The sequence below is a fragment of the Bacillus sp. TH19 genome (genome assembly GCF_016651075.1).
GTDB lineage: Bacteria > Bacillota > Bacilli > Bacillales > Bacillaceae_G > Bacillus_A > Bacillus_A mycoides.
Window position 1 is genome coordinate 115,343 of sequence record NZ_JAEKEO010000010.1, and the last position, 57,671, is coordinate 173,013.

At 35.5% G+C, this 57,671-nt stretch carries 57 protein-coding genes, 1 pseudogene and 1 other annotated feature (2 of these 59 running past the window's edge); of the genes and pseudogenes, 41 read left to right on the plus strand and 17 right to left on the minus strand.

Annotated features, from left to right (window positions below; genetic code table 11):
* Positions 1–1,416, minus strand: partial view of a glycosyl hydrolase family 18 protein gene (locus JFU54_RS18350; protein ID WP_201065775.1) — the 5' portion only. The gene continues 609 nt to the left of window position 1, outside the view; only the first 1,416 of its 2,025 coding nucleotides appear in the window; it begins with the start codon at positions 1,414–1,416; the stop codon falls past the left edge of the window.
* 372 nt (positions 1,417–1,788) lie between these two features.
* Here JFU54_RS18350 and JFU54_RS18355 point away from each other — a divergent pair, with 372 nt between their 5' ends.
* From JFU54_RS18355 to JFU54_RS18385, 7 genes and pseudogenes are all read left to right on the plus strand, one after another.
* Complete coding sequence (locus JFU54_RS18355) at positions 1,789–2,160, plus strand: DnaJ family domain-containing protein (protein ID WP_151304922.1); 372 nt, start codon at positions 1,789–1,791, stop codon at positions 2,158–2,160.
* 10 nt (positions 2,161–2,170) lie between these two features.
* Positions 2,171–2,485: a thioredoxin family protein gene (locus JFU54_RS18360; protein ID WP_002029563.1), complete on the plus strand. Its 315-nt coding sequence runs from the start codon at positions 2,171–2,173 to the stop codon at positions 2,483–2,485.
* A gap of 13 nt (positions 2,486–2,498) precedes the next feature.
* Positions 2,499–2,750 carry a hypothetical protein gene (locus JFU54_RS18365; RefSeq protein WP_002029564.1) on the plus strand — a complete coding sequence of 84 codons (252 nt, stop codon included), beginning with the start codon at positions 2,499–2,501 and terminating at the stop codon, positions 2,748–2,750.
* A 129-nt stretch (positions 2,751–2,879) separates the two neighbouring features.
* A pseudogene (locus JFU54_RS18370) lies at positions 2,880–2,963 on the plus strand (histidine kinase); the annotation flags it as partial.
* A gap of 80 nt (positions 2,964–3,043) precedes the next feature.
* Positions 3,044–3,625, plus strand: coding sequence for a TetR/AcrR family transcriptional regulator (locus JFU54_RS18375; RefSeq protein WP_078204726.1), 582 nt, complete (start codon positions 3,044–3,046; stop codon positions 3,623–3,625).
* 66 nt (positions 3,626–3,691) lie between these two features.
* Complete coding sequence (locus JFU54_RS18380) at positions 3,692–4,924, plus strand: MFS transporter (protein ID WP_201065776.1); 1,233 nt, start codon at positions 3,692–3,694, stop codon at positions 4,922–4,924.
* 56 nt (positions 4,925–4,980) lie between these two features.
* A complete protein-coding gene (locus JFU54_RS18385) occupies positions 4,981–5,232 on the plus strand; it encodes a helix-turn-helix transcriptional regulator (protein WP_201065777.1) in 252 nt (83 codons plus the stop codon).
* Positions 5,233–5,305: 73 nt separating this feature from the next.
* Here JFU54_RS18385 and JFU54_RS18390 read toward each other — a convergent pair whose 3' ends face one another.
* On the minus strand, positions 5,306–6,589 hold the full coding sequence (locus tag JFU54_RS18390) for an MFS transporter (protein WP_201065778.1): 1,284 nt from the start codon (positions 6,587–6,589) through the stop codon (positions 5,306–5,308).
* A 108-nt stretch (positions 6,590–6,697) separates the two neighbouring features.
* Positions 6,698–8,011, minus strand: a complete 1,314-nt coding sequence (locus JFU54_RS18395) for an alkaline phosphatase family protein (RefSeq protein ID WP_201065779.1) — start codon at positions 8,009–8,011, stop codon at positions 6,698–6,700.
* Positions 8,012–8,165: 154 nt separating this feature from the next.
* Here JFU54_RS18395 and JFU54_RS18400 point away from each other — a divergent pair, with 154 nt between their 5' ends.
* Positions 8,166–8,459, plus strand: coding sequence for a YesK-like family protein (locus JFU54_RS18400; protein WP_002124993.1), 294 nt, complete (start codon positions 8,166–8,168; stop codon positions 8,457–8,459).
* Between the two features lie 93 nt (positions 8,460–8,552).
* Positions 8,553–8,760 (plus strand) — a binding site (T-box leader).
* A 45-nt stretch (positions 8,761–8,805) separates the two neighbouring features.
* The gene (gene proS / locus JFU54_RS18405; protein ID WP_044444318.1) at positions 8,806–10,236 is read left to right on the plus strand and encodes a proline--tRNA ligase; all 1,431 of its coding nucleotides are present in this window, start codon (positions 8,806–8,808) and stop codon (positions 10,234–10,236) included.
* Positions 10,237–10,490: 254 nt separating this feature from the next.
* On the opposite strand, the gene JFU54_RS29830 is transcribed toward proS, so the two are convergent.
* Positions 10,491–11,675 (minus strand): cell wall anchor protein, encoded by a 1,185-nt coding sequence (locus JFU54_RS29830; RefSeq protein ID WP_201067288.1) that lies wholly within the window; start codon positions 11,673–11,675, stop codon positions 10,491–10,493.
* A gap of 207 nt (positions 11,676–11,882) precedes the next feature.
* Here JFU54_RS29830 and JFU54_RS18415 point away from each other — a divergent pair, with 207 nt between their 5' ends.
* The 7 genes from JFU54_RS18415 (at position 11,883) to JFU54_RS18445 (ending at position 18,464) form a co-directional block, all read left to right on the plus strand.
* Positions 11,883–12,761: an ROK family protein gene (locus JFU54_RS18415; protein ID WP_201065780.1), complete on the plus strand. Its 879-nt coding sequence runs from the start codon at positions 11,883–11,885 to the stop codon at positions 12,759–12,761.
* Between the two features lie 128 nt (positions 12,762–12,889).
* Positions 12,890–13,486 (plus strand): TerD family protein, encoded by a 597-nt coding sequence (locus tag JFU54_RS18420; RefSeq protein WP_002029589.1) that lies wholly within the window; start codon positions 12,890–12,892, stop codon positions 13,484–13,486.
* Positions 13,487–13,512: 26 nt separating this feature from the next.
* Positions 13,513–14,097 carry a TerD family protein gene (locus tag JFU54_RS18425; protein WP_002010225.1) on the plus strand — a complete coding sequence of 195 codons (585 nt, stop codon included), beginning with the start codon at positions 13,513–13,515 and terminating at the stop codon, positions 14,095–14,097.
* Between the two features lie 80 nt (positions 14,098–14,177).
* Positions 14,178–14,756 carry a TerD family protein gene (locus tag JFU54_RS18430; RefSeq protein WP_002091197.1) on the plus strand — a complete coding sequence of 193 codons (579 nt, stop codon included), beginning with the start codon at positions 14,178–14,180 and terminating at the stop codon, positions 14,754–14,756.
* A 73-nt stretch (positions 14,757–14,829) separates the two neighbouring features.
* A complete protein-coding gene (locus JFU54_RS18435; RefSeq protein ID WP_000025698.1) occupies positions 14,830–15,621 on the plus strand; it encodes a TerC family protein in 792 nt (263 codons plus the stop codon).
* A gap of 110 nt (positions 15,622–15,731) precedes the next feature.
* Positions 15,732–17,363: a YceG family protein gene (locus JFU54_RS18440; protein WP_002140256.1), complete on the plus strand. Its 1,632-nt coding sequence runs from the start codon at positions 15,732–15,734 to the stop codon at positions 17,361–17,363.
* Positions 17,364–17,381: 18 nt separating this feature from the next.
* Positions 17,382–18,464: a toxic anion resistance protein gene (locus JFU54_RS18445; RefSeq protein ID WP_002029585.1), complete on the plus strand. Its 1,083-nt coding sequence runs from the start codon at positions 17,382–17,384 to the stop codon at positions 18,462–18,464.
* Positions 18,465–18,498: 34 nt separating this feature from the next.
* On the opposite strand, the gene JFU54_RS18450 is transcribed toward JFU54_RS18445, so the two are convergent.
* Together JFU54_RS18450 and JFU54_RS18455 are read right to left on the minus strand one after the other, a co-directional pair.
* On the minus strand, positions 18,499–21,165 hold the full coding sequence (locus JFU54_RS18450; protein WP_201065781.1) for a cation-translocating P-type ATPase: 2,667 nt from the start codon (positions 21,163–21,165) through the stop codon (positions 18,499–18,501).
* A 192-nt stretch (positions 21,166–21,357) separates the two neighbouring features.
* Positions 21,358–21,582 carry a DUF1128 domain-containing protein gene (locus JFU54_RS18455; protein ID WP_002010236.1) on the minus strand — a complete coding sequence of 75 codons (225 nt, stop codon included), beginning with the start codon at positions 21,580–21,582 and terminating at the stop codon, positions 21,358–21,360.
* 176 nt (positions 21,583–21,758) lie between these two features.
* Here JFU54_RS18455 and JFU54_RS18460 point away from each other — a divergent pair, with 176 nt between their 5' ends.
* The 3 genes from JFU54_RS18460 to JFU54_RS18470 are packed head-to-tail and all read left to right on the plus strand — an operon-like array spanning position 21,759 to position 23,667.
* Positions 21,759–22,223 (plus strand): low molecular weight protein-tyrosine-phosphatase, encoded by a 465-nt coding sequence (locus tag JFU54_RS18460; protein ID WP_002140258.1) that lies wholly within the window; start codon positions 21,759–21,761, stop codon positions 22,221–22,223.
* A gap of 53 nt (positions 22,224–22,276) precedes the next feature.
* Positions 22,277–22,792 carry a DUF4075 domain-containing protein gene (locus tag JFU54_RS18465; protein WP_002191833.1) on the plus strand — a complete coding sequence of 172 codons (516 nt, stop codon included), beginning with the start codon at positions 22,277–22,279 and terminating at the stop codon, positions 22,790–22,792.
* Positions 22,793–22,797: 5 nt separating this feature from the next.
* Positions 22,798–23,667: a YihY/virulence factor BrkB family protein gene (locus JFU54_RS18470; protein WP_002063656.1), complete on the plus strand. Its 870-nt coding sequence runs from the start codon at positions 22,798–22,800 to the stop codon at positions 23,665–23,667.
* Positions 23,668–23,849: 182 nt separating this feature from the next.
* Here the strand turns inward: JFU54_RS18470 and JFU54_RS18475 are convergent, their stop codons facing one another.
* On the minus strand, positions 23,850–25,775 hold the full coding sequence (locus JFU54_RS18475; RefSeq protein ID WP_201065782.1) for a heavy metal translocating P-type ATPase: 1,926 nt from the start codon (positions 25,773–25,775) through the stop codon (positions 23,850–23,852).
* A gap of 426 nt (positions 25,776–26,201) precedes the next feature.
* Here JFU54_RS18475 and JFU54_RS18480 point away from each other — a divergent pair, with 426 nt between their 5' ends.
* The 3 genes from JFU54_RS18480 to lepB all read left to right on the plus strand — a co-directional run bounded on the left by JFU54_RS18480 (position 26,202) and on the right by lepB (position 28,780).
* Positions 26,202–27,152 (plus strand): DMT family transporter, encoded by a 951-nt coding sequence (locus tag JFU54_RS18480; protein ID WP_201065783.1) that lies wholly within the window; start codon positions 26,202–26,204, stop codon positions 27,150–27,152.
* A gap of 123 nt (positions 27,153–27,275) precedes the next feature.
* Positions 27,276–27,956, plus strand: a complete 681-nt coding sequence (locus JFU54_RS18485) for a lysoplasmalogenase (RefSeq protein ID WP_002029577.1) — start codon at positions 27,276–27,278, stop codon at positions 27,954–27,956.
* A 287-nt stretch (positions 27,957–28,243) separates the two neighbouring features.
* A complete protein-coding gene (lepB, locus tag JFU54_RS18490; protein WP_201065784.1) occupies positions 28,244–28,780 on the plus strand; it encodes a signal peptidase I in 537 nt (178 codons plus the stop codon).
* A 43-nt stretch (positions 28,781–28,823) separates the two neighbouring features.
* Here lepB and JFU54_RS18495 read toward each other — a convergent pair whose 3' ends face one another.
* The gene (locus tag JFU54_RS18495; RefSeq protein ID WP_201065785.1) at positions 28,824–31,607 is read right to left on the minus strand and encodes a tetratricopeptide repeat protein; all 2,784 of its coding nucleotides are present in this window, start codon (positions 31,605–31,607) and stop codon (positions 28,824–28,826) included.
* Between the two features lie 476 nt (positions 31,608–32,083).
* Between JFU54_RS18495 and JFU54_RS18500 the strand changes: the two genes are divergently transcribed.
* Positions 32,084–32,677 (plus strand): DedA family protein, encoded by a 594-nt coding sequence (locus JFU54_RS18500; protein ID WP_002029574.1) that lies wholly within the window; start codon positions 32,084–32,086, stop codon positions 32,675–32,677.
* A 14-nt stretch (positions 32,678–32,691) separates the two neighbouring features.
* Here the strand turns inward: JFU54_RS18500 and JFU54_RS18505 are convergent, their stop codons facing one another.
* The 3 genes from JFU54_RS18505 to JFU54_RS18515 all read right to left on the minus strand — a co-directional run bounded on the left by JFU54_RS18505 (position 32,692) and on the right by JFU54_RS18515 (position 33,947).
* Positions 32,692–33,120 carry an EamA family transporter gene (locus tag JFU54_RS18505; protein WP_201065786.1) on the minus strand — a complete coding sequence of 143 codons (429 nt, stop codon included), beginning with the start codon at positions 33,118–33,120 and terminating at the stop codon, positions 32,692–32,694.
* Positions 33,121–33,227: 107 nt separating this feature from the next.
* Positions 33,228–33,374: a BH0509 family protein gene (locus JFU54_RS18510; RefSeq protein WP_000817786.1), complete on the minus strand. Its 147-nt coding sequence runs from the start codon at positions 33,372–33,374 to the stop codon at positions 33,228–33,230.
* 156 nt (positions 33,375–33,530) lie between these two features.
* A complete protein-coding gene (locus tag JFU54_RS18515) occupies positions 33,531–33,947 on the minus strand; it encodes a pyridoxamine 5'-phosphate oxidase family protein (protein WP_002140268.1) in 417 nt (138 codons plus the stop codon).
* 179 nt (positions 33,948–34,126) lie between these two features.
* Here JFU54_RS18515 and cax point away from each other — a divergent pair, with 179 nt between their 5' ends.
* Positions 34,127–35,182 (plus strand): calcium/proton exchanger, encoded by a 1,056-nt coding sequence (gene cax / locus JFU54_RS18520; RefSeq protein ID WP_201065787.1) that lies wholly within the window; start codon positions 34,127–34,129, stop codon positions 35,180–35,182.
* Positions 35,183–35,263: 81 nt separating this feature from the next.
* Positions 35,264–36,061, plus strand: a complete 798-nt coding sequence (locus tag JFU54_RS18525; protein ID WP_002169227.1) for a YfkD famly protein — start codon at positions 35,264–35,266, stop codon at positions 36,059–36,061.
* A 37-nt stretch (positions 36,062–36,098) separates the two neighbouring features.
* On the opposite strand, the gene yfkAB is transcribed toward JFU54_RS18525, so the two are convergent.
* Positions 36,099–37,226 carry a radical SAM/CxCxxxxC motif protein YfkAB gene (gene yfkAB / locus JFU54_RS18530; RefSeq protein WP_002125019.1) on the minus strand — a complete coding sequence of 376 codons (1,128 nt, stop codon included), beginning with the start codon at positions 37,224–37,226 and terminating at the stop codon, positions 36,099–36,101.
* Positions 37,227–37,439: 213 nt separating this feature from the next.
* On the opposite strand from yfkAB, the gene JFU54_RS18535 reads away from it, so the two are divergent.
* From JFU54_RS18535 to truA, 6 genes are all read left to right on the plus strand, one after another.
* Positions 37,440–37,622 (plus strand): SE1561 family protein, encoded by a 183-nt coding sequence (locus JFU54_RS18535; protein WP_002010264.1) that lies wholly within the window; start codon positions 37,440–37,442, stop codon positions 37,620–37,622.
* A 206-nt stretch (positions 37,623–37,828) separates the two neighbouring features.
* Positions 37,829–39,352 carry a class I fumarate hydratase gene (gene fumA / locus JFU54_RS18540; RefSeq protein WP_201065788.1) on the plus strand — a complete coding sequence of 508 codons (1,524 nt, stop codon included), beginning with the start codon at positions 37,829–37,831 and terminating at the stop codon, positions 39,350–39,352.
* 126 nt (positions 39,353–39,478) lie between these two features.
* Complete coding sequence (gene pdaA, locus JFU54_RS18545; RefSeq protein WP_201065789.1) at positions 39,479–40,261, plus strand: delta-lactam-biosynthetic de-N-acetylase; 783 nt, start codon at positions 39,479–39,481, stop codon at positions 40,259–40,261.
* Between the two features lie 59 nt (positions 40,262–40,320).
* Positions 40,321–41,184, plus strand: a complete 864-nt coding sequence (locus tag JFU54_RS18550) for a DNA-3-methyladenine glycosylase family protein (protein ID WP_002140272.1) — start codon at positions 40,321–40,323, stop codon at positions 41,182–41,184.
* A 10-nt stretch (positions 41,185–41,194) separates the two neighbouring features.
* Positions 41,195–42,574 (plus strand): 23S rRNA (uracil(1939)-C(5))-methyltransferase RlmD, encoded by a 1,380-nt coding sequence (gene rlmD, locus JFU54_RS18555; protein ID WP_002029595.1) that lies wholly within the window; start codon positions 41,195–41,197, stop codon positions 42,572–42,574.
* Positions 42,575–42,657: 83 nt separating this feature from the next.
* A complete protein-coding gene (gene truA, locus JFU54_RS18560; protein ID WP_002125027.1) occupies positions 42,658–43,395 on the plus strand; it encodes a tRNA pseudouridine(38-40) synthase TruA in 738 nt (245 codons plus the stop codon).
* Positions 43,396–43,446: 51 nt separating this feature from the next.
* On the opposite strand, the gene JFU54_RS18565 is transcribed toward truA, so the two are convergent.
* Complete coding sequence (locus JFU54_RS18565) at positions 43,447–43,644, minus strand: hypothetical protein (protein ID WP_002140273.1); 198 nt, start codon at positions 43,642–43,644, stop codon at positions 43,447–43,449.
* An 81-nt stretch (positions 43,645–43,725) separates the two neighbouring features.
* The gene (locus JFU54_RS18570; RefSeq protein WP_002140274.1) at positions 43,726–45,129 is read right to left on the minus strand and encodes a sigma-54 interaction domain-containing protein; all 1,404 of its coding nucleotides are present in this window, start codon (positions 45,127–45,129) and stop codon (positions 43,726–43,728) included.
* A gap of 301 nt (positions 45,130–45,430) precedes the next feature.
* Between JFU54_RS18570 and JFU54_RS18575 the strand changes: the two genes are divergently transcribed.
* From JFU54_RS18575 to JFU54_RS18585, 3 genes are all read left to right on the plus strand, one after another.
* Positions 45,431–45,685, plus strand: coding sequence for a biotin/lipoyl attachment domain-containing protein (locus JFU54_RS18575; protein ID WP_002010281.1), 255 nt, complete (start codon positions 45,431–45,433; stop codon positions 45,683–45,685).
* Between the two features lie 105 nt (positions 45,686–45,790).
* Entirely contained in the window at positions 45,791–47,212 is a 1,422-nt protein-coding gene (locus tag JFU54_RS18580; RefSeq protein ID WP_201065790.1) for an amino acid permease, read from the plus strand.
* 47 nt (positions 47,213–47,259) lie between these two features.
* Positions 47,260–48,582: an acetylornithine deacetylase gene (locus JFU54_RS18585; RefSeq protein WP_286676786.1), complete on the plus strand. Its 1,323-nt coding sequence runs from the start codon at positions 47,260–47,262 to the stop codon at positions 48,580–48,582.
* Positions 48,583–48,679: 97 nt separating this feature from the next.
* Here the strand turns inward: JFU54_RS18585 and JFU54_RS18590 are convergent, their stop codons facing one another.
* A complete protein-coding gene (locus tag JFU54_RS18590; protein ID WP_002029602.1) occupies positions 48,680–49,333 on the minus strand; it encodes a helix-turn-helix domain-containing protein in 654 nt (217 codons plus the stop codon).
* Between the two features lie 137 nt (positions 49,334–49,470).
* On the opposite strand from JFU54_RS18590, the gene ytaF reads away from it, so the two are divergent.
* Positions 49,471–50,082 carry a sporulation membrane protein YtaF gene (ytaF, locus tag JFU54_RS18595; RefSeq protein WP_002029603.1) on the plus strand — a complete coding sequence of 204 codons (612 nt, stop codon included), beginning with the start codon at positions 49,471–49,473 and terminating at the stop codon, positions 50,080–50,082.
* Between the two features lie 162 nt (positions 50,083–50,244).
* Here the strand turns inward: ytaF and JFU54_RS18600 are convergent, their stop codons facing one another.
* Together JFU54_RS18600 and glsA are read right to left on the minus strand one after the other, a co-directional pair.
* Positions 50,245–50,589: a DUF3969 family protein gene (locus JFU54_RS18600; RefSeq protein WP_016103267.1), complete on the minus strand. Its 345-nt coding sequence runs from the start codon at positions 50,587–50,589 to the stop codon at positions 50,245–50,247.
* Positions 50,590–50,761: 172 nt separating this feature from the next.
* A complete protein-coding gene (gene glsA / locus JFU54_RS18605; protein WP_002029606.1) occupies positions 50,762–51,691 on the minus strand; it encodes a glutaminase A in 930 nt (309 codons plus the stop codon).
* Between the two features lie 324 nt (positions 51,692–52,015).
* Here glsA and nagE point away from each other — a divergent pair, with 324 nt between their 5' ends.
* From nagE to JFU54_RS18635, 6 genes are all read left to right on the plus strand, one after another.
* A complete protein-coding gene (gene nagE / locus JFU54_RS18610; protein WP_002029607.1) occupies positions 52,016–53,509 on the plus strand; it encodes an N-acetylglucosamine-specific PTS transporter subunit IIBC in 1,494 nt (497 codons plus the stop codon).
* Positions 53,510–53,773: 264 nt separating this feature from the next.
* Positions 53,774–55,042: a serine hydrolase domain-containing protein gene (locus tag JFU54_RS18615; RefSeq protein ID WP_201065792.1), complete on the plus strand. Its 1,269-nt coding sequence runs from the start codon at positions 53,774–53,776 to the stop codon at positions 55,040–55,042.
* Between the two features lie 340 nt (positions 55,043–55,382).
* Positions 55,383–55,784 carry an LSm family protein gene (locus tag JFU54_RS18620; protein ID WP_016103463.1) on the plus strand — a complete coding sequence of 134 codons (402 nt, stop codon included), beginning with the start codon at positions 55,383–55,385 and terminating at the stop codon, positions 55,782–55,784.
* 16 nt (positions 55,785–55,800) lie between these two features.
* Positions 55,801–55,995 carry an LSm family protein gene (locus JFU54_RS18625; RefSeq protein ID WP_002029614.1) on the plus strand — a complete coding sequence of 65 codons (195 nt, stop codon included), beginning with the start codon at positions 55,801–55,803 and terminating at the stop codon, positions 55,993–55,995.
* 13 nt (positions 55,996–56,008) lie between these two features.
* Positions 56,009–57,556 carry a glycosyltransferase family 2 protein gene (locus JFU54_RS18630; protein ID WP_201065798.1) on the plus strand — a complete coding sequence of 516 codons (1,548 nt, stop codon included), beginning with the start codon at positions 56,009–56,011 and terminating at the stop codon, positions 57,554–57,556.
* On the plus strand, positions 57,546–57,671 hold the beginning of the coding sequence (locus JFU54_RS18635; RefSeq protein WP_002140284.1) for a nucleotide sugar dehydrogenase. 1,119 nt of this gene lie beyond the right edge of the window; the window shows 126 of its 1,245 coding nt (coding positions 1–126); it begins with the start codon at positions 57,546–57,548; its stop codon lies beyond the right edge, outside the window. The genes JFU54_RS18630 and JFU54_RS18635 overlap by 11 nt, the downstream gene beginning before the upstream one ends.

The window sequence follows — 57,671 nt, forward strand, 5'->3', positions numbered from 1 at the left end:
TAATTCTTTTACTAGCGTATCAAGTAATTTTGGTCCACTACAACTATATTTTGGACTTGTACGGCAATCCCCGCTTAGTTCCCAAAACATTGCGCCACTTAAACCCTTTGTCTTTATATAGTCTGTTTTATATTTCATAGATTCATTGTCATCATAGCTAATAAAGGTTCCTGTAGTCGCATTATATAAATAAGGTACTTTCGCTACATCGTTCCATCCGCGAACAAAACCATTTTTATTCACATAATTAGATGCTAAATCACCATAATCGTACACACCTGTGTCACCGGTAGAATAATCATCCCAAGTGCCTTTAGAAGCGAGCTTTCCGTCACTACCTGGTTTACAAGGTTGGTATTGCCCATTATTTTCTTTTCCGCAACTTTTCCATCCACGTCCGTAAAAAGGTACACCTAATACGAGTTTATCCGCTGGAACCCCTTCATTTGTATAAATGTCTATCGAACCATCTACGTAAAATTTCGTATCCGCTGCGGGGTCATTTGGATCTTTGTATAGTGCAGCATTATGGTTAGAAGTAGCTTCCCACCCACCGTGGAAATCGTATGTCATAATATTAATCCAATCCAGTATTTGAGAAATCTTCTTTAGCTCTGTATGATCCGCATAACGTTGGCTTGCACCTGACGCGATTGTTAGTAAATATTGTTTACCATCTTCTGCACCAGCTTTCGTTAATGCATTTCGAACATCTTGAAGCAGAAGGGTGAAGTTTTGTTTATCTTCAGGACGATAACTACCACCAGGAATCGTTTCAACACCCGGGTATTCCCAGTCTAAATCAACGCCGTCAAATCCATATTCGCGAAGAAAAGCTACTGTAGATTCAGCGAATACTTTTCTTGTTTTTTCATCAGCGGCCATATCAGAAAAGCGGTTAGACCAAGTCCAGCCACCAACTGAAATAATTGTTTTTAAGTGAGGATACTTAGCTTTTAATCGTTTCAGTTCTCCGAAATTTCCACAGCGGGCATATTTATCACAATCTTCCCAAGTTGTACCCGATCCCGGATAAGATTTTGTGACATCAGCCCATGGTTCACCGAGTACGAGAGTGCCATTAGGGACCTCTTTATTTTGCAGTGGTACACCAGATTCTTTACAGTTCCACGTTTGTTTATTTGGATTATCGGGGTGAGTAGAAGGGTTTCCATGTTTTCCATTCCAGCAAATATCAGCGAAAGCATAGTTTAAATGAGTTAGCTTTGATGCATCAATGTCTGCAACTTGATAATTACGTCCGTAAACGCCCCATGAAGGAAAATACCCAACAATTTTTTGACCTTGCTTTGGTGAATCTGCTAATGCGAAATTTGGAGTAATAAAGTTTGTGAGAAAAAGAGGTAAGAAAAGTAGTAGGGATAGTAATAGTAGCGTGAATTTTTTTGATCTCATAGTCATTTCTCCTTTCAAAATAAAAGATATATTTAAAGGCATGCGCCAATAAACCAAAGTGAATCTAGACGTATGAAACGTCTAGATAAAAATGATCAGACATCACGAAGTCTATACAAGGGAGCTGGGGGTGATTAAATCGTAGCAAATGCAAGATTTGGTGTAAACGCTTTATTTGATTCGCAAAGATTTTCTCAATATTAAATGGCTCTAATACAGACTACACATGAAAATAAAATATTGATTAGGGAGGAAAAGGCTCCTTGTAATTAAATTTGAGAAAAAATTGTATAAAGTCAATTTGTAATAGCGTAGCAAGATGAGAAAATATCATGTAAAATAATAGTGAAAATATGTAAAGGAGCGAATGGTGTGGATGTCTTTTTGAACATTGCTGAAGAAAAAATTCGACAAGCAATACGGAATGGTGATCTCGATCATATTCCGGGGAAAGGAAAACCACTACAATTAGAAGACCTTTCAATGGTACCTCCAGAACTTAGAATGAGTTATAAAATCTTGAAAAATGCAGGTATGATTCCACCAGAAATGGAACTACAAAAAGATATATTAAAAATAGAAGACTTAATTGCGTGCTGTTATGATGAAATAGAGAGAAAAGAATTACAAGAAGAGTTAACAGCAAAAACGCTGCGTTTTCAGCAGGTAATGGAAAAGAGAAAGATTAAAGATTGTTCGGCTTTTCGTATGTATCAGGATAAAGTATTTCGTAAATTACGCTAAGAGGGATAAGATGAATACATTTGAAACGATAGAAGAATTAGCGACATATATTGAAGGACAACAATTGGTACTGCTGTTTATTAAAACGGAAAATTGTGGTGTTTGTGATGTTATGTTAAGAAAAGTAAATTGCGTATTAGAGAATTATGATTACGTAGAGAAAGTAGAAATATTACTGCAAGACATGCAAGAGATTGCGGGGCGATATGCAGTATTTACAGGGCCAACAGTTTTATTATTTTATACTGGAAAAGAGATCCTTCGTGAATCGCGCTTCATTTCACTTGAAAATTTAGAGAGAACCATTCAATTATTCGAAGATTAAGGGAGGCTTTTATATGGAATTTATTATTGTCATACTATTATTTGTTGTAGTTGGAACGATCGCAACAGCAGTTCGATCAAACAAAAAGAAGGTAAATCTTACAAAACAAAATAACATTCATAATTCATCCAACAGCTCATCACCATTATTTTTCTTTGCTGGATCAGATAATGATAGCTCGCACGATGGAGGTTCACATGATTGCGGAGGTTCTTTTGGTGGAGATAGTGGAGGTAGCTGCGGTGGTGGAGGCGGCGGTGATTGATGAGAATACGCCCTATAGGGGGCGTATTTCTTTTTAAACAAACGTTGGATTAGTTGGCTTACATATGCATAAAAACAGTTAAACAAACGTTTGATTAAATATTTTTAACATGCTAGGGGAAATGAAAAGGGAACCGTATTTCTTACTAAATTAGGATTTAAATTTGGAATAATACATATGATTCGAATGTGGTTTGAAAGTACGTTTTCTTAAATAAGGAGTATAGCCTCTTGCGATAGAGGTTTTTTATTTGTTATTATTAGACTGAACGGTCGGTTTAAAGAGGTGTGAATATGAGAAGAAGCGCAGAAGAGATAAAGAAAGAAATTGCATATAAAGCAGAAAGTCTGTTTTCACAAAAGGGCTATGCAGCCACATCTATGGAAGAGATTTGTGAGATTACAGAGCGAAGTAAAGGAAGCATTTATTATCACTTTAAAAGTAAAGAAGAATTATTTTTATTTGTAGTAAAACAGCATACGTATGATTGGCTTGAAAAATGGAATGAAAAAGAGAAGTTGTATAGTACGAGTACTGAAAAACTATATGGTCTCGCGGAATATTATGTAGAGGACATACAGCAACCAATTTCAAATGCAATAGAGGAATTCTCTATGAGCCAAGTTGTAAGTAAAGAGATTCTGGATGAACTGTTAGCTTTAACTAGAGAATCATATGTTATGTTTGAGAACTTAATTGAAGCAGGCATACAGTCTGGAGAGTTTCGTGAAGATAATACGCGCGATCTTATGTATATTGTGAATGGATTATTATCTGGGCTTGGAGTACTTTACTACGAGTTAGATCATAAAGAGCTGAAACGTATTTATAAAAAGGCAATAGATGTATTGTTAAAAGGAATGGCAGCTGAATAATAAGTCAGCAGCTTTTCTTACAAAATAAATTAGACCGAACGGTCGGTTTATAAAGGAGGAATGAAAATGAACGCTTTATTTAAAAACCGAGCATTTATGCTCGTTATGGCATCTGATATTTTACAACAATTTGCAATTTGGATCAGAAATATGGCTCTTTTATATTTCATAATGGAGCGAACGAATAATGATCCGGTTTCTGTTTCTTTATTATCAGTTATGGAATATGCACCTATCTTTATTTTCTCGTTTATTGGTGGTGCGCTAGCTGATCGCTGGAATCCGAAAAGAACAATGGTTGCTGGGGATGTGTTAAGTGTACTGTCTATTATAGGAATTGTCTTGTTGTTAAAGCTGGATTATTGGCAGGCTATATTTTTTGCAACACTCATTTCCGCGATTGTAGGTCAGTTTTCTCAGCCATCATCTTCGCGTATATTTAAGCGCTATGTAAAGGAAGAACAGGTGGCAAATGCGATTGCATTTAACCAAACATTACAGTCATTATTTATGATTTTTGGACCAGTGGTAGGATCGCTTGTGTATACACAACTTGGTTTATTTACGTCACTATATAGCTTAATCATTTTATTTTTGTTATCTGCTATCGCTCTTTCATTTTTACCAAAATGGGTTGAACAAGAGCAAGTAGCGAGAGATTCATTAAAAAATGATATAAAAGAGGGTTGGAAGTACGTTCTTCATACGAAAAATTTACGCATGATTACGATCACTTTCACCATTATGGGATTAGCAGTTGGACTAACAAATCCGTTAGAGGTGTTTCTTGTAATAGAACGGCTTGGAATGGAAAAAGAAGCAGTTCAATATTTAGCCGCAGCTGATGGAATAGGTATGTTAATCGGTGGTATTGTTGCTGCAGTTTTCGCTTCAAAAGTGAATCCGAAAAAGATGTTTGTATTCGGTATGAGCATATTAGCGATGTCATTTTTAGTAGAAGGGCTATCTACATCATTTTGGATTACTAGTTTCATGAGGTTTGGAACAGGTATTTGTTTAGCTTGTGTTAATATCGTTGTCGGTACGCTTATGATTCAGCTTGTACCAGAAAACATGATTGGAAGAGTAAATGGAACAATTTTACCATTATTTATGGGTGCTATGTTAATCGGAACATCGCTAGCTGGAGGATTGAAGGAAATGACTTCACTAGTTATTGTATTTTGTATAGCGACGTCACTTATTTTATTGGCAATAGGGCCAGTTCTACGTATGCAAATAAAAAAAGAAGAGCTTGCTAATAAAGAGGAAATGACGAATTCGTTAGCTTCAAAATAAACCTTGTAAGGAAGCGGCATTGCTCCCTATTTTTGTGGCGATCTTTTGACAATGAAATGTACCGACTATATACTAATATTGTAAAAACGATTTTACATGTTAGGAGAAAAGATGTGAAAAATCAAATTTATGAATTACGCACTGAAAATAATATTTCACAAGGTGCATTAGCTGATAAGTGTAAAGTTTCAAGACAGACGATAAATGCAATTGAGAATAATAAATATGATCCAAGCTTAGCATTAGCCTTTCGTTTAGCGGAAGTATTAGGAACAACTGTGGATAAACTATTTTTGTATAAGATGTAGCGTCTTTAATTGTGGGACGCTATCGATAAAAGTAAAGAAAAGATCCTCTTCTTATGTGAAGAGGATCTTTTTCTTATATTGTTTTAGTTTTCGGATTAGGTGGTGTAACGGACGTATTATTTTCGGGTACTCTAGTTAATAAGAATCCACCGATAATAAATAAGACAATAATACTAAGGACACCAGCGTTTGTTTTTCCTGTTAATTGTGTTGTGACACCAACTAATACTGGACCCATAATTGCTGCGAATTTACCAAAGATATTATAAAATCCGAAGAATTCATTTGCAGATTCTTTCGGTACTAGTTTTGCGAAATATGAACGGCTAAGTGCTTGAATACCACCTTGAGAAGTGGCAACTAGCATTGCTAAAATCCAGAAATCAAGTGTCGTTTTTAAGAAATAAGCATATGTGCAAATAATGATATAAATAATAATACCGACATATAGCATTTTTTTACCGGTAAATGTTTCCGATAGTTTTCCATATAATAAAGCGAATGGACAAGCGACAATTTGTGTTACAAATAAGATGACTAATAGATTAGTTGCACTAATACCGAGATCTGTTCCGTAAGCAGTAGACATAGTGATAATTGTATCTACCCCGTCAATGTAGAAAAAGTAAGCTATTAGGAACATAAATACAGTTTTATATTCTTTAATATTTTTAAAAGTATTAGCAAGGCGCTTGAAGCTCATTGCAATTGGTCTTGGATGGCGTTCAATATAGTGTGTTTGCTCTACATTTTTTAGCATTGGAATTGTAAATAGTCCCCACCAAAGAGCTGTTATTGCGAAAGAAATTTGACTAGCAATGCCGACTGATAAGGGGATAGTTCCTTTTTGAGCAAGAATAATAAGAGCAATACAACCGATAAAAGGAATTGTGCTCCCAATATAACCTAATGCAAAACCTCGCGTAGAAATTCGGTCCATTCTATCTCCAGAGGTAACATCTACTAAAAATGCATCATAAAAAATATTTGCTCCAGCAAAGCCAACTAATGCGAGCATATAGCATCCTAGTAATAAGTACCACTGAGATGTTGGAACAACTGCTAGCATACTTGTAAATATAATACCAAGCCCAAAGAAGAATGTGAAAAATCGTTTTTTAAATCCCTTATAATCAGCAACCGTGCCGAGAATAGGAGCGAGTATAGAAATTAAAAGTGTAGCGAACGAGTTTGCATATCCCCAATAGGCTGTTGAAGTTGCACCAGATAGTCCAGCTTCTTTTGCAGCTGCTTTAAAGTAAATTGGAAATAATGCAGTTGTAATGACGAGCGAATATACCGAGTTCGCCCAATCGTACAATATCCAGCTTTTTTCTTGTCTGGACATTTTTTTCATATAATGTTCCCCCTTAAATTTGTTCTACTAACAGTGTACAAAAATAAAAATTATAAAAAGAGAAACAGTGATGATTTTTACATAACTTTTACATATATACACAGTTCTTTACAATTGAAGTAAATCCTCTACAATTGCGCCGTCTGTTTCACCTAAGTGCAAGCCGAGTAACCTAGCGATAGTCGGACCTTCATCAATCAGTCTCATATACGGAATTGTAACGCCGCTTTGAATGCCTTTCCCAGCAGCCATAAAAATTGTTTCATAGTTAGGTTTTGTTGGGGAATATCCATGCGTTCCAAATGTATATTTCTTACTAGAATTAACATCTTCTTTATTAATTTCTTTTATGAAATCACCTGTATAATTTTCAACGAAGTAATAACCTTCCATGGCCTCTAGCATAAATAAGCAATTACCATCAGCGCCACGTTCTTTTGCATCTTCATCGTGCAGAATAAATTCAATTCCATTTTGTTTATCCTGAAGAAGCTCTTCAAGAAGAAGTTGAATCTCTTTAATCGTTTCAGTATCATTTTTATCCTTTACATGTACGTAGGCAGCTCCATCACAGCTTTGGCAATAAGCTTTCCAATCGTGTATTTTTCCACGTTTATTTACGGATATAAGCCCTTTTTGACAGAATAGGACATTTAATTGGATTGCCTTGTTTTCACTTAAAGCGCTATGGTCACCAAGTGCAATAATTGTACTTTCTTCGTATATACCACTTTCTTTTAATGTATGGATAATTTTACCTAGGCGTTCGTCGTGTCTGTGGATTGCAGCTACTGTTTCCTCAGACTCGAAGCCATGGTAATGTCTTTGAGTATCTAAATCAGTAAAATGTACAAACATAACATTAGGCTTTTTTGTCTGAATTGTATGTAGGGCAGAAGCAAGGACGAAATTATCAAGCTCAGGCTGTGACAATCCATTTCGTATATGGCCGAAACGATGATTTAAATCTAATTGATATAGCGGGCTACCGCTAAATAATGAAACTAAAATTTGATTTTGCCACGGTCTATTTGGAAAAATTTCTGGTAAATTGTAATCGATATTTGCTCTTCCAGTAACAGGCCATAGAAGGGCTGCTGTCGTTAAATTTGCTTTGCGTGCTTCATCATATAAAGTTGTTCCTTTAATGGACTTTCGGTACCAATGCCAATCTGGTGAATCACGTCCTGGTTGAAGTAATGTATTGCTGACAACGCCATGCTTATTAGGATAATTACCGGTTACGATTGTTGAGTGGCTTGGATATGTTACAGAAGGATAAATTGGCTCCACTTTTTTCGCAATCGCGCCCTTTTTTATTAAAGTTTGGAAATTAGGTAGTTTTTGTAATATAGGAAAATCTAAAGCTGATAAGCAGTCGAAAGATAAAATAATGACGCGATTTGTTAATGCTTTATCCATAAAGTTTCCCTCCTGATTATATAAAACCTATTCTTATATATTACTATTAATACCTGGTAATAAAAATATATTTTCGAATAAAATTTCGTTATTTATTTTCAGAAAAATTAAACATATTATAAGTATAAGGGAATGAATGGAAGGAGGGAATACTATGGATTGGCTAGATGGATTTGGTATCTTTTACATCATTGGTGGAGTCACCGTTCTCCTTGTATTTTTTATGTCATATTTACTAAAGAAACGTTTTCCAGATAAACAGTTTGATATTATATTTGCACTTAGTTTAGTACTTCTTTGTTTAGCTTTCTTTCCTGTAACAATGATCGCTATTGGTGGTTGGGAAGGAATGGGATACGGATTTATTTGTTTCTTCGTTTTAATTGGTACACTAATTGGTATGGTTGCTCATCAACTTGTAAAAATAGTTCGGAAAAGTTACGTATAAAACAGTGATAATTGAAAATAATGTATAAAAATAAGAAAATTGGCTCTTGTTTTGAAATAAAATTTATATTATGATATTCAACAAATTTATTTTGTTATAACGATGAAAAAGGAATAGTACATGTCTTACCTTTTTGCAGAGAGAGAATCCTTTTGGCTGGAAGATTCTTAAAGAGGCGATATGGAACCTACCTTTGAGTTCTGCATATGCAGCGGGAAATTCCCGTTATCAAAAAGAGAGCATACTCAATTTTTTTGTGTATGAATCAGGGTGGTAACGCCGACAAAGCTCGGTCCCTATTTGGGGACGCGGGCTTTTTCTATTTTCTAAAGGAGGAAGAATAACTATGGTAAAAGAACAAGTACAAGCCATTACGAAAATGGAAGAAGACTTTGCTCAGTGGTATACCGATATTGTAAAAAAAGCGGAGCTTGTTGATTATTCAAGTGTGAAAGGTTGTATGATTTTACGTCCATACGGTTATGCATTATGGGAAAATATGCAGAAAGTGATGGATGAAAAATTAAAAGAATCTGGTCATGAAAATGTGTACATGCCAATGTTTATTCCAGAGAGTTTATTACAAAAAGAGAAAGATCATGTTGAAGGATTTGCTCCTGAAGTAGCATGGGTTACTCATGGCGGAGATGAGAAATTGGCAGAAAGACTTTGTATACGTCCTACATCTGAAACTCTATTCTGTGAGCATTTTTCAAAAATTGTTCAATCATATAATGATTTACCAAAGTTATATAACCAGTGGTGTTCAGTAGTTCGTTGGGAGAAGACGACGAGACCATTCCTTCGTACAACTGAATTTTTATGGCAAGAAGGTCATACGATTCATGAAACGGCAGAAGAATCTCAAATTGAAACATTAAATATTTTAAATCTATATGCTGCTTTTTGTGAAGAGTATTTAGCGATTCCGGTTATTAAAGGGCAAAAAACAGAAAAAGAAAAGTTTGCAGGAGCGAAGGCAACTTATACGATTGAAAGTTTAATGCATGATGGAAAAGCACTTCAAACAGGAACATCTCATAACTTTGGAACGAATTTCTCTGAAGCATTTGATATTAAGTTTTTAGACCGTAACGGTAAATGGCAATACGTACATCAAACATCTTGGGGTGTATCAACAAGAATGATAGGTGGACTTATTATGGTTCATAGCGATAATAACGGACTTGTAATGCCACCGAAAGTCGCTCCAGTACAAGTTGTTATCGTTCCTATTGCTCAGCACAAAGAAGGTGTGTTAGAAAAAGCAACAGAGTTGCAAGGACGTATTCAGAAGGTTGCACGTGTAAAAATAGATGCTAGCAATAAAACACCTGGCTGGAAATTTAATGAGTATGAAATGAAGGGTGTTCCAATTAGATTAGAAGTTGGTCCAAAGGATATTGAAAAGAATCAAGTTGTACTTGTAAGGCGAGATACGAAAGAAAAAGAGTTTATATCAATGGATCAATTAGAAGAACGCATTCCAGCACTACTTGAGGAAATTCACCATTCTTTATTTAGTAAAGCAAAAGTATTTCGCGATGAGAATACGTATAGTGTGACGAATTTCGAAGAGATGAAAAAAGCGGCTGATGAAAAGCAAGGATTTATTAAAGCGATGTGGTGTGGAGAACTAGCTTGTGAAGAAAAATTAAAAGAAGAAGTTGGAGTATCTTCACGTTGTATTCCGTTCGAACAAGAAAGTTTAGCTGACGAATGTATTTGCTGTAGTAAAAAAGCGAAGCAGATGGTGTATTGGGGAAAAGCGTATTAATACTCTTTCTACTAGATGACAAAAAGGACTTTGATTGCATAATAAAATGCAATCAAAGTCTTTTTAGTTTTATCCCGCTATTTGCCAGGTAGTAAAACTCCCACTGGAGCTAAGAAGTTAGGTGGGAGCCCTGCTGCCCGTAAAAGCCCGATTGGTGAAGGCTAATAATCAGTGGGGGATGAACAAAATCCCCACTGATTAAAGTTTCACTTTATAATCTGTTTCATGTATTTTTAGATGGAAGGATGATTTTTTTATTTTGCGTTTTTACGACGAATAAATAGTAACACACCAATTAGGAATGTCGAAAGACCAATTAAAATAGATGCAGGATAATGCGTTGCAGTATTAGGCAATTTATTGCCTTGTTTTGTTGCATTATCTTTTGCGTTACCGCTTTGAGAGCCGCTATCGCCTTTAACACGGTTGCCGCCCTGAGAGCCATTACCACCTTGAGAACTGCTGTCGCCTTTAACACGGTTGCCGCCCTGAGAGCCACTGCCACCAGAACCACTGCCACCAGAACCACTGTCACCAGAACCACTGCCGCCAGAACCATTGCTACCAGAACCATTGCTACCAGAGCCATTGTCACCAGAACCACTGCCACCAGAACCGTTGCCACCGGAGCCATTGCCACCAGAACCATTGCCACCAGAACCATTGCCACCAGAGCCGTTACCGCCAGAGCCGTTACCGCCAGAACCGTTGCCACCAGAGCCATTGCCACCAGAACCGTTGCCACCAGAGCCATTGCCACCAGAGCCATTGCCACCAGAGCCATTGTCACCAGAACCACTGCCACCAGAGCCGTTACCGCCAGAACCACTGCCACCAGAACCGTTGCCACCAGAACCACTGCCACCAGAACCGTTGCCACCAGAACCGTTGCCACCAGAACCGTTGCCACCAGAACCGTTGCCACCAGAACCGTTGCCACCGGAGCCATTGTCACCAGAACCACTGCCACCAGAGCCGTTACCGCCAGAACCACTGCCACCAGAACCGTTGCCACCAGAACCGTTGCCACCAGAACCGTTGCCACCAGAACCGTTGCCACCAGAGCCATTGTCACCAGAACCATTGCCACCAGAACCACTGCCGCCAGAACCACTGCCGCCAGAACCACTGCCGTCAGAACCATTGCCGCCAGAACCACTGCCGCCAGAACCGTTGCCGTCAGAACCACTGCCACCAGAACCACTGCCACCAGAACCGTTGCCACCAGAACCATTGCCACCAGAACCACTATCGTCCTGAGAACCATTGTTTCCTGGAGGTTTATTATTATCTTTTGAATTACCTTCTGCTAAAGTATCGTTATTTTGTACAATAGCGTTTGTTATTGGATGGAAGTTTTCAGTTGCAGCATTACCAATATTTAAGCCGCTAAAAAAGGATAAAGAAAGTGTTGATGCTAGAATGAAGATTTTTGTCATTGTTTTCCTCCTGAAGAAAAAATTATTGTTCCATCTAAAATACACCCCTTTGTAATATTTCATAGGAAAAAGAGTTTTATGCAAAAAAAACTATATATAGAAAAAGGTGGTGTATTTCTAAAGGAAGAAAAGAGTTAATGTAAATTCCTTGCAAATAGTAGAGTGATGGAGAATTTACACTCATAACAGTAGAGGAAGTGGCAACGGATGAAAGAATATATTGCATTTGATATTGGTGGTACGCAAATTAAATATGGAATTGTTTCAGAAATAGGGGTAGTACTAATACATAAAAAGGTCCCAACAGAAATTCACTTGGGCGGGGAACAAATTGTTCAAAAACTTATATGTTTATCAAAAAAGTTAATGACTGAACATACTATTTCCGGAATTGGTATTAGTACAGCGGGAATTGTTGATATTGATAAAGGAGTTATAACGGGAGGTGTGGATCATATTCCACGTTATGCTAATATTTCTATTGTTGAGAGATTACAAGAAGTATTAAAAGTTCCTGTATCTATTGAAAATGATGTTAATTGTGCAGCCTTAGGTGAGAAATGGAAAGGTACAGGGAGGGGAGAAAGCGATTTTATTATGCTTACGCTTGGAACGGGCATTGGTGGAGCAATTGTTATAAATGGAGAGTTATACCGTGGACATTCGTTTGGCGCTGGGGAATGGGGGAACATGTTAATAGAAGGGAAAACTTTTGAGGAGGTTGCCTCAATTTCGGGATTAATTCATCTCGTACGAAGATATAAAGGTAAAAAGGAGTGGGATGGTAAAACAATTTTCGAATTATATGATAAGGGTGATAGCGGTGTTACTCAAGCCGTGAAGATTTTCTTTAAACATTTGGCGATTGGTATTAGCAATCTTACTTATATTTTTAATCCGAAAATGATTATTATTGGTGGGGGAATTACTGAAAGAGGAGATGATTTCTTACATGAAGTGAAGGAAGAGATAGGAACATACTTAAATCAAGAGATTTATAGTAATTGTGAGATTAAACTTGCGCAAAGCGGTAATTGTGCAGGAATGATTGGCTCTATTTACCACTTATTACATCAGTATAAATAAATATAGTATCTGTTTTCATATAATTGAGAATTTATCCTTTTTCTCATTAGATAAATAATGCTACAATATAAGAGAAGAATACAATGTTTTCCGAGTTGGAAAATGCTTTGTAGAAAGGAAGAAACTTCATGCCTATTATTTTAGAAAAAGGACAAAAGATTGATTTAACGAAAGGACAACCGAGAGTAGCGAAACTACAGGTTGGCTTAGGCTGGGATCCAATTGGGCAATCAGGTGGGTTTCTGTCTTCTTTATTTGGAAGTAAACCAAGTGTAGATTGTGATGCATCTGTCGTTATGTTAGAAGGGGATCGTTTTTTAAACAAAAATGATCTAGTTTACTTCGGCAACAAACTTTCTACTTGTGGTAGTATTATTCATTCAGGAGATAATTTAACAGGTGAAGGCGCTGGTGACGACGAAACAATTTTCGTAGAATTACATAAAGTTCCGAGCCGTATTAATCGTTTAGTATTCGTTGTAAATATTTATGACTGTGTAAATCGTCGCCAAGACTTTGGGATGATTCGCAATGCATATATTCGTATTCAAAACCCACAAACAGGTGAAGAATTAGCGCGTTATAACTTGTCAGATAATTATGCTGGTAAAATGACTTTAATTGCAGGTGAAATGTACCGAGACGGAAACGAATGGAAGTTTTCAGCAGTGGGAGAAGGAACACAAGATAAAAACTTAAGTGAGATTGTATCACGTTACCAATAAAATAAACCAAGGAGGAATAGTATAATATGGCATCTATTTCATTGAAAAAAGGACAAAAGGTAGACTTAACAAAAACAAATCCAGGTCTTTCGAAAGTTCTTGTAGGACTTGGTTGGGATACGAATCGTTATGACGGACAAAATGATTTCGATTTAGATGTTAGTATCTTCTTAGTAGGTGCTAACGGTAAAGTTTCAGGTGCAGAGGATTTCGTCTTCTATAATAATCCAAAAGGTGCGAATGGTGCTGTAGAGCATTTAGGAGATAACCGTACAGGTGAAGGTGAAGGCGACGATGAAACAATTAAAATAGACTTAAAAAATGTTCCTGCTAACATTGAGCGTATTTGTTTCACAATTACAATTTATGATGGAGAAGGCCGCAGCCAAAACTTCGGACAAGTTTCTAATTCTTTCGTACGTATTATGGATGAAGAAAAGAATGCAGAATTAATTCGTTACGATTTAGGAGAAGATTTCTCTATTGAAACAGCTGTAGTAGTGAGCGAATTATACCGTCACGCAGGTGAATGGAAATTCAATGCAATCGGAAGTGGATTCCAAGGTGGATTAGGTTCTCTATGTAATAACTTTGGTTTAGATGTAGAGTAATAGATTTATATATCCATCAGTGAAACGCGTAATTACTGATGGATATATTTTTAAAAATTAAAATATAGAGGTGAATATATATGGTTATTCAATTGCAAAAAGGACAGAAAATTGATTTAGCTAAAACAAGCCCAGGTTTATCAAGAGCAGTAATTGGTCTTGGATGGGATATTAAATCTTATGATGGTGGATCTGATTTCGATTTAGATGCATCTGCCTTTTTATTAGATGCGAACGGGAAATGTACGAAGGAAACTGATTTTATTTTCTATAATAATTTACAGTCTCCTTGTGAATCAGTTTTACATACAGGAGATAACCGTACAGGTGCAGGTGACGGTGATGATGAGCAACTTGTTGTCGATTTGAAAAAGGTTCCAGCAGATGTTCATAAAATTGCTATTACAGTTACAATTTATGATGGTGAAGGCCGTAATCAAAACTTTGGACAGGTTGCAAATGCATTCGTTCGTTTAGCAAATGAAGAAACAAACGAAGAAGTTCTTCGTTTTGATTTAGGGGAAGATTTCTCCATTGAAACAGCAGTTGTCTTTTGTGAATTATATCGTCATAATGGACAGTGGAAGTTTAGTGCAGTAGGAAGCGGATTCCAAGGTGGATTAGGTGCGCTTGTAAAAGCGTATGGCTTGGATGCATAAGAAGGGAAACGACATTCGTTTCCTTTTTTTGACCTTTCTATAAATCTAGCAAAGAATAGGGGATAAAGGTAAGATGAGTATTTTGCAAGGAATCCTTGATACGTATGCTCAGTTTTTCGACTTGGACATGTGGATTAAAGTGTTACAAGATCCAGTATCTTGGGGGTTAATAGGTACACTTGTTGTACTTGAAGGGTTATTATCTGCTGACAATGCACTTGTGCTAGCGGTAATGGTAAAACATCTTCCAGAAGAAAAACGAAAAAAAGCATTATTCTATGGACTGATTGGAGCTTATGTATTTCGTTTTATTGCAATTGGAATTGGAATGTTCTTAATTAAATTAGCATGGGTAAAAGTGTTAGGTGCACTTTACTTAGCTTGGCTTTCAGTTAAATACTTCATTGATAAAAGAAAAGGTAATGCAGAAGAAGAGGAAGCTCATGGTATGAACCAAAACAGTATTCTCTTCAGAATGTTTGGTGTCTTCTGGGGAACAGTTGCGATGGTTGAATTAATGGATATCGCGTTCTCTGTAGATAGCGTACTTGCTGCATTTGGTGTATCAAATCAAGTTTGGATTCTATTATTAGGTGGAATGCTTGGTATTTTAATGATGCGCGGTATCGCTGGCGTATTCTTAAAATTGTTAGAGCGTATTCCAGAACTTGAAACGACAGCATATATTTTAATCTTAATTATTGCAGCAAAAATGTTACTGTCTGTTATTCATATTGAAGTAAGCCATACGCTATTCTTTATTATTTTAGTTGTAGCATTTGGAGCAACGTTTATACTTCACTACATGAAGAATTCTGGACAAGCTAAAGAAGAAGTTGCAGCTACTAAAAATAATCATAAATAATTGAAATGGGTTTGCTCGTTATGCGAGCGCCCATTTTTTATAACTAAAAATAGTTTATAATAGAAGAGAGACTTTATAAAAAAAGTAAATGTTTTTGGAGGTGAACTGTTGTGTTTTCACGTTTTACACTTCAACCATGTGCATTAAAAGACGAATCAGATTTAAAGCAATTTGAAGCGCTTTTAGAAAAACGCCCACAATATGAACTGACAGAGAATGAGATGAAGTTTAGTTATATAGCAACTCGTATTCTTGGTGTTCCTAATGATGTAGATGAATATTTTAATGAGCTATTTGATTATAGCGAAGTGAAAGGGATCGTGGTTTTGCATGAACAAAATTTAAATAAGGTGATTGATCCCGAAAAACTGCGCCATATTCAAGAGGTTTTTACATTACATCAAGAAGCACCGAATGGCCTTACAGTAAATAGGCTTGTCGCCCATCTGTCTGGAAAACAACTATTACCGCAAGTAGACAATCCTGATTTACAGCATTATATACATACGACGTTTATTTCTGTATTGAAATTGTATGAGAAACAACATAATCAATCTTTAAAAACAGAAGGATTCCGGCGTTTCTTAATCGATATGATTAAATTAAGTGAAAATTACGTAGCGAAGTGGTTCTCTACGATTAATTATAAGAAACAAATGCCACGTATCGTTTGGTACGGTGATGCGACGGAGAGTCGTATATATTTCTTATACTTTCTTATTATGCTCGGCTGTGATGTGCTTTATTATCACCCAGAAGGAAAAGATGGATTTGAGAGTGTAGATGAGGAAGGAAAGACATTTGTCGTATCTCATTCAGGCCGTATTTCATTGGAACCATTTCCTGATCGGCGTCGTGAACGCGTCGCAACGGTAGCTTATCAAGCTTCAAAAGAAATCGAGCAAGTACTTCACCACGATAATTCATTATTATACAAACCGTGGCAATTCCGTTCGTATACACCTGTAGCCCGTACGCTCAAAACAACGTACGATGAACTCTTTTTAATTACGAAAGAAAAGGCATTTGTACGCCCAACATTCTTTGTTGAAAATAAGCATATTTATATTCCTTCTTTATTTGCAAAAATATCAGGCGTTTCAAAGAATGATAAAGAATATTTTCAGCGATTAAAGGCTGTTACATCGTTTGATAACAGTTTATTAATTAATACATTCCCGTTTACGAAAGAACAAAAAGCGAATTTCCAATATCATTATCGAGATGCATTGGACCGCGGGGGAAAGTTACATCCGGATTTAATTATGAACAGCCATTGGTGGCCGCATAAGCGTTTACCAGAAGGATTACAACATGGTATTGCAGAAGCAATGATCCATACGTGTGAAAGTGAAATGTGTAAACCAATTGCGAAAGAGACGAAACAAGATGTAGCGCTGTATGTTTTCGCACAACTCTCTCAAATACCACCGAACATTTTAGAGCAACTTGAGAAATTTGATTATTCGCAAGAAGTACCGAAAATTGTTATATTTAATAATGAGAAGAGCGGAGAATTAAGTCGTTCTGATGCTGTGTTATTACTATTTTTAAATCAAATTGGAGTAGATGTATTCCACTTTAATCCAACGGGGAGAAACGATATTGAACCGTATATTGAATCAGGAGCATTTGATTCACATTGGCTTGAAGAAGTTAATTTCGATCTTGAATTTCATGGTTCATCAGCCTATAAAAATTTATCACAAACAATAAAAGGACTATTTCGTCCATTTTTATAAGGAAAGGGAGAATACCATATGAATAACCCAGTCGTACTAGATTCGAAAACAGAATTGAATGAGCAAACCGCACAAGATGTTCGCTTGCAACTTAGACAAGATGCAGAAGTGCAACGTATTTATAACGCAGTAGACATTAAAGATCAATTAGAATTAATTGAACTCGGAAAAGAACCTTCTATGGAAATTTCACGTTTCGCTGATCAAATTTTACATACAATGTCTTTATCGAAAGTAGAAGACTCTGGTGAATTATTAAAGCAGCTTGGTAAAATTATGGACAGATTTGATAGTAAAGACTTTGCGGAAGAGAAAAGTGGTTTCTTCTCACGTATGTTCAAAAAAGCAGATAAAATGATTGAACAAATCTTTAGTAAGTATCAGACGATGGGTCGCGAAATGGATAAAGTATACGTAGAAATTACGAAGTATCAAGATGAAATGAAAAAATCAATTGGTACGTTAGATGGTTTATATGAGCAAAACTTAAAGTATTATTTAGACTTAGAAAAATATGTAGTAGCAGGGGAAATGTTATTAGAGCGTTTAAATACAGAGTTAGTTCCGATGTACGAAGAGCGCATACGTAATAATGATCAGTTAGCGGGTATTGAATTAGAATCGCTTAAAAACTCTGTTGAAATTTTAGAACAGCGTATTGATGATTTAGAAAAAGCACGTATGGTTGCTCTATTAACAGCACCACAAATTCGTATGATTCAACGCGGTAACAATAAATTAATCGGTAAAATCAATACGGCATTTATTACAACGATTCCTATCTTTAAAAATGGTATCATTCAAGCGGTAAATGCGAAACGTCAAAAGCTTGTTGCGGACTCTATGGCTGAACTTGATCGCCGTACAAATGAATTACTTAAGAAAAATGCACAAAATATCGCAACTCAAAGTGTGGAAGTAGCGAGATTATCAGGTTCTTCTAGTATTAAGATGGAAACACTTGAGGAAACTTGGAACATTATTTCAAGAGGTATGCAAGAAACACAACAAATTGAAGAGCAAAATAAACGTGAGCGTGAAGAAAGTCGTAAGCGTATGGCTACATTAACAGAGAACATCAAAAAAGAATTACAAGGATAAAGAAAAGGCAATGAGGAACAGTCCTCATTGCCTTTTAGTTTCTCTTAAATAATTTAATGATTTCATTCACAACAAGCGGAATGATACTTAACAAGAGAACAAATCCCCAATCTCGCATTGTTAATGCATGCACACCGAATATATTGGCAAGAGGTGGGATGGAGATGATACACACTTGCATAAGAACACCGATTAGAAGTGAGAAGACTAAATATTTATTTGTAAATATCCCAATTGAAAAAATTGATTTCGTTCTTGAACGTAAGTTAAATGAATGAACGAGTTGAGAGAAACTAAGAACGACAAATGCCATCGTTTGAGCGTGTAATAGCGCGTCTTCATCAATTTGCTCTGGGAAGAGAGGAAATAAATTTGTATCTCCTGTATAGAGCTTTGCCCCAACGATAAAGGCTGTTAAAGTAAGAAGTCCAATTACAACCCCATTGAAAATAAGAAAAGGAACGCTGCCGCTAAATAAGCTTTCTTTCGCATGTCGTGGTTTTTCCTTCATCACATCTGGATCTTCAGGATCAACACCGAGTGATAATGCAGGCAGTGTATCTGTAATTAAATTTACCCACAAAATGTGAATAGGGCGTAGTGGTGTTGCCCAGCCGAGTAAAATAGCTAAAAAGAGAGCTATAATTTCGCCGAAGTTACAAGAAAGTAGGAAGAGAATAGACTTTTTAATATTACGATAAATATTTCTTCCTTCTTCAACAGCTTTCACAATAGATGAGAAGTTATCATCTGTTAAAACTACATCTGCTGCGCCTTTTGCGACATCTGTTCCTGTAATTCCCATTGCTACTCCAACATCTGCTTGTTTTAAAGATGGAGCATCATTTACACCGTCACCAGTCATGGAAACGATATTTCCTTTAGCACGTAATGCTTTTATAATCTTCACTTTATGTTCTGGAGAGACCCTAGCAAATACATTTAAGTGATTAATTTTACTTGCTAGTTCTGTATCTGGAATGTTATCTAATTCAGTTCCAATCATGATTTCAGATATTTCTTCAGCAATGCCAAGTTCTTTGGCAATTGCAAAGGCGGTATCCTTATGATCGCCAGTAATCATAACTGTGCGAATACCAGCCTTTTTACATTCTGTAATTGAATCTTTTACTTCTGTACGTGGTGGATCAATCATACCAACAAGACCGATAAAGATGAGATTTTCTTCGAGATGATTTATATCCATATCGTTTAAGTCGTATCGTTTATATGCGAATGAAAGTACTCTTAATGCTTTTTGCGACATTGACCCGGCAGCTTCTAATATTTGATTTTTATCAGAATCTTTTAGGACCTCAAGTTTATTATTTATAAAGATATGGGTACAGTGAGGTAAAAGTTTATCAATAGCACCTTTCGTCATGCTATAGTAGCCTTCATCGTACGTATGTACAGTTGACATCATTTTACGATCAGAATCGAAAGGCAATTCGTTAACACGTTCATGTTTATTTTCTAAATGATCTTTTTGAATGTTAAAAGAGCTTCCGGCAACAAGAAGGGCAATTTCTGTAGGATCCCCTGTTTGTGAGTCGGCACCGTAAGAGGCATCGTTGCATAAAACCATATTTTCTAATAATAGACGGTGTGCATCATTATTTACATTCAAATTTTCTAGCTGGTCGTATGTGCGATCACTATAAAAGTGAGTAACGGTCATTTTATTTTGAGTTAATGTACCTGTTTTATCTGAACAAATAATTGTGACAGAACCGAGAGCTTCAACAGCTGGTAGTTTACGAATGATAACGTTTTGTTTAATCATACGCTGAACACCAATTGCAAGAACGATGGAAACGATAGCTGGTAAGCCTTCTGGAATGGCTGCAACAGCTAAACTAATTGCGGTCATAAACATTTCTAACGTATCCCGGCCCTGTAAAAAACCGATGAGAAACATAGTAGTGCAAATAGCTACAGCGACAAATCCTAAATATTTTCCTACTTGTGCTAAGCTTTTTTGAAGTGGTGTCATATCATCGTCTGCTTCATGTAAAAGGGTAGCGATCTTGCCAATTTGTGAATGCATCCCAGTTTCAACAGCAACACCGACGCCACGTCCGTATGTTACTAACGTCGACATAAAGGCCATGTTTTTTTGATCACCTAATGGTACTTGCTCATCATTTTGCATGGAAGGGTGGTAGACTGCATCTTTATCGACAGGGACAGATTCACCAGTTAGAGCAGATTCTTCAATTTTTAAATTCGCAGTCTCGATAAGTCGTAAATCGCAGGGGATATACCGCCCAGCATCAAGCATAACGATATCACCTGGAACGACGTGCTCAGATGGAATCTCTTTTAGTTCACCATCTCGCTTTACGATAGCTTTAGGTGTTGCCATCTTTTTCAATGCTTCTAAAGCCTGTTCCGCTTTCGATTCTTGGATTACACCGATAACAGCATTTAAAACTACAACGAGCGCGATAATACTTGCATCGGCCCATTCACCTACAAAGGCGGAAATAAGGGAAGCGATAATAAGGACATACACGAGGACGTCATTAATTTGGGCGAAAACGCGCTGCCATAAAGTACGTTTTTGTTTGGTAGCTAATTCATTATAACCATATTGCTTTAAACGTTCATTTACGATTTTATCTGTTAAACCGTGTTGTTCATTTGTTTCTAGGTCGATTAATGTTTGATTTTTCGTCTTACTGTACCAATTGCTCATAAGTAAGCACCTCCAGTAAAAACAGTTAGCAATGGTAGTGTGGCAATTTTTTTAGAGTAGTATGTATGGAGAAAAAATCTAAGGTGAGGTTCTACTTTCATTGTACAATAATTTAGAATGAGAGGAGGAAAAGAGAAGAGTTGTCATGAATTTGTTGAAATTAAAAGAGCCTCGAATACGTGAGGCTCTTTGTCATTTTTTAATTAATGTACCTAATTCCTCAGTAATAGCTTGCATTTCACTAATACTGAATGTTTCACGTTTCATAACGTGCTCATAAATGTCACGTAAGTCCTCGTACATTTCTTCGTTAAAACTAGCAGCTCTCATTGCTCCAGCATTAACCATGCGTAATTTTTCTTTAATAGCTTCTACCATATATTCAACGTTTGCTTCTGATTTTACGGATAAATCCACCGAAGTGTCCCCCTTTAAAATAACATAAGGTTATCTTAACATTTTTTTATCATTTTCGTTAATGAAACTTTTCAATCCTATTAAATTAGTAGGGATTTCCTTTATAATTAATAATTGGTTGTTTATACTATATAAGTATATAGTAAGAAATGCACCAAGAAGGGAAGAAACAAAATATGGTCCGAGTATTGTTTGTTTGTCTTGGGAACATTTGTCGTTCTCCAATGGCAGAAGCAATTTTTCGGGATCTTGTCGTAAAAGAGGGACTCGAAGAGAAAATTGTCATTGATTCTGCAGGAACTGGAGATTGGCATATTGGTCATCCGCCACATAAAGGAACAAAAAAAATTTTAAAAGAAAATGAAGTCTCTTTTGAAGGAATTAAAGCACGGCAAGTAGAAAAAGAAGACTTAACAAAGTTTGATTATATTATTGCCATGGACAACAAGAATATAGCGGATTTAAAAAGTTTTGGTAAAACTGAAGGCTATATTGGTAGACTGTCCGATTTTGTTCCAGACGGTGGCTGGACAGACGTTCCTGACCCTTACTTTACAGGGAACTTCCAAGAAGTGTATGACCTTGTAACAGAAGGGTGTGCAAAGCTAGTAGCTTTCATTCGAAATGAACAAGGAATATGAGGAAGCTTAGAAAGTAATACTTTCTAATATAAGAAATGAAAGGGTGAAGGAATATGGCAAAGAAAAATAATATTGCTCGAAACATTGCGATTGGTGTAGCTGCAGGTGTAGCTGTATCTATGTTAAAGAAAGAAAACCGTGAAAAAGTAAAAAACACGGCAGAAAAAGCAAAAACAAAGATGATTGAAATTGGTGAAAATTCGAAGATAAAAGAAAAAGTGCAAACTGTTACAGATAAAGGACGCGAACTTGCTGATTTCAATGTAGTAAAAGCGAAAGTAGCAGAAATCAAAAAATTGACGCCGTCTGTTGTAGAAACGTTAAAAGAGACGAAAGAAATTTTTAGTAAGAGAAAAGTTGTGCCAGTAGAAAAGCCGGAAACGATTGAAATTCAAGCTGTATCTCCAAAGGTAGATGAGCTTAAAGCAGAAGAAGAGCCAGTAGTAGCTGAAGATGGTGGTATGAAAGAAGCGCGTGAATTATTTATGAAGGACTCAAATGCAGAGGAAAAAAAAACTGAAGCATACATTGAGCTAAAGCAAAATAAAGAAGAGAAGAAAAGCGTCTAAAAAATATGAGGAAATTTCTAGAAAAAGCAAAAAGAAATCGCACCTTTTCGTTTGGGAAAGATTTATATGACCGGACGATGCGCGATGATGTAGCGGGCTTAGCAGCACAGCTCGCTTATTTCTTCTTGCTTGCGATTTTCCCTGGGCTTGTTTTCTTAATTACGCTTCTTGGCTTTATTGACCTTCAAACAGAAAGTGTGCTCAATTTATTAGAACCGTACGTACCAGAAGATGCGATGAACTTAATTGAAGTAAACGTAGATAAAGTTGTAAACGAACAAAATGGTGGTTTATTATCATTCGGTTTACTATCGATGTTATGGTTTGCTTCAAACGGGGTGAATGCGGTTATGAACGCTTTTAACCGCGCTTATGATGTAACAGAAACCCGTTCCTTTATTAAAACAAGAGCTTTATCTATCGTGTTCACGTTAGCGATAATTTTTATGATTGTGTTTGCACTAATTGTCCCAGTATTTGGACAAGTGATTGGGGCAGCCGTGTTTAAAGCAATTGGTTTATCGGATAGTTTTTCTTATGTTTGGAGTATTACGCGTTTAGTAGCAAGTTTCTTTGTCTTAATCGCTTTGTTTAGCTTTTTATATACATTTGCGCCTGATCGGAAATTAAAGCGAAGAGAAGTCATATCGGGAGCAATATTTGCTACTGTAGGATGGATTGTGGTATCGTACTCATTTGCCTATTATGTAGATAAATTTGCAAATTACGCTAATACATATGGTGGTCTCGGTGGTATCATTATTTTAATGTTATGGTTTTACTTAACTGCGTGGGTAATTTTACTTGGCGGTGAAATTAATGGTTTACTCCATCATTATAGAACGGGTGACAATAATTCCCGTAATGAAAAATGAGCTCTTGTTCCATAATAAAAGGGAACAGGGGGGATATTTCATGAGTAATAATAAAAAGAACCACAATAATAAAAGTAATAATAAACAAAAGAGCAGTTCGCATCCAAAGCATAAAACGAGCAGTAGTGCGAACGGTCACAATAGCTACCATTAAAAAAAACGGGTCCTTTATCAGGGACCCGTTACTTATTTCCTTTTAATAATCGTAAGCCATTCAAGATTACAAGAATGGTACTTCCTTCATGTCCAATAACACCGAATGGAAGAGCTAAAAACTGCAAGAAATTAGAACAAATCAGCATTGCAATGACAGCTAAAGAGAAGATAACGTTTTGCTTCACAATACGGTTCATTCGTTTTGATAAACGGATTGCTTGAGAGAGACGAGATAATTCGTTTTTCATAAGAACAACGTCTGCAGTCTCTAATGCTACGTCTGTTCCTTCACCCATTGCAACACCAATACTAGAAGTAGCGAGTGCAGGTGCATCGTTTATACCATCTCCAACCATGGCGACTATGCCGTACTTTTCTTTTAACTGCTTTATCGTTTCAACTTTTGTTTCCGGTAAACATGATGCGTAATATTCTTTTATATTACTTTCATTGGCAATTGCTTTTGCTGTTTCTTCATTATCACCAGTAATCATGATTGCTTCGACACCAATGCTTTGCAAATCACGAATAGCCGCTATCGTTTCGTGGCGAAGGGTATCTTTTAAAGCGATCAGTCCAAGAATACCATCCTCATCACTAATATAAACGACAGTTTTCCCCTCTTTTTCAAGTGAAGCAGAAATGCCATTATGAAATGTCTTTGTTTCTTCTCCAATAAAATCAGCTTTACCAATTTTATAAGATTTGTTTTCTAATATTCCTTTTAATCCAAAACCAGTTACATCTTCAACGTTTTCTGGTTTTTTTATCGTAATGTCGTAAGCATGTTTTGCATATTTAACAATCGCTTCTGCTAAAGGATGTGTAGAGTGACTTTCAATCGCTGCTGTAATAGAAAGTACTTCACTTTCTGCTATGCCTTCTCGAACATATACATCTGTTACAGTAGGTTTTCCTTGTGTTAATGTTCCTGTTTTATCAAAGGCAATCGCCTTTACTGAAGCTAGACGTTCTAAATGAATACCACCTTTAAAGAGAATACCGTTTCTCGCTCCGTTTGAAATTGCTGATAAAGTTGCCGGTGTAATGGCTGCAACTAGCGCACAAGGAGAAGCGACTACAAGTAAGATCATCGCGCGATAAAACGTTTCATTCCAACTCCAATCAAGTAAGAAATGAGGAACAAACATCATAAGCGCAACAACAAGTAGTACACCTTTTACGTATGTTCCTTCAAATTTTTCGATAAATAGTTGTGATGGGGATTTTTCGCTTTGTGCACTTTGAACGAGACGAATAATCTTTTGGAATAATGTTTGATCGCTCGGCTTCGTAATTTTAACTTCAATAGCACCACGTAAATTTACAGTGCCGGCAAATACTTCATCGCCGAATTTTTTTTCATTCGGAATGGGTTCTCCTGTAATAGCAGCTTCATCAATATTTGTTTCACCAGTATGAATTGTGCCATCAGCAGGAACTCGCTCACCTGGCTTAATTAAAATAATATCGTTAATTTGTAATTGTTCAACTGGAACACGTTCCGGAGTTCCGTTTGAAATACGTAATGCTTCTTCAGGTTGTAGATCAAGAAGCGCTGAAATTTCTTTTTGGCTTTTACTTAATGTATAAGATTCCATTGCTCCGCTTAATGCAAAGATGAAGATTAAAATAGCACCCTCTGCCCAGTAACCAATAACTGCGGCACCGATAGCTGCAAAAATCATGAGCATTTCAACATTTAGCTCTTTCTCTTCAATTGTGTCTTCAATACCTTCTTTCGCTTTTGCAAATCCTCCAATTACATAAGCAAGGATATATAAAGTAATACCTGCACTTATTGCATCATTTTTTGTGAATAACCAACCAGCTAAAATAAAAATACCAGATGTGATTGCAAATATAAGTTCATAATGTTTCTTTAATGTATCCCATAAAGAGGGATTAGAAATATCTTTTTGTGCTTGTAATGTTTTTACTTCTGCGTTCATTAATACTCGCTCCTTCCGAATTCTTATTGAGAAAAAGAATCAAAATCGAAACCCCTATAAAACGACGAAAGCTGCCATCCATAATGGATAGCAGCATTTCTGTTGAATCTGATTTTAATAGTTATTATGTTGTAATTATTCTATAGTATAGCATATGTTTTTCTTAGATGATATGTTTTTGTTTTAGTATAAAGTGAAACTTTAATTAGTGGTGGTTTTGTTCATCCCACGCTGATTATTAGCCCTCGCCAATCGGGATTTTACGGGCAACAGGGCTCCCACCTAACTTCTTTGCCCCAGCCGAATTTGGAGGTGGGAGTTTTACTGCCCGGCGAATAGCGGGATAAACTGAAAACTTGTGTTTTCGCATTTCCTTTGGTATATATGAATATTGTTCATAAAAAGGTCGGAAAGGAAGACATCAAGTTGAAGACAGAGAAATTTTTTACCCATCCGATTGGCGTGTTTATTGCTGCAATAGTAGCAACATTTTTATGGGGAAGCGCATTTCCCTTTATTAAATTAAGCTATGCTGAACTTGGAATTCAGCCACAAGAAGTCGGGGAACAAATATTATTTGCTGGCTATCGCTTTTTCTTATCTGGTGTAATGCTCTTATTATTTTTTAAAGCGTTAGGAAAAGATATGAAGTTCAAAAAAGGAACAGGAAAGCAGTTAGTTCAAATTGGCTTGTTTCAAACTTTTCTTCAATATATATGTTTTTATATTGGAATGAGTTATAGCTCAGGAATTGAAGGAGCGATTATTTCAGGAACATCATCATTCTTTCAAATTTTACTCGCACACTTTTTATATAAAGATGATGCTCTAAATAGGCGAAAAGTAATTGGAGTAGCTATCGGTTTTTGCGGTGTGATTTTAGTGAATGTACCGAGTGATGGAAGTTTATCATTTCATTTTGGAATAGGTAGCTTATTACTTCTTGGGGCAGCCATGATGTATTCGTATGGAAACATATTAGCGAAAGAAGGTAGTAAAACATTAGATATTGGGTATATGACAGCATATCAGATGATTTTCGGATCAATTGGGTTGCTATGTATAGGTGCATTTCAAGTTGGAATGATGCCATTCACATTTAATCTACATGCAATACTTATGCTCATATATTTATCGTTCTTATCAGCAGCTGGATTCTGTATATGGAATACAATTATGAAGTATAACAAAGTAGGGAAAGTCTCGATGTATATGTTCTTTATACCAGTGTTTGGTGTGCTACTATCAAGTCTAATTTTAGGGGAAGCAATCCATTCCTTTGTACTATTTGGTTTAGCATGTGTCGCAGCGGGAATTATTGTAGTAAATCGTAACCTGGTTAAAAAGAAAGTTGAGCAAGAAAAACAAGTAGCATAGAGAACAGAAAAACGATTAAAATGGAAGAACAGTATTGTTCTTCTTTTTTTACATAGAAAAAGGAGAACGTGATATATGTAACGAAAAAAGATAGAATAAAGCATTTATTGAGGAGAACATATTATGAATGTACTTTACATTGTGTTAGTCGGGCAAATTATTCTTTTTTTAATGGGAGCAATTTATGCAATAGGACAGACGAAGAGAACGAGAAATAATATGCCGTTACCTTTAGCAGTTCGTCTTATTCTTAGTTTTTCTTTAACAGGAAGTGCAATTTGGATATGGTTACAAGATCCATCGGCTGAGTACAGTACGTGGGTTGCACTCGGTATGACTTTATCAACTGTAGGGGATTTATTTATGGCAGGATTAATTCCAATTGGTCATCGATTAATTGGAGGAATGGTTACTTTCGCTCTTGCACATTGTTTCTATGTGAAAGCATTTTTACAAACAGGTATTTCATGGAATGGTTTTTGGATCGGTTTATTCGTATACGGACTCTTTCTAATTATAGGGTGGTTTTTCTTTATTCGAAATGAAAAACAAGACAAACTTTTTACAATAGGCGCTCTAATTTACGGTTTGTGGGTTGGAGGAATGGCATGTTTTGCATTCGCCTTATATTACGAGAATATAGGAATATGGTGGATACCAGCACTTGGTGGTTTACTGTTTGTGATTTCTGATTTTATTATCGGCGTGACAGATATCGGAGGGCGCAAACTGAAGTATGAACCGCTTTGGATTTGGTTTACATATGTCGCAGCGCAGATGTGTATTGTATATGTAGGATTATAAAAAGATACTCTCAAAAATAGTTGATAGACTATTTTGAGAGTATCTTTTTTATTGCTATGCTATTATATTTGTTTGTTTAATTTGTGCAGTATCTTATACTTTCTAAGCATAAATTTCATAGGAAAAGTCCTGTTTGATAGATGGAAAACATAGTATATAAAAATAGTGAATTTATAGGGATTATTATTTTTATATTTGTAATATTCTAATGTTATAATTCAGAATTTTGTGGAAATTAACCAGTCGGAGTACTTATAATAAAAATAAAAAGATGATGAGATGGTGGAATGATGCAAAAGAAAAAACATTTGCGTGAATTCTTTGGAATAATTGCAATTGCATGTTTATTAGTGTTTTTGGCAAAAATCTTTTTGTTTTTCCCTACGACTGTAAAAGGAGCATCGATGAGGCCGACGTTACAAGATGGAGATAAAGTAATAATTAATAAACTTGCAAAGAGATTTGAAAGTTATGAGAGAGAGGATATTATTGTCGTGAAGACAGATAATTTCTATGTGAAGAGAGTTATTGGATTACCAGGAGATGTAATTGAGATGAAGAATGATCAATTATATGTTAATCATCAAGTGAAAAATGAAGAGTATTTAAAGAATAATAAAAAACAGGCAGAAAAATTACTTATCAATTTAACTGAAGATTTTGGACCGATTACAATTCCTAAAAATAAAATTTTTGTGATGGGAGATAATCGTTTAGTTAGTAGGGATAGTAGGAACGGCTTAGGGCTCATTGATAGAACAGAAGTATTAGGAAAGTTCATGGCGATATATTATCCATTTGAACATGTGAAAATTGTAGATTAAAAATAAGAAAAACCAAGCGAATTAGTTGCTTGGTTTTTCTTATTTAAACAGTCGGTGTTTTATTTATTGTTTCTTGTGAAGCAATATGTTCATTATTTTGGTCGATATTTAACATGAATTTTCGTTGTAACAATTGCAATTTAAAGAGTGTTAAAGGATCATGATAAGTTTCTGGGTTTGTTCTTAGCTTTGTTAATGTTTGCTCATCTTCTTGTATTTCAAGTTGGGCCGCTTCTACGGTTTGTTTCAATATGCTAAGAGGGTCTTTAAAGAACATCATGATATCCCGTTCTAGCGCACCTTCAAATACTTCAAATTGAAGGAAGAATTGTTTTGAAATCATCTGAGCAACTTCTGTATAATCTTCTGTTTCAATATATTGTTTATATTTATTTGATAGCATAGATTGATTTTTTTGCATATTACCGAATAATTTCCCTGCACTCTTTAAGAAGAATTGTGTCGGTGTAAAGCGTAATAAAATATTGATGTTAGCTACTGTAATTCTATTCGTCATTCTTGCAACATCTCTATCCCAGTCATCTAGTAATTTGAAATCACAAGGAAGTTTAATACGCTCTTCCTCATAGAGCTTATTAAAGGTATCACTCATTTCATCTAAATAAGCCTGAGCTTGAATGAATTCATTATGAGCAGTTTCAATCCATTCTTGAATAGACCCAGTAAATTTAGGAAGAAGCACTTGCTGTACATGTTTTTGAATTCTTTCATTCATTGCTACATTTAGTTCTTCATGGACCAGTTTGAAATCACTATCTTCTTGAACGAGGTCAGAGCAACTCTGCAACAATTCAGGAATTTGAGAATGTATATCCTGCGTAATCTCTTCTTTCGTTAAGAGATAAGATTCTGTAATAGAACGAATTTTATCTTTTTGAATGGCAGTAAGATTATTAATAAAACCATCAAGTTTTACTAAAATATGTTTATTCCAGCGAACGGATTTCACTAACGTATTTTCTAATTCCACACGTTCATTTACAAGGTATGCAATTGTTTTTTGGATAAACCATAATAATTTTTCAATGCGTTCTTTTTCCACGTTACGCTTAGTAAGGTTAGAAAGAATAGAGTCTGTTACATTACCTAGCTGTTCACTACTCTCTTGTGAAGGAGAGTAAGGGAAAAAGTGTGCTTCTGGGAAATGTACGAGTATTTTCTTTTTAATGCTGTTCGTGATATTTTCACTAGTATTCGTATCAATTGTTTGTAAGACGAATTTAATTTGTAAATTTGGTACTTGCTCACGAATATATAATAATGTATCGAGCTCTTCATCATGTAATGGTGAAGCTGAATTTAGGACATAGATGAGACTATCTGCTGCCTGTAAGTATTCAAAGTGAGAGCTGTTTTTGTCAAGTTGTCCATGCACAGTAGGTGTGACAAGGAATGAAAACTTATTTTTTCGTAAAAATCTACTTGGTAATTTAACTTCAATACATTTTCTTTCTAGTTTTGACTGAGAAGGTACGGCTAGTATGTTATGAAGTTCGTCAAAGTTTGGTATATTTCGTATATCTAGTTCTGTAAGCTCAGTTATTTCAGTTTGACTATCATCTTTAAATGTAATTGAAGTTGTTATAGCCTCATTTAATATATTTTCTCCTAGTATAGAGTTAATAAAGGCTGATTTATCATAATCGCTAGCTCCTGCTACTAGAAGTTGTGTAACAGTTAAATCGTATAACTCACGAACAAGTAGTGTGAATTGATGACCTAAATCTACATCATTCTTCTCAGCCCATACAGCAATCGTTTCAAATAATGCTGATACGTCTGCCATATCAACATTTGCATGAGCTGATGCATTTGAAAGTAAGGCACCTGCGCTTTTTACGAGTAATGATTCTAGAGTTGTCGGTGAAACTTCATTCCATGCTAATACTGCTGCGGAGACAAGTAAAGAATCTTCCGCTTTCATTAAACTAAACCAATTTGTTAATAAATCTGGTACAAGTCCTTGTAATTCGTGCATGAAATGTTGTCCAGTAATCAATTCGAAGTACGTCTCTTGATAGCGAGTAGAAATTTCATTCCAATCGTCATGAGCATCTACTTCAACATGTAAGAATAGGTGATTTATTGTTTGAATCCAAGGTAGATGGAATGATTCATTTTCATAGCTGTTCCAAAGTGAGATAACAAGCTCTTTAAATTGAACTTGATCAATTGTATATAAGGCTTTTAAAGATTCATAGAAATACTCAGGTTTAATTTTTTTAGTAAAGCCTCTGTTCACATAATTGATTAAAGTATCGAACCAGTGTAATGATTTTGTTCGAATTCCTTCTTGAACAGCGAGTTCAATAGCATTATTCCAATCTTCTTGTTTTTCATAGAACGATCGAGCGATTGCAGTGATATTTGGATAGTCTGGTTGAAATGCAACAGCCTCGCTAATCGTCTTAAATGCTAGTCCTAAACGATTTTGCTCTATATAAAGAGAAAGAAGTTGTAGGGAGACTTCCATTGTAAGAGTTGTATCTTCTGTTTGGATAGATGTATAAATTTCTTCTGCTTTTGGCAAGAAATCTAATTCGAAATAAGCATCTGCAATATTCTTCATAGCCCAGAGAGCAAGTTCATTATTTACTTTCTCCCATTTGAATATAGCGGCTTCAAAGTCGTTAGTTTGAAAATAAACTTCACCTTGTGCAAAGCGAACATTAGATATATTGGAGAATTCATTCTTTGATTCATTTATATATGCTTCACCGAGTACTTCCGCTACCGGAATGGAAGAGTCTTCTGTTAAAAATGTTTTATAGTAAATCTTTTGGATAAATTGTTTTTCAATGGTCATGTTCGTTCCCCCTGTATAATTTAGAAAAATGATGTTGTATGTAAAAGGGTGCATGTTACTCTAATAGGTAGAAGTTGCATTATATAGACCAAACTATGTTTTTGCTAGATATATCATTTTTCTTGAGAGTTAAACCGTTGCAAAAAGTAACTTCCCTTTATTGTAACAAAAAAATAAGCCTATGAATTTTTATTTTTTTATCTCGCTATTTATAGGAAGTAAGACTCCTACTCCAAAATTGAGCGAATGCAAGGAAGTTAAGTGGGAGCCCTGCTGCCCGTAAAATCCCGATTGGTTCAGGCTAATAATCAGTGGGGATGGATAAAAAACCACTGATTAAATCTCTATTTAAGGAATGGAATAGAAGTAGAGTTCATTATAAAAACAATGTATAGTGAATATGTATACCATGTTTGTCTTAAAGATAGAATGGGCACAATATGGGATAACGATCGTGTATAGGATGTGTCTTCCGAATGGAACAACATATTGGCGAGTTAATCGCACATTATGGATATTTTGGAATTATTATAGCTTTAGCTGGCGGGATTGTTGGATTACCTATACCGGATGAGTTTTTATTGACTTTTATTGGATATAACATTTCAAAAGGAGTTATGTCAGGAACAGCTGCTTTTTTAAGTGGAATGGCAGGTGCAATGCTTGGCATTACATTAAGTTACATATTAGGTTTAAAACTTGGGCTCCCTGTTTTAAAAAAATATGGTCCGAAAGTTAGAATTAAGGAACATCATATTGAAAAAACACATATTTTATTTGAAAAATACGGTCCATTTCTTTTAATGATTGGCTACTTTATACCGGGAGTACGTCATTTAACAGCATATTTTGCTGGAGTTTCAAATTTAACATTGTGGCGATTTTGTTTGTATGCTTACGGTGGTGCACTAATTTGGATAAGTGTTTTTATTGGCTTAGGTTGGAAACTGGGAGAGAAGTGGCGCTTTGTTGAATATAGTTTACATCATTATGGAATATGGATTTTATTAGTTTCGGCAATTGTAATATTGATTGTGTGGATTTACATAAGGAAAAGAAAAAACCGCTAATAATAGCGGTTTTTTTAGCTGAAAGCAATAAATAATACACCAGCTGTAATGAAGACTACACCAATACCGGTCATAAAGTTTAACTTTTCACCTAATATAATCATCGCGAGAATAATGGAAAATACTACACTTAATTTATCGATAGGTGCTACTTGTGAAACTTTTCCTGTTTTTAACGCAAGAAAATAAAATAGCCATGAAGAAGCACCAGCGATTCCACTTAATGTGATAAATAGCAGTGCTTTTTTATTTAGGAGGACATCACCGATATTTTGAAATTTACCTTGTATAATAATAACTCCTACCATAAATAATGCCATAATAATAGAGCGAACCGTTGTTGCGACGTTGGCATTGATTCCATCTAAGCCAATCTTTCCGAAAATAGATACGAGGGCAGCAGCAATTGCTGATAATAGTGCGAATAATAGCCATGAACTCATAGTGAAACTCCTCCAATCTTACATTATTATACATGAAAATCATTCTCATGTATAAAAATGAAATAAACCCCCGCCCTATATTTTTAATAAGGTGGGGGTTTATTATACTACTCTGCTATTTCTTCATATAAAAAGTACGTTACATTATAAATATGCTCTACTTCATCATCCGTCATAAATAATAATTCGTCACGTTCAATCCCTTTTTTCTTTTCAATAAACTCAATCATGTTTTTTCGTTCTTCTCTTTTCATCAATTTTAATTTCTCCCCTCAATCTGTTTTAATACAGTTTATTTAAGTTACTGCTATTATATAACAGAATCTTTAGAAAGTTCCACCTATTTTATTGTTTTTTTCAGAAGAACCTTTCGACAAAACAAGCCCACCTAAGGGGGGCTTGTTTTTATTTTATAGTCGTAAAAACTCGGGCTCGGTCGTACCAGCACTATCGATGTAATAAATTGTATCGGGATTGATTTTTATTAGTACGTAATTAGGGTCTTCCGCACCGAGTAACCAGCGTTTTAAGCTATTAGTCCAAAATTTGTTTTTTAATGTTTGATCTTCTTCGATGGAAGCTATACCTTCAACTTCAATGTAATCCTCATCTAATTTCTTTCCTTCACGTCCAAGTAGTACATGTACATTGGGGTTTTTTTCAATATCTGTTATCTTTTTTGAATTTCGATCTGTTGCAACATATAGTACAAAATCTTCGTGGAAAAACATCATAAAGGCGCTATGTGGCTTATCGTTACGTACAGTAGATAATACACCAGTACGTTGACCTTGAATAATAGTTGCGATTTTTTCTTTTAAGTGCATATTTTTAGCCTCTTTTCATAATTCATAATTTTTTCTGTCTGGACAAGATAATTTAAATATCTTTCATACTGTTTTCTTCAATCCGATTTTTTAAACGTAATTGTGATGAAATCGGACAAGTTAGGAGATGAATAATAATAATATCGAGGAGAAATACATACGATGGAAGGATGAAAAGCATGTTTAATAAAATATTTCTCATAGCAGCGCTTATAGGTGTACCACTTTCTGTAATCGGAAAAACACTTCATTGGCCACAAACTATTATGTTTGCTGTATACTGCATTACTATTATTGCATTAGCTGGTTTTATGGGGAGGGCGACAGAAAGTTTAGCAATTGTTTCTGGGCCTCGGATAGGTGGTTTATTAAATGCAACTTTCGGTAATGCCGTGGAACTTATCATTTCAATTTTTGCACTCCAGGCAGGATTAACAGAAGTTGTTTTAGCTTCCTTAACTGGTTCTGTACTTGGAAACTTATTACTGGTAGGAGGGTTATCCTTCTTTATAGGTGGCCTTAAGTATAAAAGACAAAGTTTCAATGTTTATGATGCAAGACATAATTCAGCTTTATTAATATTTGCTGTTGTCGTAGCCTTTGTTATTCCAGAGATTTTTTCAATGAAGATGGATGCTGGAAAGACGTATCAATTAAGTATTGGTGTTTCTATTATCATGATCATTATGTACCTTGCTGCATTGCTATTTAAGTTAGTTACGCACCGCGGTGTATATCAACATAAGAGCGATGAAGAAGTACATGAGGAGGAGCCTGAGTGGTCGAAAGGTAAAGCGCTACTCGTTTTAGCGATAGCAACAATTGCGGTAGCTTATGTGTCAGAGGCACTCGTACATACTTTTGAAACGGTTGCAAAGTCATTTGGCTGGTCAGAGTTATTTATAGGGGTTATTATCGTTGCAATTGTTGGTAATGCAGCAGAACATGCATCTGCAATTATTATGGCGTATAAAAACAAAGTGAATATCGCCGTTGAAATTGCAGTAGGTTCTACATTACAAATCGCCATGTTTGTTGCTCCTGTGTTAGTACTTCTTTCGATGCTTTTTGCACAAAAGATGCCTCTAGTATTTACAATACCAGAACTTGTTTCTATGATTACAGCTGTTTTCTTAACTATCGCCATTTCAAATGATGGGGATACAAACTGGTTTGAAGGAGGCACTTTATTAGCTGCGTATGTCATTATGGGAATTGGTTTTTATTTATTATGAAAAATAGGGATAACAATGCTTCAGAGGGAAAACACTAAATACAGTAATTTATATACCTTTACATAGGAAGGAGCCAGACAGGTGAAACGAGTATACAGCATATGTCTTTCAACCATGGTCTCGTTTATTTTATTATTTCCTAACAGTAGTTTTGCAAAGACAACGGTAGAAGTAAAAATGCCTTCATCTGTTTTAAATATTTCAAAGGATAATACATTTCCAAATGACGCACAAGATTTACCGCGTTTACAGCCAAGTAAGTTTGCTCAAGAACTATTGAAAACAGCAAATATCAAAATTGAAAATCCTGATTTAATTCGAATGTTTAATGAAACAACAATTTCGAATGCACCGCTTGCGGTAGGGTACCGGGCGAAAATTTATTTAGGTCAATGGGCATTAAATTATGAGTCAATAGATACATCGATTAATTGGGAATATAAGCAAGTGAATCGAAATATATATGATAATCGCGGAGGAGATCGCTTATACCCACTTCGCTATAAGCAAGAAACCCAAAAGACAATCGAAGGTGATTTAACAGCAGATATGAAAGATGCTGCAGATGTGAAAAAAATGATGCTTCTAAAAGCGCTTGAAAAAGTACAATTGCCACTTTCATTTAAAACAACTATTGGTTATGGTACTGGACATGAGCGTGTTTATAATATTAGTCCAAGTCAACTTGGATATTTATATGCGTATACACCAGCAGTAAATGAAAAAGGAAAAGTAACATTTGGAGAAGTCTACCTTGTGTTAAAAGGGAATCAAAAAAGGCTTGTCGTGAAAAATATTACATCTCAAGGAATCGGAGCCGCTATTCCAATTCATGATCATTTATTTTTCAAATTTGTTTCTTCATCGCATGCACAATGAAATAAAAAACGTCAGCTTATAAGCTGACGTTTTTTATTTATAACATAATGTTTGATGTTTTTGATAAGAAATCTTCTTTTGGATAGTAGCTATTTTTTACAAGAACATTCGGTCCAAGGCATTTCACGGCAGGACAATGGCAACTTAATGATTTTGCTGTTTTTGAGTCACACCATTTGTCGTAAGCTTCTTGTAGTGTATTTGTTTGTACATTACCTAGAAGCGGGACATCACCGAAGTCGGTCACGATAATATTTCCATCGAAAATATTTACGTTCAAACGAGAACGACCATCTGGATCATTGCGGACAGTTACATTTTTACTTTCATGTAATTTCTTTAGTGTAGCTAAATCGTGTTCATTATCACTACATGCATAGAAAGGTAATGTTCCGAATAACATCCACACATTTTCATCACGGATCTCTAATAAATGTTCAACTGCATTTCGAATTTCTTCCTTTGTTAAAATTTCAAGTGTGCTAGCGAAGTCACTCGGATACATCGGGTGCACTTCATGACGTTTACAGCCCATTTCTTCAACGATTTGACGGTGAATATGTTCAATATGTGGTAGAGTTCGTTTGTTTAACATAGTTTCGGCTGATACGAGTACACCTGCCTCTGATAGAGCTTTACTATTTGTAATCATTCTTTCAAATAATTTAGCGCGCTGTTCATAAGTAGGCTTACGCTCCATCATTGCAAATCCGCCTTCAACGAAGTCATCGATTGTTCCCCAGTTATGTGAAATGTGCAATACATCTAAGTAGGGAATAATTTGTTCGTAACGTGCTAAATCTATAGTTAAGTTTGAGTTAATTTGAGTGCGAACGCCTCGTTCATGGGCGTATTTTAAGAGTGGTGTTACATAGTTGTCGACGGATTTTTTTGAAAGCATAGGTTCTCCGCCTGTAATACTTAAAGAACGTAAATGAGGAATCTCATCTAATCGTTTTAATAAAAGCTCCATCGGAAGCGGGTTTGGATCTTTCGGCTGTAATGTGTAACCAACAGCGCAATGCTCGCAACGCATATTGCATAACGTCGTCGTCGTAAACTCAACGTTTGTTAATAGTAGTTTGCCGTACTCTTCAAGGTCCATATACGCTTCCCATGGATCGTAAGAAGGAGTAATCGGCTTCATTATTTGTGATATCGTCATATGAAATACTCCTTTGACTATTGAAATAACAATTTGTCCATTCTCTATAATAGAAGAATATGAGCTTTTTATAAAGTGAAACTTTTTTGTGAAAAAAGAGAGAGGGCTTACATTATAATGAATTACTGTGACGAAATTGATGAAATTACATGCCCATAGCAATCATTTTTGCGGTATAATAAAAGCAACTCGAATTAAAAGGAGAGTGCCTTCATGGGAAAAGCAATTCAAGGTAAAGATTCACAACTAGTATATTTGAAAGAACGTTTAAATATGTTCATTGAAGTAATTGATACGATTGAACCAGAAGAGGTAGAATTAGAAGATGTAGATCGTCTTCTTGCAATGTTAGATGAATTAGAACTGAAATGTGAGCAATTTAAAAAAGACGAATAATATATTAAAAAGGCTGCCACTACAAAATTGGCAGCCTTTTTCTGTGCGGATAATAGAAGGAATATAGAAAAAAAGGTATAATCAAGTTGTGAAAAATTTCATTTAACCTTTAATGGCGTGAAATAAATAAACAGCTGAAGAGTATAACAATGGAATTTTCATTTCATAACGTTTTGGTAGCGTTCACAATTGAGGGGGAAGTAACAATGGAAAAGCTTCAAGAAAGCATGTATCAACTAATTGTTGAAACGTCAACGAACTTACCGAAAGATGTTCGTCGCGCAATTCAACAAGCGAAAGAACGAGAAAATGCAGGAACTCGTTCGGCGATGGCACTTGGCACAATTACGAATAACATTAAAATGGCAGATGATAATATCTCGCCAATTTGCCAAGATACAGGGATGCCAACGTTTAAAATTTATACACCAGTTGGTGTGAATCAATTAAAACTGAAGGAAGCTATCTATAGTGCGCTTGAGCGGGCGACAAAAGATGGTAAACTTCGTCCAAACTCTGTTGATTCTCTTTTTGGAGACAATAGCGGAAACAATTTAGGACCAGGTACACCTGTTATTAAGTTTGAACAATGGGAAAAAGATTACATTGATGCACGTTTAATTTTAAAGGGCGGCGGTTGTGAGAATAAAAATATTCAATATAGCCTGCCTTGTGAAATAGAAGGACTTGGACGAGCTGGGCGTGATTTAGAAGGAATTCGTAAATGCCTTCTTCATGCAGTATATCAAGCGCAAGGTCAAGGGTGTAGCGCAGGAGTAATCGGCGTCGGTATCGGGGGAGACCGCACATCAGGTTACGAATTAGCAAAAAATCAATTATTCCGTACATTAGATGATGTAAATCCAGTTCCAGAATTACACAAACTTGAAGAGTACGTATTAGAGAATGCGAATAAGCTTGGCATTGGTACGATGGGATTTGGCGGAGAAACAACTTTATTAGGTTGCAAAATTGGAGTATATAATCGTTTGCCAGCGAGCTTCTACGTATCTGTTGCGTATAATTGTTGGGCATATCGTCGTCTTGGTGTAACAATTCATCCTGAAACAGGTGAAATTATGGATTGGTTGTACCAGGAAGGTGAAGATACACTTCAGCAAGATGCTGCGCAAGAACAAGCAGAGCAGCGTGAAATCGTATTACAAGCTCCAATTACAGAAGAGCAAATTCGTGAACTTCGTGTTGGTGATGTTGTTACAATTAACGGCATGATGTATACAGGACGTGATGCGATTCATAAACATTTAATGGATAACGATTGTCCAGTAGATTTAAAGGGACAAATTATTTATCATTGTGGTCCAGTTGTAGTGAAAGATGAAAATGATAATTGGCAAATTAAAGCGGCAGGTCCAACGACAAGTATTCGTGAAGAGCCATATCAAGGCGATATTATGAAAAAGTTCGGTATTCGTGCTGTAATTGGTAAAGGCGGTATGGGTGCTAAAACATTAGCAGCTTTAGAAGAACACGGTGGTGTGTACTTAAATGCAATTGGTGGTGCAGCGCAATATTATGCTGAATGTATTAAAGAAGTGAAAGATGTTGATTTCTTACAATTCGGTATCCCAGAGGCAATGTGGCATTTACGTATCGATGGTTTTAAAGCAGTTGTAACGATGGATTCTCATGGTAAAAGTCTACATGCTGATGTTGATAAAACATCACTTGAAAAATTGGCCAGCTTTAAAGAACCTGTATTTAAGTAAAGAGAAGTGCATCTCGAATTATTCGAGGTGCATTTTTTTGGTATATATAGAAAAACATGTTCAGCATGAAAGAAAGCAGGGAAACAGAAACTACAGGTACGATTATATATGGAAAGGAGACTATTTATGAAATATAAATGGTTATATATAGGTCTCATTTTTTCAATTATGATGGCACTTGTTCCAGTTTCAACATTTGCTTATACGAATACACCACATAACTGGGGAATCCCACGTCCTAAAAATGAAACGGTGCCAGATGCAGGGAAACTATATACAGAATTACTACAAAAAAATGGTGGGTTTTATTTAGGAGATACGAAGAAAAAAGATATTTATTTAACATTTGATAATGGATACGAAAATGGATATACAGGAAAGATTTTAGATGTACTGAAGGAGAAAAAAGTACCAGCAACTTTCTTTGTGACGGGACATTATATAAAAACACAAAAAGATTTATTATTAAGAATGAAAAATGAAGGACATATTATTGGTAATCATTCTTGGAGTCATCCAGATTTTACAACAGTAAATGATGCAAAACTTCGTGAAGAATTAACGAGCGTAACGGAAGAGATTAAAAAAGTTACTAGGCAAAAAGAAGTGAAATATGTACGCCCTCCGCGAGGCGTGTTTAGTGAAAGAACGCTAGCGCTTACGAAAGACATGGGATATTATAACGTGTTTTGGTCGCTTGCATTTCTTGATTGGAAAGTAGATCAGCAAAGAGGATGGCAATACGCTCATAATAATGTAATGACTATGATTCATCCAGGATCTGTTTTGTTACTTCATGCAATATCAAAAGATAATGCAGAAGCACTTGCGAAAATCATTGATGATTTGCGCGAGAAAGGGTATCATTTTAAAAGCCTAGATGATTTAGTAAAAAGCAATCAACCGTAAGCATGTATGCTTGCGGTTTTCTCATGCTATAATGATGTGTAAAAAGGATGGGGAAACGTATGTGGAGCGAACATGTTACGTTAGAATATCCGTACCATTTTGAGGAAGTACTAAAGCGTTTATCTTTCGACCCGTTAAACGTTATTCAATTAGACGAGAAAGTAATTTATGTCCCGGTTTTTATAGACGAAGAACAGATTGTTGTTCGTTTGCAAGGGATTGGTACTGTTCAAAATCCACAGTTTTGGATCTCTAGTCAGGCAGGAGATCAAGAGAAAGTAATGAAACGAATGAGATCCATTTTTCACTGGAATGAACCGTTTCAAAATATACAAAATCATTTTTTAAACACATCATTACGTCCACTATTTGAAACATATGCTTATACTCCAATTATTTTAGAATTTGATTATTTCGCTTGTCTTCTTCGCTGTATTATTCATCAACAAATAAATTTGAAATTTGCTACTGTGCTAACAGATCAATTTGTAAAACGATATGGGACAGAGAAGAACGGCGTTTTCTTTTTCCCAACACCAGAAAGAGTAGCAAACATTTCAATAGAAGAATTGAGAGAGCAGAAGTTTAGTCAGCGAAAAGCCGAATATATAGTAGGATTAGCAAAACATATTGTAGGCGGTAAATTAGATTTAGCAAGGATACAAAACGAAACAGAAGAAGAAGTATCGGCACAATTGTTACCAATAAGGGGTATTGGAGCATGGACAGTGCAAAACTTTTTAATGTTTGGGCTTGGTCGGAAAAATATGTTTCCAAAAGCAGACATTGGAATTCAGCGCGCAGTGCAAGGTGTATTTCAATTAGATAATAAGCCTGATGATGCATTTTTAGAAAAAGTGAAACAAGAGTGTGAACCATATTGCAGTTATGCAGCGTTATATTTATGGAAAAGTATAGAGTAGAGGTGTAATAATGATACAAAAGCAACAAGAGAGTAAGTTGGAAGTTGGTCAAACGTTTCCTGTGACAATTAAACGTCTTGGGATTAACGGAGAAGGCGTTGGTTATTTTAAGAGACAAGTTGTTTTCATTCCAGGGGCATTACCAGGAGAAGAAGTTGTTGCTGAAGCAACGAAAATTCAGCGTGGCTTCGCTGAAGCGAAAGTGAAAAAAGTTCGTAAATCCTCACCACATCGTGTGAAAGCACCATGTTCAGTATATGAGGAGTGTGGTGGCTGTCAATTGCAGCATTTAGATTATAAAGAACAATTAAATCAAAAGCGTGATATCGTTGTACAAGCATTTGAGAAGTACATGAATAACAGTCTGGAAGAGAAAATTCGTCCGACGCTTGGTATGGAAAATCCATGGCATTATCGTAATAAAAGTCAATTGCAAGTGGGGCGTAAAGACGAAAAGGTTATTACAGGGTTATATAAGCAAAACTCACATCAGTTAATTGATATTTCTCATTGCATGATTCAGCATAAAGCAACGAATGAAGCGACAAAAGTTGTAAGACGTATATTAGAAAAATTAAATGTTTCTATTTACAATGAGAAAAAACAAAAAGGTTTAGTACGCACAATTGTGACACGTACTGCAGTTCAAACAGGAGAAGTGCAAGTCACACTTATTACAACAAAAGAAGAATTACCAAATAAAGATCAATTTATCGCAGAAGTGCAAAAACAAATGCCAAGTGTTAAATCAATTATGCAAAACGTAAACTGGCGTAAAACATCTGTTATTTTCGGTGATAAAACATTTAAATTAGCTGGAAAAGAAGTAATTCAAGAAACACTAGGTGATTTATCATTTGAATTATCAGCACGCGCATTCTTCCAATTAAATCCAGAACAAACAGTTGTTTTATACGATGAAGCGAAAAAAGCAGCTGCTTTAACAGGAAACGAGAAGATTGTGGATGCGTATTGTGGTGTCGGTACGATTGGACTTTGGCTTGCGAATGATGCAGCGGAAGTACGTGGTATGGATGTAATTCCAGAAGCGATTGAAGATGCAAAGAAAAATGCAAAACGCCACGGATTCACAAATGCAAAGTATGAAGCTGGTAAAGCGGAACAATGGTTACCAAAGTGGGTAAAAGAAGGCTGGCGTCCAGATGTCATTGTTGTCGACCCACCGCGTACAGGTTGTGATGATAAATTACTTGAAACGATTTTAAAAGTGAAACCGAAACAAGTTGTTTACGTGTCTTGTAACCCGTCCTCATTAGCACGTGATGTGGAAACATTAATGGAGAGCTATGAAGTGGAGTATGTACAACCAGTTGATATGTTCCCGCATACTGCGCATGTAGAAAATGTAGTGAAACTTGTTAGAAAGTAACATTCAATAAGGATATGTCCCTCACAAAGCAGGAGCTATGTGAGGGTATATTTTATTTAGCGAATGGAAGTAAGGAGAATATAATGAACAATTATAAATTGACGATTCAATATGATGGTGCGCGTTATAAAGGGTGGCAACGTCTTGGTAATAATGACAATACGATTCAGGGGAAAATCGAAAGTATAATATCTGAAATGGTCGGAAAAGAAATTGAAATTATCGGCTGTAGTAGAACGGATGCTGGTGTACACGCTTTGAATCAAGTAGCTAACTTTCAAAGTGATGAGAAGTTAGTAGAACATAAAGTAAAAAAGTATTTAAATCAATATTTACCAAATGATATTAGTATTACGAGTGTAGAAGAAGTACCAGATCGTTTCCATGCTCGTTACAATTCTAAAGCAAAAACATATCTTTATAAAATTTGGAATGAAGAGCATACGAACCCATTTATGCGTAAATACAGCATGCACGTGAATAAACAATTAAATGTGAAAAGCATGAAAGAAGCTGCGAAACATTTAGTTGGTTCACATGACTTCACTGCCTTTTCAAATGCAAAGTCTAAGAAAAAATCTATGGTTCGAGAAGTGTATACACTTGATGTTTCCGAAGAATCAGGATTTGTACAAATTAGAGTAAGTGGTAACGGATTCCTTCATAACATGGTGCGGAAAATTGTTGGAGCATTAATTGAAGTTGGATTAGGGCAATTAGAGGCGGACGCAATTCCAAACATTTTAGAGGAAAAACAACGTAATCAAATTAATTGTCTTGCTGAGGCGAGTGGATTGTATTTGGAGAATGTTGAATTTTAATAATAAGTAAAAAATCGAGCTGATAAGGCTCGATTTTTTTGCACTCTGAAATTAAGAAGATTTCTCTTTCTTCATACGTAGCTTCAAATTCCAAAAAGCAGCAAGCATAATAGCTGCAAAGGAGCCGCTAATTGTGCCTAAGAGCTTTGCATGAGGAAAGCTGCTCATATCAATGAATAGCATTATACATAGAATGGTAGGGAAAAGACCTAAGTAGTGTAATAACTTCAACTTCTTATCATTACTCATATACATTGCCCCTTTCTAGCATATTATGCGTTTATTATAACATATTTTACCAGTTTCTTTACACTTGGAGAAAGGTTCATTTCATATGTGCAAGTGCAATTTTTTAATTCGATATTGTAAGTTTTGTCTACTCAATCCTAAAAATTTTGCGGCTTGTGAGATATTACCTTTATTTTCTTTAAGAATTTGATGGATATATTTCTTTTCCATTTCTTCGATTATACGTTTTAAAGTTTGTGGCGTATCAGTATTGTGACTAGTTAGCAGAGTCTGCATATTCAGTTCCTTTTTTGCTAGTTCGCGAAAGTGCGTTGGCATATGGAACGCTGTAATGATATCTTCATCTTCTATTAAGTTCATGGAGCCTTCAATTATATGTTCTAGTTCTCTCACATTACCAGGCCAATCGTATTTATAGAAGAAGTTATTTACGTTTAAATCTACATCTTTTACGCTAAGATCAAATTGGATATTGTATTTTTCAATAAAGTGTTGAACAAGATATGCAATATCTTCTTTTCGTTCCCGTAAAGGTGGAAGACATAAAGTAACAACGCTTAATCGGTAATATAAGTCTTGTCTTAATCGATTGTGTGCTATGGCTTCAAGAGGATCTTCATTAATAGTTGCTATAATACGAACATCAATTTCTTTTTCTTGTGTGCCTCCGATTCTTCGTATTGTTTTTTCTTGTATAGCCCGCAGCAATTTAGCTTGAAGTGCTGGGCTTAATGAGTTGATTTCATCTAATAACAAAGTTCCCCCATTTGCCTCTTCAAATAAACCAGGTTTATCTATTGCCCCTGTAAAAGCACCTCGATTTGTACCAAATAGTAAACTTTCCATTAAGGTTTCTGGTATAGCGGCACAGTTTTGCGAAATAAATGGTTTTGTTGAACGCTGGCTTTCATTATGGATGCTTTGCGCAAATAGCTCTTTACCGGTCCCTGTTTCCCCGATTATAAGTATGGAGGATGGCGTACGTATTACTCTCTTTGCTTCTGTAATGACCGATTGAATAGCTCTAGAATCACCAATTATGTGATCAAAGGTAAACTTAGTATTTTGTTTTCGAGAAAGGTTCGTTTTCATTGTTTGTTTTAAATGACTAATCTCTTTTGAAATTTCAATAGCGCCTTTAATTTTTCCATTTTCTATTATAGGAAAAGTATCGTTAATCGTCGTAATCTCTTGTCCTTTATTGTTAAAATACGTTTGTTTTATATTTTTGTTTGTTTTTCCAAGTTTTAAAGCCTCTATAAGAGTACTATTTTTATTTTCTTCAAATGCAAATACTTCTAAAGGATTTTTATCTAGCACATCTAAGCGATCCATTGATTCAATTTCCATCATTTTACGGTTATAGATAATCGTTTTACTTTCCTCATTAATAATATGGATCCCAATATCTAGTTCATTGAGTAAAGTTTCGTATAGCACATTCATTTCAATAATCTTTTTAAAATTGATTTCTTCTGTATGCATGTATTATCTTCTCCTCGTTATACCCTATGAAGACTGACTTTTTATAATTTTATTAAAATTCTTATAAAATCGCAAAATTTTTTTACTATTTTCTCTTAAAAATTTTCAAATGATAGAAAATTTTTGCGGTTATGCAGATTTTTTTCGTAAGAAATCCTAATTTTACATAGGTATTGAGGTTGGTACGTATTTTGCATGAATAGTAGTTAAGATCTCTAAATTTAAAGAGTAGGGGGATTATGAATCTTTATAGTGTATGCAACGTTTCAGTTTCAATTAATAAGAGGGAGGAATTTATAAAGTGAAGACGGTTATAGAAGGCGTGTATAGTCCTTGTTACGGGAAAGTAGAGAAATTATTTGTTACTGAAAGTTCTTACGTATATGAGTGGGAAAAATTAGCGTTAATTGAAACAATAGATAAGCAGCAGGTGGAAATTAAAGTGGGAATCAGTGGTTATATCGAATCATTAGAAGTGGTAGAAGGACAAGCTATCGCTGATCAAAAACTATTAATAACAGTGAGGGATGACCTTTTAATAACAGGTAGTGATTAATAGTAGTAATATGTATTTTGCTCTTTTAAATAATTATTTTTACTATGAAGAATTTTAAAAACGCTTACATTAAATGGGTTTGCAAAGTGAAAAGGGGGGATTTATATGATGGATCAAAACCAAGGATTAAAAAGAGAATTGAAAAGTCGGCACATATTTATGATTGCACTCGGAGGGGTTATTGGTACTGGGCTTTTTTTAGGATCCAGTTATACAATTCATGAAGCTGGACCTGGAGGAGCGATTGTAGCGTATCTTGTCGGTGGATTTGTTATGTATTTAACGATGCTCTGTCTTGGAGAGTTAGCGGTTGCGATGCCTGATGCAGGATCGTATCAAACATATGCTACAAAACATATTTCACCTGCAGCGGGTTATGTAGTGGGATGGATGTCGTGGCTAAACTGGACGGCTACGATAGGCATTGAATTAATTGCAGTTAGTATATTAATGAAACGTTGGTTTCCAGATGTATCATCATGGATTTGGTGCGTAGTGTTTGCCGTATTGCTCTTTGTTATTAATGCGTTATCTTCAAAAAGTTTTGCGGAGGTTGAATTCTGGTTTGCAAGTATTAAAGTAATTACAATTATTGCATTTATCATTTTGGGCGGGGCAGCAATGTTTGGTTTTCTAGATATGAAAGGAAATGAACCAGCGCCGATGTTTTCTAGCTTTACTGATTATGGTGGATTGTTCCCAAATGGGTTATCAGCCATTTTAATTACGATGATTGCAGTTAATTTTTCCTTCCAAGGAACAGAACTAGTTGGTATTGCAGCTGGTGAGAGTGAAAATCCAGAGAAAACTATCCCGAAGGCAATTAATAATACAGTTTGGCGCATACTTATTTTCTTTGTACTATCTATTTTTATTCTTGCGGGACTATTTCCTTGGCAGCAAGCAGGAGTGATAGAAAGTCCATTCGTAGTTGTATTTGATAAAATTGGTATTCCTTATGCGGCTGATATTATAAATTTTGTTATTATTACAGCTGTACTATCAGTTGCGAATTCAGGATTATATGCAACTTCCCGTATGCTATGGTCTATGTCTAATCAAGGAATGATTAGCCCGATTTTTGGTAAGTTATCTAAAAACGGTGTTCCTATTTATGCATTGATTGTAAGTACGTTTGTAGGGTGTCTCTCATTACTATCAGGTATTTATGCGGAAGATACAGTTTATTTATGGCTTCTTTCTATTGCTGGGTTTGGAGCGATATTAGTTTGGGCATCTATTGCTTTATCTAACCTATTAGCTAGAAGGACATACGTGAAGCAAGGGGGAGATATTAAGGATTTGAAATTTAAAACACCACTGTATCCATTTGTTCCAATTCTTGCTTTAGTGTTAAATTTAACAGTAATTGTAGCTATGGCTTTTATTCCAGAACAAAGAATGGCATTGTATTGTGGTATTCCATTTATGATTGTTTGTTTACTGTTTTATCGTGCTACTAGAAATAAGAGAAGTAAAGTAGAACATATTGAAAAGACAAATACAACCGAATTAGAAAGTTTATAATAGTGATTAATTTGGAGACTGTAAGATTGTAAACAGTCTCTTTTTTTGTGAAAATAAATTTGGAAACATACTACGTATGCAAAGGGGAATTAGCAATGAATCAAGAAGTTTCACAGCTATTAGAACAGATTGATTTACGAAAAGAGGAGCTACTAGAACTTACAAAAACTTTAATTCGTTTTGAAACACCAGCACCACCAGCAAGAAATACAAATGAGGCGCAAGAATTTGTTGCGGAATTTCTAAAAAAACGAAATTTTAGTATTGATAAGTGGGATGTATATCCAAATGATCCGAATGTTGTTGGAGTGAAAAAGGGGACAGCAAGTGAGTCACATAAAAGTCTCATTATTAATGGACATATAGATGTTGCAGAAGTATCAAAGGACGAACCGTGGGAAACAAAGCCGTTTGAGCCGTTTATAAAAGATGGTTGGTTAGTTGGGAGAGGCGCAGCAGATATGAAAGGTGGACTAGCTGGAGCCTTATTTGCTATTCAGCTTTTAGAAGAAGTGGGGATTGAATTACCTGGAGATTTAATTTTTCAATCGGTAATTGGCGAAGAAGTAGGAGAAGCAGGGACACTTCAATGTTGTAAGCGTGGTTATGATGCTGATTTTGCAGTAGTAGTTGATACAAGTAATTTACATATGCAAGGGCAGGGCGGCGTAATTACTGGATGGATTACAGTGAAAAGCCCGCAAACGTTTCATGATGCAACACGTAGACAAATGATCCATGCTGGAGGACGTCTATTTGGAGCGAGTGCGATTGAGAAAATGATGAAGATTGTCCAAAGCTTACAAGAATTAGAGCGTCATTGGGCAGTCATGAAAACATATGAAGGCTATCCATCTGGAACAACAACAATTAATCCAGCTGTTATTGAAGGAGGACGTCATGCGGCATTTATTGCGGATGAGTGCCGATTGTGGATAACCGTACATTTTTATCCAAATGAAACGCATGAACAAATAATAGAAGAAATAGAAGAGTATTTAGGAAAAGTGGCAGCAGCAGATCCATGGTTAAGAGAGAACCCACCACAATTTAAGTGGGGCGGAGAATCAATGATTGTGGATCGTGGCGAAATTTTTCCTTCTTTAGAAGTAGATAGCGAACATGTTGCTGTCAAAACGCTAAGTTCAGTACATGAATCTATTATATCTAAAAATGCAATTTTAAATATGTCAGCAACGGTAACTGATGGCGGATGGTTTAGTGAGTTTAACATTCCAGCTGTTATTTACGGACCAGGTACATTAGAAGAAGCTCATTCAATAAATGAGAAAGTTGAAGTTGAGCAGTTAATTGAATTTACAAAAGTAATAACAGCGTTCATATATGAATGGTGTCATACAAAAAAATAGATTAGTATATTGAAATTGTACAGGTATGTACTTGTACGCTTTTTTAGTGAACTATTTCAGAGTTGAACATAAACAACTGAAATAGTTCTTTATTTTTCTATGTTTTTCGTTTTATTTCAATTAATTTCTCTTTAGCTAATTCAACGGCAATCGCATCATCTAAATAGCCGATTGGAAAAAGATAATCGGGGATAATGTCTGTTGATAAAATGAAATATAGTAAGGCACCCCCAATAATTGCACGCTCTTCGGTTGAAATGGTTTCTGTACAAAATTGTTGGTACATATTTGTTAATTGCTCAATGAAAGGACCAGCACTATCAATTTGTTCTATTTTACTTTTGAAACTCTCGTGAATACGTTTTTCGCCTTCAGTAGTTTGAGCATAGCGCTCGTAATTTTCAAGTTCTTGTTTTACACGAGTTGTTGTGTATTCGAAGTCGAATAGGTTAGAGGATTGTAATGTTTGTTGAATTGTATCGAGAGATGTGTACATATCTGCTTTTTCCTTATTTATGTGTGGAGAGTTAGGGTACATTTCATCAAGTAATAATTGCGGTGGAACTTGTAGACAGTTTGCGAATTTTTGTAAATGGTTTTGCTTCGGTTGTTGTTTGCCATTAATTATTCTTGAAATTGTTGCAGGATCAATATTTGTAAGTGTTCCTAGTTGGCGCATAGATAGAGCGCGCTCCTTTAACAGTTTCTTTATTAATTTACCGAGCCGCTCATTTGGATTTCCATTGGGCATAATGTAGGCACTCCTTTTCTATTGTCTATCGTTGAAAAAATGTTGAGCATTTATTACAAGTATATGAAACAGACAGGCACAGTTGCTCAACATTTTCATAATATGCAACGAAAAGTGAGAAAAGGGGTGACTGTACGATGAGTACGGCAGGTTTATTTTCAATTTTTTTAATCGGGATTGCGTCTAATTTAGATAATGCAGGTGTTGGGATTGCATATGGCATTCGTAAAATTCGAATTTCGTGGCTTAACAATTTTATCATCGCATTTTTTGGATTTTTATTTACTTTACTAGCTGGATTTTTTGGGAATTGGATCGCATTATTTATTTCAGAGTTCACAGCAAACATTATTGGAGCAGTCGTTTTAGGAATAATCGGGGTGTTTATTTTATGTCAGCCTTTCTTGAGTCAAAAAGATACCGTAGAATCTAAAGATAGTAGTGTACTTATGGGGGTTTTACGTAATCCAGAAAAAGCAGATTTTGATGGTTCTAAAACAATTAGTTTTTCTGAAGCAATTGTTTTAGGAGTTGCATTGTCCATAAACAATATTGCAGGTGGATTTGATGCTGGAGTAACAAATTTAAATCTTTGGCTTACGGCATGTATTTCTGGAGTTTTTAGTTTTATTTGTATTAGTGGTTTTACGTATGTTGGTAAAAGATTTTTAGCTGAATACTTAGGGAAATGGGCAACTATAATTGCAGGTGTGTTATTAATTCTTATTGGAATTGATCAATTGTTGTAAGAAGGATAGGGAAAACAGTATTCGAGTATTTCCTTGGAAATACACTAAGAAATTGCATATATCGACGTGAAATCTTTTCACGGTAATGAAAGATTGTAAGTATTATACAAATTTTTGGTGTAAAAAGGTTTAAAAAAGTAAAAGCACCTGTATAGGTGCTTTTTAGCGTATATCTTCAATTAGTTGTGCACATTCTTCATCATGCATACTGTACTCACTTAAAACTTGAATACAAAGCCATTTCAGTTCTTCAATACTATGCTCAAGTTCTTCGGGAAGTACATGGTAAATGTCTTCAAGTCCCATTCCGAAATGAATAAGTTCTAGTACTTGATCATCGATGTTCCGATCCATTAATAGTTCAAGCACTTCTAAATTGAATATGTATCGGTGAGCTTCATCGAGTGAAACAACTTTTAGTTTCAAACTTTCTACAATACTCAATATGAAAAGAAGAATTGTTTTTTCGAGAACAGGTTGTTTCTCCATTTGAAATATGAGTTTCATCTTTTACACCTCCACATACAGCGCTAGGTTGTACTATATTATTCAGGAGGGGGGAGCAAATATGCATAATAAAGAGAACTTTTATTACTGTTTTTTGAATTGTGTTGATGCCTAGTAGAACGGATTTTTGTGAAATAAAAAATCCTGCCAATATAGCAGGATAACTTCTAAATTAAAACATACTCCAACCTTCTTGGGCAGAAAGTAATTCAAGAATTTTAAAACCAGCGATACTATTTCCGTTTGCATCTAAAGCTGGTCCGAAAATACCGATTCCCATTTCGCCTTTTACGCAGCCGAAAATGCCGCCCGCTACACCACTTTTTGCAGGGATTCCAACACGAATTGCAAATTCACCAGATTCATTATACATCCCGCAAGTAACCATAAATGTTTTACAAATTTTCGTAATATGTTTAGGGATGATCTGTTTCTTTTTATAAGGATCATATCCATCCATTGCAAAGATTAAACCAATACGTGCTAGGTCGATACAGTTAACCTCAATTGCACATTGACGCGTATATAAATCCATAAGTTCTTCAATATCGTTATCGATGATGCCATTTTGTTTCATATAGTAACAAAGTGAACGGTTTAAGTAAGCTGTTTCTAATTCAGAAGTGGCAACTTTAGAAGAATAACTAATAGTAGGATTGTCTGTTATATCACGCACAAATTGAAGAATGCGTTCCATCTTCTCCTCGTTATCATTACCAGCTAGCATACTTGTAATAGCTAATGCACCCGCATTAATCATTGGATTAAGAGGCTTGGAAGAACTTGTTGTTTCAAGCTTAATAATAGAATTAAATGGGTCACCAGTTGGTTCCATTCCAACTTTAGAAAATACATATTCTTCACCACGGTCTAAAAGGGCAAGAGCAAGTGTAATTACTTTAGAAATACTTTGAAGAGTAAATAGTGTTTGTGAGTTACCAGCATGGATATATTCTGTTTCTTTATGGAAAATGGCAATCCCTAGATCATTTGGATTTGCATTTCCTAGTTCGGGGATATAAGTAGCAAGTTTTCCTTTTTTCGTATATGGTTTTACTTGTTCTAACAACTGCTGTAAGTTGTTTGTTTCAATGCACTGCATAGTACCAACGCTCCTATTTCGAATTAGCTAAGTTTACTTTTCCCGATATGCTCGGAAATAAATAATAACATGAAAAAGTGGAATGATAAAACGAAAGTTGAATGTTCTATAGTGAGTCTTCAGTTTCGATTATTCCGTGTTATAAAAGGAAAATTTTCCTTTTATATAACAGTTTGGAAATAGGAGATTTATCCATAAAAAGTTCAGAAATAAAAACTACACATCTATACAACTATATGTTATTATGGTTATGTAAATAGAAAGCGTTTTCTAAAGCGTACTTATAATGATAACGATTTCATAAATTTGATAGGGGGAATTAAAATGTTGCAGTTTCTACAACGTATTGGTAAAGCGTTAATGCTTCCAATCGCCGTACTACCAGCAGCAGGATTATTGCTTCGTTTAGGACAAGAAGATGTATTTAATATTCCTGTTATGGCACAGGCCGGTGCAGCAATTTTTGATAATTTAGCACTTATTTTTGCAATTGGTGTTGCAATCGGTTTGTCTATTGATGGTAGTGGAGCAGCAGGACTTGCTGGGGCAATTGGATATCTTGTTTTACAAAATACAACGAACGCTCTAAGTAAGGCATATTCAGCAGCAGAGCTGAATGATAAATTAAAAAGTGTTCAGGATTTAGTCGGTTCAGCAGATCCAACTAAATTAGCAGATACAATGACAAAAGTTTCAAAAGCAGCGGCGTTAACGCCAAAAATAAATATGGCCATACTCGGTGGTATTATTGCTGGGGTTGTTGCTGGATTACTATACAACAAATTCCATAAGATTAAACTACCAGAATGGTTAGGATTCTTTGCTGGAAAACGTTTCGTACCAATCATTACTTCAATTGTAATGCTTCTTTTAGGATTAGTATTCGGTCAAATTTGGCCAACAATTCAAAGTGGTATTGATTCAGTAGCGCACGGTATCGTAAACTTAGGTTCAGTTGGTGCTGGTTTATTCGGATTATTAAACCGTTTATTAATTCCAATCGGTTTACACCACGTAATGAATACATACTTCTGGTTTGTACTTGGTGACTTTACAAACGCAGCTGGTGATATCGTTCATGGTGATATTGCACGCTTCTTCGCAAAAGATCCATCAGCAGGTATGTTTATGACTGGTTTCTTCCCAATCATGATGTTCGGTTTACCGGCAGCATGTTTCGCAATGATTGCGGCTGCGAAACCAGAAAAACGTAAAATGGTTACAGGTATGTTAGGTGGCCTAGCATTAACTTCATTCTTAACTGGTATTACAGAACCAATTGAATTCTCATTCATGTTCTTATCTCCAGTACTATATGGTATTCATGCAGTATTAACAGGTCTTTCTTTATTCATTACAACAACACTTGGCATTCATGATGGTTTCTCATTTAGTGCCGGTGCAATCGATTACGTTTTAAACTTCGGTATTGCAACAAAACCAGTGTTACTAGCAGGAATCGGTTTAATTTACGCAGCAATTTACTTCGCAGTATTCTACTTCTTAATTAAGAAGTTCGACTTAAAAACTCCTGGTCGTGAAGATGACGATGAGTTAGCTGAAGAGGGTGATGCACCAGTTGCAGGTTCAATTGGTGAAACTTACGTAGCAGCTTTAGGCGGAAAAGAAAACTTAACAGTTATTGATAACTGTGCAACGCGTTTACGCTTACAAGTGAAAGATGCAGGTTTAGTAAATGAACCAGCATTAAAACGCGCAGGTGCAAAAGGCGTTATGAAATTAAGTAACACAAGTGTACAAGTTATCGTAGGTACAAATGTTGAATCTGTTGCCGATGATATGAAAAAACACGTATAAATAGTTAGATAAGAGGATATCCAAAAAGATTGATAACACCAGTCTTTTACAGGATATCCTCTTTTATTATGTTGAAATTTTAAAGGGAATCTTACTTTTGTAAATTTTCTTTTTCTTTTTTATACATATAGGTTGGTAATATGTTCAGCGCATGATAAAGTAGGGATGACATAGAATGGAATGTCTATAATCTACTGAAATGATTTGGAGAAAGTCTTGTGTAGATGAATTAAATTATCGGTAAATAAGGGGAAAAAGGTAATCATGGATCAGGAAAAAAATACTGTTAATGGGAAAGTACGTCGTCCGATTGTATACATAAAAAGAACAATCATTCTCGCCCTACTATTTTCACTTGTATATTTCATGTATACAAAAATTGTTGCGCATAATAAAAAAGAGGAAACTTTAAAAGCAGCAGCAGAAATGAAGAAGCAAGAAGAGATAAAAAAGATAGAAGAAGTGAAAAGGCAAGAAGCTGAAAAACAAAGAAAACAAAAAGAACAGGAAGAACAGATAAAACAGATAAAACAGATAAAACAGGCGCAAGTTATAGAGAAACCTGCTGAGGGACCGCCTCAAGAAATTAATGAAAACGCTCAATTGGATCAATATTTACAGAGCATGGGATTTAGTGGGACAGCTGTTATTGTGAAGAATGGGAAAGTTCTTGTGAATAAAGGATACGGCATGGCTAATAAAGAGAAGCAAGTGCCGAATAATTCAGAGACGACCTTTTATATTGGTTCTATTTCAAAAGCATTTGTGGCGACTGCTATTATGCAATTAAAAGATCAAAATAAGTTACAAGTAGAGGATACAGTTGCAAAGTATATTCCAGACTTTCCTCAAGGTAATAGCATTCAGTTAAAACATCTATTAACACATACATCAGGCATTCCGGAATATGAGCAGGGAAAAGAGGATATTTCTCATGAAGAACTGATAAAGCGGATAGGAAATCAAAAGCGTATCGGGAGTCCAGGAGAGAAATGGAAGTATTCCGATTCGAACTACTCTATACTTGCTTACATTGCTGAGAAGGTAAGTGGACAGTCGCTCGAAGAATATATAAAACAACATATTTTTGCGACTGCGGGTATGAAACATTCTGGTTTCGGTACAGCGTTGGAACAAACAAGATTCCCATCAACGGGTTATAAAATAGTGAATAACAATATGACAACACCTAATATTCCAAGCATGTCACAACTATATGGTTGTGGTGATATATATACGAGCGCGCATGATTTATATTTATTTAATGAAGCACTCTTTTCTGGAAAATTAATTTCAAAAGAGAGTTATAGTCAAATGTTTACAGCCGTGAAAAAGGATTATGGATTTGGCTGGTATGTAGATCCAGGAAGCTATTCAAATCACGGTGTAATGCCAGGTTGGAATTGCTTAAATGGTTTTAGTAAAAATGGTAGTGTATATGTGGTTTTATTATCTAACATTCAAAATAATATTAAATCATTTGGTAAAGTGAATAACGACATTTATACGATGTTGCGGAATATTGAAGTGTAAGAGGCTATCTTTTTGGATAGTCTTTTTTGTATTGAGGAAATATATGTGCGGTTCGATGATGAAATAAATGGAAAATGGGAGGTTTATGAGTATACATAAGCATAATGCACGCAATGCGAAACGAATTTTGTGTATTACGGTGTAGCTGCCATTGTGACAATTGAAAATTAATATATATATAAAGATAGATGGGAAACTATCGATCTTTTTTTATGCTCTGAAACAATTATTTCTTTTAGAAAATGTATGCCTTACCTATCACAAAAAAAGTCTGCTTTGTATAAATTAAGATGTATGGATGTAAATTTTTATACTTTAAAAATAATAGGAGGAGAAGCATATGTGTCTGTTCAGAAAATATTGGCATAAATTATCCAGACTGTTTAATAGACAATTAGGCTATTTTTTAGATGACAAGTTACTGCCTGCTGTGGAACGACTTTTATTTTCACAAAACTTTGCGAGATTTATTCAAAGAAATTCTAAGCAAGCTACGGAAGAGTTTATAGAATCAAGTCAATTTCAATCTATTATTTGTAACATTTTAAAAGAATGCAATACATCACCTTTTAAGGAAATTGCAAAGCAATATTTAGGTAAAAACGTAGAAATTACTGTGACAGTTGGACAGTTAACAGGTGTTATTGTAGCAGTTGGTGACGATTTCTTAACGCTGCAAGAAGGAATAGGAACTGAAGTTTTATTACCATTTACAAGTATTATATCAATGAAAGAAGTGTAAGAAAGGAGACTTATATATGTTATTTACTGATGAATTGCGTAACCATGTTGGTGAATTAGTGCAAGTTGTGACAGCGGTCGAAATTGTTGCAGGTATTCTTTTATCTGTTACGGACGGGGCAGTAAGTGTTCGTACATCTCCTTCTTATGGACCACCTGAAGATGTACTTGTGCGTATTCCTATTATTGCTTATGTTCGCTTGGAAGGGTAAGAGTGATACAAGTATGAGAATATCAGTTGTTATTCCAGCGCATAATGAAGCAAGTACTTTATCACAAGTTTTAGTAGAAGTGGAGAAGCTGAAGCCGTATGAAATTATTGTAGTAGATAATGGATCGACAGATGGAACGAATGAAGTCGCATTACAGCATAGTTGCCATGTAATTTATTATAAACATTCTCTTGGTAATGATGTAGGAAGGGCAATTGGAGCTAGAGAAGCAAAAGGTGAAATTGTATTATTTTTAGATGGTGACATCGTTATTGAGAGTAAAGAGCTACAACGTTTCGTGAAAGGAGTTCAGCAAGGGCATCAAATTGTTGTGAATAATTTAACATGGTCTGTTTATTTAAAGATGAGACCACACTATACGACAGTTGGAAAATTCATGTTGAATCGTTATTTGAATAAAAAAGAGCTTGTTGTTGGTTCTTTAATCGCAATTCCACATGCGATGAATCGGGATGTTATTGAGAATCTTGGGTGGTGGAATTTAGCAGATCCAGCACTATTTCAAGCGATGGCGATGTCTAGAGGAGTAGATATTGCCGATATGGCTTCGGTCGATGTAATTCATACGAATAAGGTTCGTCCTGTGCATACGGGTACATCACCTGGTTCTCCTTATCCGAATGCGACTAGTCGTATTATGGGTGATCATTTGTGTGCTTTGCAATACGTAATCGAAACATATGGTAAACGTGGCGGTTTTTCGGAGGGAAACAGGGATAGAGAGTTTATAGGGAAGTATAAACCAGTTTTATTACAAAAGGAAAAAGCGAAATACAGTGCTATTATACCCGTATCAGAAGAAAAAATGACTATAAGATCTGTCATACAGGAAGTGAAAAAGGCAGGTGTAGATGAAATTATAGTTGTTGCGAATGGAGCAGATACCGAGACAATTAAACAAGCAAAGCTAGAGAATGTTATTGTAGTTGAATTCGCGAAGGCACTTGGACATAATGTAGCACGAGCGATAGGGGCTATGCATGCTACGGCAGATATTTGTTTATTTGTTGATGGTGATTTTGCTATTCCGGCAAAAAAGCTAATTCCATTTTTGCATGCTATTGAAGACGGAAATGATGTGGCGTTAAATGATTTGCAATGTTTGTTAGATATGTTTCACCCGGCAGATCCAATTAGTATGGGGAAATATTTCGTGAATTTGGTAGCGAAACGACCAGATTTATGGAACAACTCATTAACGGCAGTGCCACATGCTATGCATAAAAAGGTAATAGAGAAAATTGGATATGATTCCCTTATCATTCCACCATTAGCTCAAATGAAAGCTATTTTAGAAGAATGCTCTATTACAGCAGTGGAATTTGTAGATGTTATAAAAACAAATCGAGTACGTCCAGAGCAACATGGGTTTGTAAATGGAAGAATTCCTGCATTCGATCGTATTTTCGGTGATCAGCTTGAGGCGATTGCTTATTTATTACAACATACGAATGGGCGCGGGAGTTTTACAGACGGAGAAAGGGATAGAGATATAATACTACAATTGAGAAGGGAAGAAGAGAATATAGATGAATGCTAGTAGTAAAGTAACCATTATTGGATTAGGATATGTTGGCCTTCCTTTAGCGGTCCTTTTTGCAGAAAGAGGACATGCTGTACTTGGATTAGATAAAGATAATAGGAAGATAGAATCA

What these genes read in the sequence shown, in the direction of transcription:
- JFU54_RS18360 (WP_002029563.1), top strand. Translation starts at nt 2,171, where the DNA reads ATGAATACATTTGAAACGATAGAAGAATTAGCGACATATATTGAAGGA.
- JFU54_RS18365 (WP_002029564.1), top strand. Translation starts at nt 2,499, where the DNA reads ATGGAATTTATTATTGTCATACTATTATTTGTTGTAGTTGGAACGATC.
- JFU54_RS18375 (WP_078204726.1), top strand. Translation starts at nt 3,044, where the DNA reads ATGAGAAGAAGCGCAGAAGAGATAAAGAAAGAAATTGCATATAAAGCA.
- JFU54_RS18380 (WP_201065776.1), top strand. Translation starts at nt 3,692, where the DNA reads ATGAACGCTTTATTTAAAAACCGAGCATTTATGCTCGTTATGGCATCT.
- JFU54_RS18385 (WP_201065777.1), top strand. Translation starts at nt 4,981, where the DNA reads ATGTACCGACTATATACTAATATTGTAAAAACGATTTTACATGTTAGG.
- JFU54_RS18390 (WP_201065778.1), bottom strand. Translation starts at nt 6,589, where the DNA reads ATGAAAAAAATGTCCAGACAAGAAAAAAGCTGGATATTGTACGATTGG.
- JFU54_RS18395 (WP_201065779.1), bottom strand. Translation starts at nt 8,011, where the DNA reads ATGGATAAAGCATTAACAAATCGCGTCATTATTTTATCTTTCGACTGC.
- JFU54_RS18400 (WP_002124993.1), top strand. Translation starts at nt 8,166, where the DNA reads ATGGATTGGCTAGATGGATTTGGTATCTTTTACATCATTGGTGGAGTC.
- proS (WP_044444318.1), top strand. Translation starts at nt 8,806, where the DNA reads ATGGTAAAAGAACAAGTACAAGCCATTACGAAAATGGAAGAAGACTTT.
- JFU54_RS29830 (WP_201067288.1), bottom strand. Translation starts at nt 11,675, where the DNA reads ATGACAAAAATCTTCATTCTAGCATCAACACTTTCTTTATCCTTTTTT.
- JFU54_RS18415 (WP_201065780.1), top strand. Translation starts at nt 11,883, where the DNA reads ATGAAAGAATATATTGCATTTGATATTGGTGGTACGCAAATTAAATAT.
- JFU54_RS18420 (WP_002029589.1), top strand. Translation starts at nt 12,890, where the DNA reads ATGCCTATTATTTTAGAAAAAGGACAAAAGATTGATTTAACGAAAGGA.
- JFU54_RS18425 (WP_002010225.1), top strand. Translation starts at nt 13,513, where the DNA reads ATGGCATCTATTTCATTGAAAAAAGGACAAAAGGTAGACTTAACAAAA.
- JFU54_RS18430 (WP_002091197.1), top strand. Translation starts at nt 14,178, where the DNA reads ATGGTTATTCAATTGCAAAAAGGACAGAAAATTGATTTAGCTAAAACA.
- JFU54_RS18435 (WP_000025698.1), top strand. Translation starts at nt 14,830, where the DNA reads ATGAGTATTTTGCAAGGAATCCTTGATACGTATGCTCAGTTTTTCGAC.
- JFU54_RS18445 (WP_002029585.1), top strand. Translation starts at nt 17,382, where the DNA reads ATGAATAACCCAGTCGTACTAGATTCGAAAACAGAATTGAATGAGCAA.
- JFU54_RS18450 (WP_201065781.1), bottom strand. Translation starts at nt 21,165, where the DNA reads ATGAGCAATTGGTACAGTAAGACGAAAAATCAAACATTAATCGACCTA.
- JFU54_RS18460 (WP_002140258.1), top strand. Translation starts at nt 21,759, where the DNA reads ATGGTCCGAGTATTGTTTGTTTGTCTTGGGAACATTTGTCGTTCTCCA.
- JFU54_RS18465 (WP_002191833.1), top strand. Translation starts at nt 22,277, where the DNA reads ATGGCAAAGAAAAATAATATTGCTCGAAACATTGCGATTGGTGTAGCT.
- JFU54_RS18470 (WP_002063656.1), top strand. Translation starts at nt 22,798, where the DNA reads ATGAGGAAATTTCTAGAAAAAGCAAAAAGAAATCGCACCTTTTCGTTT.
- JFU54_RS18475 (WP_201065782.1), bottom strand. Translation starts at nt 25,775, where the DNA reads ATGAACGCAGAAGTAAAAACATTACAAGCACAAAAAGATATTTCTAAT.
- JFU54_RS18485 (WP_002029577.1), top strand. Translation starts at nt 27,276, where the DNA reads ATGAATGTACTTTACATTGTGTTAGTCGGGCAAATTATTCTTTTTTTA.
- lepB (WP_201065784.1), top strand. Translation starts at nt 28,244, where the DNA reads ATGATGCAAAAGAAAAAACATTTGCGTGAATTCTTTGGAATAATTGCA.
- JFU54_RS18495 (WP_201065785.1), bottom strand. Translation starts at nt 31,607, where the DNA reads ATGACCATTGAAAAACAATTTATCCAAAAGATTTACTATAAAACATTT.
- JFU54_RS18500 (WP_002029574.1), top strand. Translation starts at nt 32,084, where the DNA reads ATGGAACAACATATTGGCGAGTTAATCGCACATTATGGATATTTTGGA.
- JFU54_RS18505 (WP_201065786.1), bottom strand. Translation starts at nt 33,120, where the DNA reads ATGAGTTCATGGCTATTATTCGCACTATTATCAGCAATTGCTGCTGCC.
- JFU54_RS18510 (WP_000817786.1), bottom strand. Translation starts at nt 33,374, where the DNA reads ATGAAAAGAGAAGAACGAAAAAACATGATTGAGTTTATTGAAAAGAAA.
- JFU54_RS18515 (WP_002140268.1), bottom strand. Translation starts at nt 33,947, where the DNA reads ATGCACTTAAAAGAAAAAATCGCAACTATTATTCAAGGTCAACGTACT.
- cax (WP_201065787.1), top strand. Translation starts at nt 34,127, where the DNA reads ATGTTTAATAAAATATTTCTCATAGCAGCGCTTATAGGTGTACCACTT.
- yfkAB (WP_002125019.1), bottom strand. Translation starts at nt 37,226, where the DNA reads ATGACGATATCACAAATAATGAAGCCGATTACTCCTTCTTACGATCCA.
- JFU54_RS18535 (WP_002010264.1), top strand. Translation starts at nt 37,440, where the DNA reads ATGGGAAAAGCAATTCAAGGTAAAGATTCACAACTAGTATATTTGAAA.
- fumA (WP_201065788.1), top strand. Translation starts at nt 37,829, where the DNA reads ATGGAAAAGCTTCAAGAAAGCATGTATCAACTAATTGTTGAAACGTCA.
- pdaA (WP_201065789.1), top strand. Translation starts at nt 39,479, where the DNA reads ATGAAATATAAATGGTTATATATAGGTCTCATTTTTTCAATTATGATG.
- JFU54_RS18550 (WP_002140272.1), top strand. Translation starts at nt 40,321, where the DNA reads ATGTGGAGCGAACATGTTACGTTAGAATATCCGTACCATTTTGAGGAA.
- rlmD (WP_002029595.1), top strand. Translation starts at nt 41,195, where the DNA reads ATGATACAAAAGCAACAAGAGAGTAAGTTGGAAGTTGGTCAAACGTTT.
- truA (WP_002125027.1), top strand. Translation starts at nt 42,658, where the DNA reads ATGAACAATTATAAATTGACGATTCAATATGATGGTGCGCGTTATAAA.
- JFU54_RS18565 (WP_002140273.1), bottom strand. Translation starts at nt 43,644, where the DNA reads ATGAGTAATGATAAGAAGTTGAAGTTATTACACTACTTAGGTCTTTTC.
- JFU54_RS18570 (WP_002140274.1), bottom strand. Translation starts at nt 45,129, where the DNA reads ATGCATACAGAAGAAATCAATTTTAAAAAGATTATTGAAATGAATGTG.
- JFU54_RS18580 (WP_201065790.1), top strand. Translation starts at nt 45,791, where the DNA reads ATGATGGATCAAAACCAAGGATTAAAAAGAGAATTGAAAAGTCGGCAC.
- JFU54_RS18590 (WP_002029602.1), bottom strand. Translation starts at nt 49,333, where the DNA reads ATGCCCAATGGAAATCCAAATGAGCGGCTCGGTAAATTAATAAAGAAA.
- ytaF (WP_002029603.1), top strand. Translation starts at nt 49,471, where the DNA reads ATGAGTACGGCAGGTTTATTTTCAATTTTTTTAATCGGGATTGCGTCT.
- JFU54_RS18600 (WP_016103267.1), bottom strand. Translation starts at nt 50,589, where the DNA reads ATGAAACTCATATTTCAAATGGAGAAACAACCTGTTCTCGAAAAAACA.
- glsA (WP_002029606.1), bottom strand. Translation starts at nt 51,691, where the DNA reads ATGCAGTGCATTGAAACAAACAACTTACAGCAGTTGTTAGAACAAGTA.
- nagE (WP_002029607.1), top strand. Translation starts at nt 52,016, where the DNA reads ATGTTGCAGTTTCTACAACGTATTGGTAAAGCGTTAATGCTTCCAATC.
- JFU54_RS18615 (WP_201065792.1), top strand. Translation starts at nt 53,774, where the DNA reads ATGGATCAGGAAAAAAATACTGTTAATGGGAAAGTACGTCGTCCGATT.
- JFU54_RS18620 (WP_016103463.1), top strand. Translation starts at nt 55,383, where the DNA reads ATGTGTCTGTTCAGAAAATATTGGCATAAATTATCCAGACTGTTTAAT.
- JFU54_RS18625 (WP_002029614.1), top strand. Translation starts at nt 55,801, where the DNA reads ATGTTATTTACTGATGAATTGCGTAACCATGTTGGTGAATTAGTGCAA.
- JFU54_RS18630 (WP_201065798.1), top strand. Translation starts at nt 56,009, where the DNA reads ATGAGAATATCAGTTGTTATTCCAGCGCATAATGAAGCAAGTACTTTA.